62 protein-coding genes, 1 other RNA gene and 1 other annotated feature (2 of these 64 cut by a window edge) are annotated in these 57,671 nt (G+C 34.0%); of the genes, 51 read left to right on the top strand and 12 right to left on the bottom strand.

Going from position 1 to position 57,671, the window contains the following annotated elements:
* From hisS to ssrS, 3 genes are all read left to right on the top strand, one after another.
* A protein-coding gene (gene hisS / locus K332_RS0104110; RefSeq protein ID WP_026906307.1) for a histidine--tRNA ligase crosses the window boundary here: on the top strand, window positions 1-1,069 show its 3' portion. It extends 212 nt beyond the left edge of the window; the window shows 1,069 of its 1,281 coding nt (coding positions 213-1,281); its start codon lies off the left edge, out of view; the stop codon is at window positions 1,067-1,069.
* Window position 1,070: 1 nt separating this feature from the next.
* On the top strand, window positions 1,071-2,837 hold the full coding sequence (gene aspS, locus K332_RS0104105) for an aspartate--tRNA ligase (protein WP_026906306.1): 1,767 nt from the start codon (window positions 1,071-1,073) through the stop codon (window positions 2,835-2,837).
* Between the two features lie 118 nt (window positions 2,838-2,955).
* Window positions 2,956-3,136, top strand: a non-coding RNA gene (gene ssrS, locus K332_RS23535) — 6S RNA.
* A 107-nt stretch (window positions 3,137-3,243) separates the two neighbouring features.
* On the opposite strand, the gene K332_RS0104095 is transcribed toward ssrS, so the two are convergent.
* Both K332_RS0104095 and K332_RS0104090 read right to left on the bottom strand, forming a co-directional pair.
* The gene (locus K332_RS0104095; protein WP_026906304.1) at window positions 3,244-3,915 is read right to left on the bottom strand and encodes an RsfA family transcriptional regulator; all 672 of its coding nucleotides are present in this window, start codon (window positions 3,913-3,915) and stop codon (window positions 3,244-3,246) included.
* A 266-nt stretch (window positions 3,916-4,181) separates the two neighbouring features.
* A complete protein-coding gene (locus tag K332_RS0104090) occupies window positions 4,182-5,465 on the bottom strand; it encodes a replication-associated recombination protein A (RefSeq protein WP_036688064.1) in 1,284 nt (427 codons plus the stop codon).
* Window positions 5,466-5,867: 402 nt separating this feature from the next.
* Between K332_RS0104090 and cymR the strand changes: the two genes are divergently transcribed.
* The 35 genes from cymR (at window position 5,868) to K332_RS0103905 (ending at window position 39,088) form a co-directional block, all read left to right on the top strand.
* Window positions 5,868-6,287 carry a cysteine metabolism transcriptional regulator CymR gene (gene cymR / locus K332_RS0104085; RefSeq protein WP_026906302.1) on the top strand — a complete coding sequence of 140 codons (420 nt, stop codon included), beginning with the start codon at window positions 5,868-5,870 and terminating at the stop codon, window positions 6,285-6,287.
* A 28-nt stretch (window positions 6,288-6,315) separates the two neighbouring features.
* Complete coding sequence (locus K332_RS0104080) at window positions 6,316-7,458, top strand: cysteine desulfurase family protein (protein WP_026906301.1); 1,143 nt, start codon at window positions 6,316-6,318, stop codon at window positions 7,456-7,458.
* A 10-nt stretch (window positions 7,459-7,468) separates the two neighbouring features.
* Window positions 7,469-8,581: a tRNA 2-thiouridine(34) synthase MnmA gene (gene mnmA, locus K332_RS0104075; protein ID WP_026906300.1), complete on the top strand. Its 1,113-nt coding sequence runs from the start codon at window positions 7,469-7,471 to the stop codon at window positions 8,579-8,581.
* A 25-nt stretch (window positions 8,582-8,606) separates the two neighbouring features.
* Window positions 8,607-9,263: a tetratricopeptide repeat protein gene (locus K332_RS0104070; protein ID WP_026906299.1), complete on the top strand. Its 657-nt coding sequence runs from the start codon at window positions 8,607-8,609 to the stop codon at window positions 9,261-9,263.
* A gap of 26 nt (window positions 9,264-9,289) precedes the next feature.
* On the top strand, window positions 9,290-11,614 hold the full coding sequence (recD2, locus tag K332_RS0104065) for an SF1B family DNA helicase RecD2 (protein ID WP_026906298.1): 2,325 nt from the start codon (window positions 9,290-9,292) through the stop codon (window positions 11,612-11,614).
* A 74-nt stretch (window positions 11,615-11,688) separates the two neighbouring features.
* A complete protein-coding gene (locus K332_RS0104060; RefSeq protein WP_036688061.1) occupies window positions 11,689-11,883 on the top strand; it encodes a hypothetical protein in 195 nt (64 codons plus the stop codon).
* A 46-nt stretch (window positions 11,884-11,929) separates the two neighbouring features.
* Window positions 11,930-12,997, top strand: coding sequence for an AI-2E family transporter (locus K332_RS0104055; protein WP_026906296.1), 1,068 nt, complete (start codon window positions 11,930-11,932; stop codon window positions 12,995-12,997).
* A gap of 41 nt (window positions 12,998-13,038) precedes the next feature.
* Window positions 13,039-13,245 (top strand) — a binding site (T-box leader).
* Window positions 13,246-13,418: 173 nt separating this feature from the next.
* The gene (alaS, locus tag K332_RS0104045) at window positions 13,419-16,061 is read left to right on the top strand and encodes an alanine--tRNA ligase (protein WP_026906294.1); all 2,643 of its coding nucleotides are present in this window, start codon (window positions 13,419-13,421) and stop codon (window positions 16,059-16,061) included.
* A 106-nt stretch (window positions 16,062-16,167) separates the two neighbouring features.
* Window positions 16,168-16,437, top strand: a complete 270-nt coding sequence (locus tag K332_RS0104040; RefSeq protein WP_026906293.1) for an IreB family regulatory phosphoprotein — start codon at window positions 16,168-16,170, stop codon at window positions 16,435-16,437.
* Window positions 16,438-16,851: a Holliday junction resolvase RuvX gene (gene ruvX / locus K332_RS0104035; protein ID WP_026906292.1), complete on the top strand. Its 414-nt coding sequence runs from the start codon at window positions 16,438-16,440 to the stop codon at window positions 16,849-16,851.
* 16 nt (window positions 16,852-16,867) lie between these two features.
* A complete protein-coding gene (locus K332_RS0104030; RefSeq protein ID WP_026906291.1) occupies window positions 16,868-17,152 on the top strand; it encodes a DUF1292 domain-containing protein in 285 nt (94 codons plus the stop codon).
* A gap of 699 nt (window positions 17,153-17,851) precedes the next feature.
* On the top strand, window positions 17,852-18,988 hold the full coding sequence (gene mltG / locus K332_RS0104020) for an endolytic transglycosylase MltG (protein ID WP_026906290.1): 1,137 nt from the start codon (window positions 17,852-17,854) through the stop codon (window positions 18,986-18,988).
* Window positions 18,989-19,157: 169 nt separating this feature from the next.
* A complete protein-coding gene (locus K332_RS0104015) occupies window positions 19,158-19,796 on the top strand; it encodes an O-methyltransferase (protein WP_026906289.1) in 639 nt (212 codons plus the stop codon).
* Window positions 19,797-19,813: 17 nt separating this feature from the next.
* Complete coding sequence (gene udk, locus K332_RS0104010) at window positions 19,814-20,473, top strand: uridine kinase (RefSeq protein WP_026906288.1); 660 nt, start codon at window positions 19,814-19,816, stop codon at window positions 20,471-20,473.
* A gap of 114 nt (window positions 20,474-20,587) precedes the next feature.
* The gene (gene greA / locus K332_RS0104005) at window positions 20,588-21,064 is read left to right on the top strand and encodes a transcription elongation factor GreA (protein WP_026906287.1); all 477 of its coding nucleotides are present in this window, start codon (window positions 20,588-20,590) and stop codon (window positions 21,062-21,064) included.
* A gap of 247 nt (window positions 21,065-21,311) precedes the next feature.
* Window positions 21,312-22,004 (top strand): YrrS family protein, encoded by a 693-nt coding sequence (locus K332_RS0104000; RefSeq protein ID WP_026906286.1) that lies wholly within the window; start codon window positions 21,312-21,314, stop codon window positions 22,002-22,004.
* A 39-nt stretch (window positions 22,005-22,043) separates the two neighbouring features.
* A complete protein-coding gene (gene mtnN, locus K332_RS0103995; protein ID WP_026906285.1) occupies window positions 22,044-22,733 on the top strand; it encodes a 5'-methylthioadenosine/S-adenosylhomocysteine nucleosidase in 690 nt (229 codons plus the stop codon).
* An 880-nt stretch (window positions 22,734-23,613) separates the two neighbouring features.
* Window positions 23,614-24,720 carry an AAA family ATPase gene (locus K332_RS0103990; protein WP_026906284.1) on the top strand — a complete coding sequence of 369 codons (1,107 nt, stop codon included), beginning with the start codon at window positions 23,614-23,616 and terminating at the stop codon, window positions 24,718-24,720.
* 4 nt (window positions 24,721-24,724) lie between these two features.
* Window positions 24,725-25,996, top strand: a complete 1,272-nt coding sequence (locus tag K332_RS0103985) for a TadA family conjugal transfer-associated ATPase (protein ID WP_026906283.1) — start codon at window positions 24,725-24,727, stop codon at window positions 25,994-25,996.
* 31 nt (window positions 25,997-26,027) lie between these two features.
* Complete coding sequence (locus tag K332_RS0103980) at window positions 26,028-26,957, top strand: type II secretion system F family protein (protein WP_051359340.1); 930 nt, start codon at window positions 26,028-26,030, stop codon at window positions 26,955-26,957.
* Window positions 26,958-26,971: 14 nt separating this feature from the next.
* Window positions 26,972-27,838, top strand: a complete 867-nt coding sequence (locus K332_RS0103975) for a type II secretion system F family protein (protein WP_026906281.1) — start codon at window positions 26,972-26,974, stop codon at window positions 27,836-27,838.
* A 21-nt stretch (window positions 27,839-27,859) separates the two neighbouring features.
* Window positions 27,860-28,033 (top strand): Flp1 family type IVb pilin, encoded by a 174-nt coding sequence (locus K332_RS23530; protein WP_084287705.1) that lies wholly within the window; start codon window positions 27,860-27,862, stop codon window positions 28,031-28,033.
* A gap of 197 nt (window positions 28,034-28,230) precedes the next feature.
* On the top strand, window positions 28,231-28,869 hold the full coding sequence (locus K332_RS0103965; RefSeq protein ID WP_026906280.1) for a DUF4352 domain-containing protein: 639 nt from the start codon (window positions 28,231-28,233) through the stop codon (window positions 28,867-28,869).
* A 22-nt stretch (window positions 28,870-28,891) separates the two neighbouring features.
* Window positions 28,892-29,578, top strand: coding sequence for a DUF4352 domain-containing protein (locus tag K332_RS0103960; RefSeq protein ID WP_026906279.1), 687 nt, complete (start codon window positions 28,892-28,894; stop codon window positions 29,576-29,578).
* Between the two features lie 240 nt (window positions 29,579-29,818).
* The gene (locus K332_RS0103955; protein WP_026906278.1) at window positions 29,819-30,454 is read left to right on the top strand and encodes a TadE/TadG family type IV pilus assembly protein; all 636 of its coding nucleotides are present in this window, start codon (window positions 29,819-29,821) and stop codon (window positions 30,452-30,454) included.
* A gap of 79 nt (window positions 30,455-30,533) precedes the next feature.
* Window positions 30,534-32,675, top strand: coding sequence for a hypothetical protein (locus K332_RS0103950; protein WP_026906277.1), 2,142 nt, complete (start codon window positions 30,534-30,536; stop codon window positions 32,673-32,675).
* A gap of 13 nt (window positions 32,676-32,688) precedes the next feature.
* On the top strand, window positions 32,689-33,279 hold the full coding sequence (locus tag K332_RS0103945) for a DUF4352 domain-containing protein (protein ID WP_026906276.1): 591 nt from the start codon (window positions 32,689-32,691) through the stop codon (window positions 33,277-33,279).
* A gap of 90 nt (window positions 33,280-33,369) precedes the next feature.
* Window positions 33,370-33,759, top strand: a complete 390-nt coding sequence (locus tag K332_RS0103940; protein WP_026906275.1) for a hypothetical protein — start codon at window positions 33,370-33,372, stop codon at window positions 33,757-33,759.
* A gap of 80 nt (window positions 33,760-33,839) precedes the next feature.
* Window positions 33,840-34,430 (top strand): TadE/TadG family type IV pilus assembly protein, encoded by a 591-nt coding sequence (locus K332_RS0103935; protein ID WP_026906274.1) that lies wholly within the window; start codon window positions 33,840-33,842, stop codon window positions 34,428-34,430.
* Between the two features lie 20 nt (window positions 34,431-34,450).
* Window positions 34,451-34,969, top strand: a complete 519-nt coding sequence (locus tag K332_RS0103930; RefSeq protein ID WP_026906273.1) for an A24 family peptidase — start codon at window positions 34,451-34,453, stop codon at window positions 34,967-34,969.
* Between the two features lie 12 nt (window positions 34,970-34,981).
* Window positions 34,982-36,439 (top strand): DUF6382 domain-containing protein, encoded by a 1,458-nt coding sequence (locus tag K332_RS0103925; protein WP_026906272.1) that lies wholly within the window; start codon window positions 34,982-34,984, stop codon window positions 36,437-36,439.
* Between the two features lie 247 nt (window positions 36,440-36,686).
* Window positions 36,687-37,256: a DUF4352 domain-containing protein gene (locus K332_RS0103920; protein ID WP_026906271.1), complete on the top strand. Its 570-nt coding sequence runs from the start codon at window positions 36,687-36,689 to the stop codon at window positions 37,254-37,256.
* 181 nt (window positions 37,257-37,437) lie between these two features.
* The gene (locus K332_RS0103915; protein WP_026906270.1) at window positions 37,438-38,001 is read left to right on the top strand and encodes a DUF4352 domain-containing protein; all 564 of its coding nucleotides are present in this window, start codon (window positions 37,438-37,440) and stop codon (window positions 37,999-38,001) included.
* A gap of 5 nt (window positions 38,002-38,006) precedes the next feature.
* Window positions 38,007-38,450 carry a hypothetical protein gene (locus K332_RS0103910; RefSeq protein WP_026906269.1) on the top strand — a complete coding sequence of 148 codons (444 nt, stop codon included), beginning with the start codon at window positions 38,007-38,009 and terminating at the stop codon, window positions 38,448-38,450.
* 74 nt (window positions 38,451-38,524) lie between these two features.
* Window positions 38,525-39,088: a DUF4352 domain-containing protein gene (locus tag K332_RS0103905; RefSeq protein WP_026906268.1), complete on the top strand. Its 564-nt coding sequence runs from the start codon at window positions 38,525-38,527 to the stop codon at window positions 39,086-39,088.
* 71 nt (window positions 39,089-39,159) lie between these two features.
* On the opposite strand, the gene sigK is transcribed toward K332_RS0103905, so the two are convergent.
* From sigK to sda, 8 genes are all read right to left on the bottom strand, one after another.
* Window positions 39,160-39,864 carry an RNA polymerase sporulation sigma factor SigK gene (gene sigK, locus K332_RS0103900; protein WP_026906267.1) on the bottom strand — a complete coding sequence of 235 codons (705 nt, stop codon included), beginning with the start codon at window positions 39,862-39,864 and terminating at the stop codon, window positions 39,160-39,162.
* Window positions 39,865-40,066: 202 nt separating this feature from the next.
* Entirely contained in the window at window positions 40,067-40,432 is a 366-nt protein-coding gene (gene mnhG / locus K332_RS0103895; protein ID WP_051359339.1) for a monovalent cation/H(+) antiporter subunit G, read from the bottom strand.
* Complete coding sequence (locus tag K332_RS0103890) at window positions 40,413-40,724, bottom strand: Na(+)/H(+) antiporter subunit F1 (RefSeq protein ID WP_026906265.1); 312 nt, start codon at window positions 40,722-40,724, stop codon at window positions 40,413-40,415. The genes mnhG and K332_RS0103890 overlap by 20 nt, the downstream gene beginning before the upstream one ends.
* Entirely contained in the window at window positions 40,725-41,201 is a 477-nt protein-coding gene (locus K332_RS0103885) for a Na+/H+ antiporter subunit E (RefSeq protein WP_026906264.1), read from the bottom strand.
* A gap of 6 nt (window positions 41,202-41,207) precedes the next feature.
* Entirely contained in the window at window positions 41,208-42,686 is a 1,479-nt protein-coding gene (locus tag K332_RS0103880) for a Na+/H+ antiporter subunit D (protein ID WP_026906263.1), read from the bottom strand.
* The gene (locus tag K332_RS0103875; RefSeq protein ID WP_026906262.1) at window positions 42,679-43,017 is read right to left on the bottom strand and encodes a Na(+)/H(+) antiporter subunit C; all 339 of its coding nucleotides are present in this window, start codon (window positions 43,015-43,017) and stop codon (window positions 42,679-42,681) included. Before K332_RS0103875 ends, K332_RS0103880 begins: the two co-directional genes overlap by 8 nt.
* Window positions 43,017-45,356, bottom strand: a complete 2,340-nt coding sequence (locus K332_RS0103870) for a Na+/H+ antiporter subunit A (RefSeq protein WP_026906261.1) — start codon at window positions 45,354-45,356, stop codon at window positions 43,017-43,019. The genes K332_RS0103875 and K332_RS0103870 overlap by 1 nt, the downstream gene beginning before the upstream one ends.
* A 300-nt stretch (window positions 45,357-45,656) precedes the next feature.
* Entirely contained in the window at window positions 45,657-45,797 is a 141-nt protein-coding gene (gene sda / locus K332_RS0103865) for a sporulation histidine kinase inhibitor Sda (protein ID WP_026906260.1), read from the bottom strand.
* 507 nt (window positions 45,798-46,304) lie between these two features.
* Here sda and K332_RS0103860 point away from each other — a divergent pair.
* The 11 genes from K332_RS0103860 to K332_RS0103810 all read left to right on the top strand — a co-directional run bounded on the left by K332_RS0103860 (window position 46,305) and on the right by K332_RS0103810 (window position 54,903).
* Window positions 46,305-46,820 carry a YqeG family HAD IIIA-type phosphatase gene (locus K332_RS0103860; RefSeq protein WP_026906259.1) on the top strand — a complete coding sequence of 172 codons (516 nt, stop codon included), beginning with the start codon at window positions 46,305-46,307 and terminating at the stop codon, window positions 46,818-46,820.
* Window positions 46,821-46,822: 2 nt separating this feature from the next.
* Window positions 46,823-47,923 (top strand): ribosome biogenesis GTPase YqeH, encoded by a 1,101-nt coding sequence (yqeH, locus tag K332_RS0103855; RefSeq protein ID WP_026906258.1) that lies wholly within the window; start codon window positions 46,823-46,825, stop codon window positions 47,921-47,923.
* Between the two features lie 10 nt (window positions 47,924-47,933).
* Window positions 47,934-48,773: a shikimate dehydrogenase gene (gene aroE / locus K332_RS0103850; protein WP_026906257.1), complete on the top strand. Its 840-nt coding sequence runs from the start codon at window positions 47,934-47,936 to the stop codon at window positions 48,771-48,773.
* A gap of 4 nt (window positions 48,774-48,777) precedes the next feature.
* Window positions 48,778-49,068, top strand: a complete 291-nt coding sequence (gene yhbY / locus K332_RS0103845) for a ribosome assembly RNA-binding protein YhbY (RefSeq protein WP_026906256.1) — start codon at window positions 48,778-48,780, stop codon at window positions 49,066-49,068.
* Between the two features lie 17 nt (window positions 49,069-49,085).
* Window positions 49,086-49,649 carry a nicotinate-nucleotide adenylyltransferase gene (locus K332_RS0103840; protein ID WP_026906255.1) on the top strand — a complete coding sequence of 188 codons (564 nt, stop codon included), beginning with the start codon at window positions 49,086-49,088 and terminating at the stop codon, window positions 49,647-49,649.
* Window positions 49,642-50,223 (top strand): bis(5'-nucleosyl)-tetraphosphatase (symmetrical) YqeK, encoded by a 582-nt coding sequence (yqeK, locus tag K332_RS0103835; RefSeq protein ID WP_026906254.1) that lies wholly within the window; start codon window positions 49,642-49,644, stop codon window positions 50,221-50,223. The genes K332_RS0103840 and yqeK overlap by 8 nt, the downstream gene beginning before the upstream one ends.
* Window positions 50,216-50,572: a ribosome silencing factor gene (gene rsfS / locus K332_RS0103830; RefSeq protein WP_026906253.1), complete on the top strand. Its 357-nt coding sequence runs from the start codon at window positions 50,216-50,218 to the stop codon at window positions 50,570-50,572. Before yqeK ends, rsfS begins: the two co-directional genes overlap by 8 nt.
* Before the next feature lie 3 nt (window positions 50,573-50,575).
* Entirely contained in the window at window positions 50,576-51,325 is a 750-nt protein-coding gene (locus K332_RS0103825; RefSeq protein ID WP_026906252.1) for a class I SAM-dependent DNA methyltransferase, read from the top strand.
* A gap of 94 nt (window positions 51,326-51,419) precedes the next feature.
* On the top strand, window positions 51,420-51,992 hold the full coding sequence (locus tag K332_RS0103820; RefSeq protein WP_084287732.1) for a ComEA family DNA-binding protein: 573 nt from the start codon (window positions 51,420-51,422) through the stop codon (window positions 51,990-51,992).
* Window positions 51,993-52,054: 62 nt separating this feature from the next.
* Window positions 52,055-52,618 (top strand): ComE operon protein 2, encoded by a 564-nt coding sequence (locus K332_RS0103815; protein WP_026906250.1) that lies wholly within the window; start codon window positions 52,055-52,057, stop codon window positions 52,616-52,618.
* Window positions 52,619-52,626: 8 nt separating this feature from the next.
* On the top strand, window positions 52,627-54,903 hold the full coding sequence (locus K332_RS0103810) for a DNA internalization-related competence protein ComEC/Rec2 (protein WP_026906249.1): 2,277 nt from the start codon (window positions 52,627-52,629) through the stop codon (window positions 54,901-54,903).
* A gap of 122 nt (window positions 54,904-55,025) precedes the next feature.
* On the opposite strand, the gene K332_RS23525 is transcribed toward K332_RS0103810, so the two are convergent.
* Window positions 55,026-55,160 carry a YqzM family protein gene (locus tag K332_RS23525; protein WP_026906248.1) on the bottom strand — a complete coding sequence of 45 codons (135 nt, stop codon included), beginning with the start codon at window positions 55,158-55,160 and terminating at the stop codon, window positions 55,026-55,028.
* Window positions 55,161-55,470: 310 nt separating this feature from the next.
* Between K332_RS23525 and holA the strand changes: the two genes are divergently transcribed.
* On the top strand, window positions 55,471-56,484 hold the full coding sequence (holA, locus tag K332_RS0103800; protein ID WP_026906247.1) for a DNA polymerase III subunit delta: 1,014 nt from the start codon (window positions 55,471-55,473) through the stop codon (window positions 56,482-56,484).
* 37 nt (window positions 56,485-56,521) lie between these two features.
* On the opposite strand, the gene rpsT is transcribed toward holA, so the two are convergent.
* The gene (gene rpsT, locus K332_RS0103795; protein WP_026906246.1) at window positions 56,522-56,788 is read right to left on the bottom strand and encodes a 30S ribosomal protein S20; all 267 of its coding nucleotides are present in this window, start codon (window positions 56,786-56,788) and stop codon (window positions 56,522-56,524) included.
* 190 nt (window positions 56,789-56,978) lie between these two features.
* Here rpsT and gpr point away from each other — a divergent pair, with 190 nt between their 5' ends.
* Window positions 56,979-57,671 carry the 5' portion of a GPR endopeptidase gene (gene gpr / locus K332_RS0103790; protein WP_026906245.1) on the top strand. 399 nt of this gene lie beyond the right edge of the window, so only the first 693 of its 1,092 coding nucleotides appear in the window; it begins with the start codon at window positions 56,979-56,981; the stop codon falls past the right edge of the window.

Genomic DNA, 57,671 nt, shown 5'->3' with positions numbered 1-57,671 from the left:
TGGTGGAAGAAGTTTAACATTACGTCCTGAAGGTACAGCTTCTGTGGCTAGGGCATTTGTTCAAAATAAATTATATGGGGAACCAAGTCAACCGGTGAAGCTTTACTACTTTGCTCAAATGTTTCGCTATGAAAGACCACAGCAAGGGAGAATGCGTCAGTTAAATCAATTCGGTGTAGAAGTTTTGGGTAGTGCTGATCCTGCTGTCGATGCAGAGGTAATTGATTTAGCGATGACTGTTTACAAACAGTTAGGACTATCATCTTTAAAACTAGTAATAAATTCACTAGGTGACGTTGAAAGTAGAACAAATCACAGAGATGCTTTGATTAAGCACTTTACCCCTCATAAAGATGAATTATGTAAGGATTGTCAATCAAGACTAGAACAAAATCCAATGAGGGTACTTGATTGTAAAGTGGACCGTAATCACCCTTCCATGAATACAGCACCGTCTATTTTAGATTTTCTGAATGAGGAATCAAAAGAATACTTTGAACAAGTTAAAAGCTATTTAGATTTAATGGGAATCCCATATGAAGTGGATCCAAATCTAGTACGTGGACTTGATTATTATAATCATACAGCATTTGAGATTATGAGTGAGGCAAAAGGATTTGGAGCAATTACAACCCTTTGTGGTGGTGGTAGATATAACGGTCTAGTAGAAGAACTGGGTGGCCCTACAACACCTGGGATTGGGTTCGGAATGGGTATTGAACGATTGTTAATGGCACTAGAAGCGGAGAATGTTGATATTCCATTAGAAGATGGGCTTGACTGTTTCTTAGTTTCACTAGGAGAAGGATCTAAAAAAGAAGCAGTACGATTAGTACACGAGCTTCGCCAACATGGTATTCAAGTAGATCAAGATTACCAAGGTAGAAAGGTAAAAGCGCAATTTAAAGCCGCTGACCGCTATAAGGCAAAATATGTCTTAGTTCTTGGAGAAGATGAATTACAAAAGCAAGTGATTAACGTTAAGGAGATGGCAACGGGTGAACAAGTTGAAGTTCCTCTAAATCAATTAATAAACACAATGAAGGAAAAGCTACTAGGAGGAAAATAGTATGAGTGAGAGAGTACTTGCCGGAATGATTCGGGAATCAGATGTTGAAAAGGAAATTCTACTAAAAGGTTGGGTACAAAAACGACGTGATTTAGGTGGATTAATTTTTATCGACCTTCGTGATAAATCAGGTATTATTCAAGTTGTATTTAATCCTAAGCATGAAGAAGCATTAGCGGTAGCAGAAAATGTTCGTAGTGAATACGTTATTGAAGTAAAGGGAATGGTTGTGTTACGTGATGAGAATACCATTAACCCACTAATGGAAACCGGTAAAGTGGAAGTTATTGCTGATGAAATAAATGTACTAAATAAATCGAAAAACCCGCCATTTCTAATACAAGATGAAACAGATGTTTCGGAAGATTTGCGTTTGAAATATCGTTATATTGATTTGAGACGTGCTCCACTTCAAGAAACATTTAAAAAGCGTCATCAAATCACACAAGTAGTCCGGAATTATTTAAATAATGATGGTTTCTTAGAAATGGAGACACCGATATTAACGAAAAGTACACCAGAGGGAGCTCGTGACTATTTAGTTCCTAGTCGAGTTCATCCAGGTGAGTTCTATGCATTACCACAGTCTCCACAGTTATTTAAACAGTTAATTATGATGAGTGGGTTTGAAAAGTATTATCAAATAGCACGTTGCTTCCGCGATGAAGACTTACGCGCAGACCGCCAACCAGAATTTACGCAAATTGATATTGAGACATCCTTCATGACTAGTGATGAAATTATGACCATGACAGAGCACATGATGCAGCAAGTTATGAAAGAGGTAAATAATGTTGAAGTTGAGCTTCCATTACAGCGTATGCCGTATCAAGAAGCAATGGATCGTTATGGTTCAGATAAACCAGATACTCGTTTTGAGCTAGAGCTAATCCACGTAGCAGATTGTTTAGCTAACTCTGACTTTAAAGTATTCCAAAGTGCCATTGAAAGTGGCGGAAATGTTGCGCTATTAAATGTTAAGGGAGCAGCAGCTAACTTTTCACGTAAAGACATTGATAAATTAACAGAATATGTAAAAGTTTATGGAGCAAAAGGTTTAGCTTGGCTAAAAGTAGAAGGCGACGAATTAAAAGGTCCGATTGCAAAGTTCATTACTGATGACGAGAAACAAGGACTATCAGAACGTGCAAATACGGAAGATGGGGACTTATTATTATTTGTTGCAGATAAAACATCTGTGGTATATGACAGTCTCGGTGCATTAAGATTAAAACTAGGTAAAGAGCTTGGATTAATCGATGAAAGCAAATTTAATTTCTTATGGGTAACAGATTGGCCACTATTAGAGTATGATGAAGAGCTAGGGCGCTATTTTGCAGCTCACCATCCATTTACCATGCCTTTTGAAGAAGACTTTGAAAAATTATCTACTGATCCTGGAAGTGTTCGTGCCAACGCTTATGACCTTGTATTAAATGGATATGAATTAGGTGGAGGGTCCATCCGTATCTATAAACGAGAAGTGCAGAATGAAATGTTTAAAGTACTAGGATTTACTGAGGAAGAAGCAGAGGAACAATTTGGGTTCTTACTAGAAGCTTTAGAATATGGTGCCCCACCACATGGTGGAATTGCCCTTGGATTGGATCGTATTGTCATGCTATTAACGGGTAGAAGTAACTTACGCGATACCATTTTATTCCCGAAAACAGCATCAGCATCAGATCTTTTAACAGCTGCACCAAGTGAAGTAAGTGAAGCACAGCTAACAGAACTATCTATTCAGTTAAACCAAAAAAATGACTAAAATTAACTGATGTCGATTATCTGTAACAATTGTAATCAACTCTTCACAAAAAGGATATTGAGTGGACTCGGGTTTATGTGTTAAGATTATTTTACAAACAAAGATTACTTTAAATAAATCAATCCTGATATGTTAGTCTATAACATACGTTTTGACCGAACAGTTTAAAAGAGGGAGCCTGATTGTTTTCGATTGGCATGCATGCCTCATACAAGAGGACGTATAATATTCGAAACAAGGCACCCACCTGCAAGGAGCGGGGATCAAAACTTACTATAGACGGCATAATTGGGATTGATGATATACATAGAACAACTAAAGGCCAGATTCTATTCATCGTAGACTCTGGCCTATTTATGTTTAATAAAAAAGATGTCTCAGGAATTTTCCAAGACACCTTTAAAAATTAATTAGAACCTTGTGCGATTTGCTCCAAATTTCCATTTTTATCCATGCGAAATGCTGGTGCTTTAAATGATCCCTGATCTTCTAGTACGGTCATTTTTCTAGCGCGATCCATAATTTGCACAAATACCTTGTAATCTTCTTGAATAGTAACAAGCTCCTGTTCCGTATCAGAAAGTTGCTTTTCAAGTTTAGTAATCTGTTCTTTTAACATTGTATTCTCTTTTTGTGCGTGATCCAATGAAACTTTTGATTGATTAGAAGCATAATAGTCTCTTTTGAGTTGAGTTAGAAACTGAATAACGGTTTCTAATGTAATTGTTGAAGGCTGAACCTGTGTAACGTCAGTGCTTCTATCAGACCCCTCGTTATTAATGGTTTCGTAGCTAGGTTGAAATGCCACAACAGATGGTCTTGTAACTTTCCTAGCTTTTTCAATGGCACGTTTCTTTTCTTTACGTTGTCTTTTAGCAAGGTCTATAGCACTAATATATTTTTTTCGGATTTCAGCATTCCACCTAAATCCACATGCCGCAGAAGTACGATTTAATTTATCGCCAACTTCTTCAAATGCATTTAATTGTGTACTTCCTTCACGAATATGACGCAGTACTGTTTCAGCAAGTAACAGGTCATCTTCATGTGACCAAGCATCTTGTCTAACTTTTGTCATGTATGTTTCATCTCCTTTTTCAAGTAACAACCTAATCAAAACTATAGATTTTAACTAGTAAATTGTGTTGATAAAAAGTCAGTTCATTAGATAAACAGTTTTAGAAGTGACTTTTCAGGTCATTGTTCCATTTTCAATAGTTTTGACGGGAGAGAAACTTTTTATACGTTATGACAAAATTAAATTTTGTGTCTTTGATTAATGATTCGTTAGTACTCCTAATTTAAAAGGCACCCCAGTAATGGGATGCCTAGTATTAGTCCTTTTTATTTATTAATCTTTTTCTCTTTTAGAATTTTTTCATATACTTGCTTCATTGCTTGTTCAAACTTTCCGGTGTTCTTTGGTTGATAGTATTGTTTATTTTTAATCGTATCCGGTAGATATTGTTGGTAAATCCAGCCACCTGGATAATCATGTGGGTATTTATATTCTATGCCTCGTCCTAGTGCTTTCGCTCCTTGGTAATGGGAATCTTTAAGATGATTTGGAATATCTCCACTTTTACCACTACGAATATCCACTAATGCAGAGTCTAGAGCTGAATATGCTGTGTTTGATTTTGGTGATAAACACAGCTCAATGATAGCTACAGCTAATGGTATTCTTGCTTCAGGGAAACCTAATCTTTCAGCAGCTTGAACGGCGGAAATTGCACGTGGTCCTGCTTGTGGATTCGCAAGTCCAATATCTTCATACGCAATAACAATCATTCTTCTAGCAATGGAATCTAGGTCACCTGCTTCGATTAACCTACCTAAATAATGAAGCGCAGCATCGACATCACTACCTCGTATGGATTTTTGAAAAGCGGAAATAACATCATAATGGGCATCTCCGTTTTTATCATGGGAAAAGCTTTTTCGTTGCATACACTCCTCGGCAACCGCTAAATCTATAAAAATCTCATTATTATCATTTTTGGGTGTGGATGCTACAGCTAATTCAATCCCATTCAATGCTGAACGCATGTCACCACCTGAACTACCTGAAAAATGGTCTAATGCTTCCTCAGTAACATGTATGTTTTGATCACCATAGCCGTTTTTCTCGTCTGTTAGTGCCCTCATAATTGCATGTCGAACATCACTTGGATTTAACGAATGTAATTCGAAAATGTGACAACGACTTCTGATTGCGGGGTTTATTGCATGGTAAGGGTTGCTAGTCGTACAACCGATTAATGTAATCAGATTACTTTCTAAATGAGGCAAGAGAAAGTCCTGTTTTGCTTTATCCAGTCGGTGTACTTCATCTAGTATTAATACTATGTTACCAGACATCTTAGCTTCTTCCACAACGATTTCCATATCTTTTTTCTTATCAACTACAGCATTTAATAAACGAACTTGTAAATGGAGACTTTTTGCTAATGCAGTCGCCATGGATGTTTTTCCAGTACCTGGGGGACCATACAAAATCATAGATGCTAGGCTTTCTGCCTGCACCATTCGATTTAATATTTTTCCTTCACCAACTAAATGTTCCTGTCCAATGATTTCATGGATATGATTCGGTCTCATACGGTAGGCAAGTGGTTTTTGTTTCATTTTCATCAACCTTTGAATAAAATAATAGTTTGGTATTCTTAGCCTAAGCTTGATTTATAAAAAATGCAAGAAGACTAACTTCATGCTATAATACCATGTATTTTAAAGTTAGCGGTAATAATGGTATAGTTAATATAGAAAAAATACGTTAGTTTTATGTACAAATTCAAAGATGTCTAGCTCCGGGCGCCTGCGACTAGCGTGACTTCCATCACCTACGTGCGATAAGTCAACATCGACTCCCATTCGGTCGTCGTGTTTCCTTTATCTCCTACGGTAGGAATGGTCAACTAAGATCGCTACTTTGCGTAGCAACGTTGACCCACCTGGCATGGCCAGGCGCAGTCCGTACGTCGCAAAAAGGACGCCGTGCGCTTTTCTAAGGACAAGAGGAGATTTGTTATGAAAATATCTACTAAAGGCCGTTATGGGCTAACCATTATGATTGAATTAGCACGTAATTATGGGGAAGGTCCAATTCCATTAAAAACAATCGCAAGAGAAAATAGTCTATCTGAACATTATTTAGAACAACTAGCTGCACCATTAAGAAATGCAGGATTAATAAAAAGCATTCGTGGAGCTTACGGTGGCTACATATTACCTGTAGAACCAAAGGAAATTAGTGCAGGTGATATTATCCGTGTATTAGAGGGACCAATTGCACTAGTTGAGGGAATTGAAGATGAAGAACCTGCAAAGCAAGCTCTTTGGAGACGTGTTACGGCAGCAGTTAAAGAGGTTTTAGATACAACCACTTTGGAAGATTTGATTAATCATGAAAAAGACGATCAACTGGACGGGTATATGTTTTATATTTAACCTGAAGTGTAGAAAGGACGAACACAACATGGAACATATTTATTTAGACCATGCAGCAACTACTCCAATGGATAAAAGGGTTATTGAAGCAATGGTTCCTATATATGAAGAAGTATTTGGTAACCCCTCAAGTGTACATGCTTATGGTAGAAAAGCAAGACAGCTACTAGATGAAGCAAGAAGAACTTTGGCTAAAAGTATTCATGCAAACGAAAAAGAAATTATTTTCACAAGTGGCGGAACTGAAGCAGATAATCTAGCTTTAATTGGAACTGCTTTAGCGAATAAACATAAAGGAAATCATATTATTACTACGAACATCGAGCATCATGCTACACTTCATACTGCTGAGTACTTGGAAAAGGAAGGATTCAAGGTTACGTATCTTCCTGTGCAAGATAATGGCAAAATTGATATTATCGACTTAAAAAAGGCATTGAAGCATGACACTATTTTAGTCTCCGTCATGTATGTTAATAATGAAACGGGAATAATTCAGCCTATTGAAGAAATTGGTGAACTGCTAAAGGACCATCAGGCGTACTTTCATACAGATGCTGTTCAAGCATATGGATCTATAGAAATAGATGTCGATAAATTAGGTGTCGATTTGTTATCCGTTTCCGCTCATAAAATAAATGGTCCAAAAGGAATTGGATTTTTATATGCAAGGGAAAGTATTAAACTCAACGCATTACAGTTCGGTGGTGAGCAGGAACGTAAACGCCGCCCAGGTACTGAAAATGTGGTGGGAGTAATTGGATTTAAGACTGCAGTAGAATTGATGGTGAAAGAAAGAGAAAGCCGTAATGAAAAATATGAGGCTTTTAGACAGCAATTTTTACAAGTTCTAAAAGAGGAAAATATAACATTTGATATTAATGGTAAGATCGACAGTACTATTCCTTCTATTATAAATATTAGTTTTTCAGGTACAAATGTGGAAAAGCTATTAGCGAATTTTGATTTATCAGGAGTAGCGGCATCCAGTGGTAGTGCTTGCACCGCGGGTTCAGTAGAACCCTCACATGTATTATCGGCAATATACGGTGCCAACAATCCATGCACAACCAATTCCATTCGCTTTAGTTTTGGTGCTGCTAATACAACTGAAAATGTAGTGGAAGCTGCACATCGTGTCGCGAAAATTATTAAACGATTAGTAAAATAAGGTGGTTATTATGAGAGAAAATAAAGATATTCGTGTCGTTGTTGGTATGAGTGGGGGAGTAGATTCATCTGTTGCTGCCCTATTACTTAAAGAACAAGGCTATGATGTTGTTGGGATTTTTATGAAGAACTGGGATGACACAGATGAATTTGGAGTATGTACGGCAACAGAAGATTTTGATGATGTTGTTCGTGTTTGTAATCAATTAGATATACCATATTACTCCGTGAATTTTGAAAAACAATATTGGGACAAGGTATTTACTTATTTCCTTGATGAATATAAAGCAGGGCGTACTCCAAATCCAGATGTAATGTGTAATAAAGAAATTAAATTCAAAGCCTTTTTAGACTATGCTCTTGATTTAGGTGCTGATTATTTGGCGACTGGTCATTATGCACAAGTTCGTGAGGAAGACGGTAAAATTGAAATGCTTCGTGGAGTGGATTCAAATAAGGATCAAACCTATTTCTTAAATCAATTAACGAGTGATGTGTTAGAGAAAGTTATGTTCCCACTTGGCCACTTGCCAAAATCAAAGGTTCGTAAAATTGCTAGTGAGCATGGTCTTGCAACAGCAACAAAAAAAGATAGTACAGGAATTTGCTTTATTGGAGAAAGAAACTTTAAAGAATTCCTTAGTGAATACTTGCCAGCTCAGCCAGGTGAAATGCAAACACTTGCTGGAGAAGTGAAAGGTAAACATGATGGACTAATGTATTATACGATAGGTCAACGTCAAGGACTTGGTATTGGCGGTTCAGGGGATCCATGGTTTGTTGTTGGGAAAAATTTAAAAGACAATATACTCTATGTTGAACAAGGTTTTAGCAATGAAAGTCTGTATTCGGACGAACTTGTTGCTACAGATTTAAATTGGATAAATCCAGAAGTTGTTTCTAATGAATTTACTTGTACAGCAAAATTCCGCTATCGTCAAGAAGACAGTGCAGTTACAGTTGAAAAATTAGAAAACGGTAATGTGCGTGTGATTTTCGCTGAAAGCCAACGAGCTATTACCCCTGGCCAAGCGGTAGTATTTTATGATGGGGAAGTATGTTTAGGTGGCGGAACGATTGACAAAGTAATTAAAAAAGATCATGTCTTAGACTACGTAGGCTAGCTATTCCACCGAAAGGAGTTAGAAGATGAATAAAATTGCACAAGCAGTAGATTTAATGAAGGAAAATAAGTATGAAGAAGCTGCAAATTTATTTAATGAATATATCGAAGAAAATCCTAAGGACCCAGTAGGTTTTGTGAATTTTGGTAATTTGCTTTTGCATTTAGGGGATCATGATCACGCGGTCAACTTTTTTGAAAAAGCAATTTCTTTAGATGATAAAACTGCGACAGCTTATTATGGATTAGGGAATGTTTTTTTTGATAAGGAAAATTTCCCTAAAGCACAACAGAACTTTTTGGAAGCTATAAAAAATGGTCTTGAAGAAGCCGATGTTTATTTTATGCTTGGAATGGCGCATCAAAATCAACAACAATTTAAATTAGCTATACCATATTTATTACGTGCGAAAGAATTAACTCCTACTGATGAAGAAGTAGCATTTCAATATGGACTTGTGTTAGCACAGAGTGAATTACTCTCTGAAGCAAAAGAGGTATTTGAATCTGTTCTTACTTTAAATAAGGAACATAGTGATGCCTTATATAATTTAGGTGTAATTGCATTATTTGAAGACAATGCTACTAAAGCTTTGGAATTATTCAATCAAGCATTAGAATTCGACCCGAATCATGTGTTAGCAGCTAACGGCAAAAATGTGGCAGAAGAAGCAGTAAATTAAAGGTTCATTAAAGTGAGGTATCTCGTATGAATAATGGTCAAATGGAACAAGTACAAGAATATATCAAAGGTGAACTTCTCTATACTATTTTTCAAAATGATATAGAGCATTTTTCCATTGCTAAAGTAAAAGTACTAGATACCAATTTAAAATACGATGAAAAAGAAATAGTAGTAAAGGGGTATTTCACCCAGCTGCTAGAAGGGACAGTCTATCAGTTTTTCGGACAGCTTGAAAGACATCCTAAATATGGACAGCAATATAATGTGACTACTTACCAAAGTTTTATTCCAGACACAAAGGATGGGTTAGTAGCCTATTTATCTAGTGATTTGTTTCATGGAATTGGAAAGAAGACAGCAAAGAAAGTGGTCGATTATCTTGGGGAATCCATTGTTTCTAAAGTTCTGAATGACCCCGAAGTACTTCTATCGATACCAGGGTTAAAGAAGGAAGCAGCAAATACAATTTCAAGAACCATTCAAGAAAACCAGGGCTTTGAGCATGTAGTTGTCAATTTATCCAAATATAATATTGGATTAAAAATGGCCCAAAAAATTTATGAAAAATATAAAGACGAATCTATCAATATTTTAGAAGAGGATCCATACCAATTTGTTTTCGATATTGAAGGATTTGGATTTAAAACTGCTGATGAGATTGCAAGAATTAATGGAATATCCTTATCCAGTCCTAATCGAATTGGGGCTGGATGTATTTATATTTTACAAAAAAGTGTACTTGATGGACATGTTTTTCTTCCATTATCTGTCTGTATTGATGACGTACTCACTCTACTACAATATTCGGAACAAGTGTTAACAGAGTTCCAAATTAAAAATGTTCTAGAGGAATTAAATAAAGAGAAGAAATTAATACTTTACCAAGGTAACGTCTATCTTCCATCACTGTATTATGCTGAAGATGGTTTTGCTTCTAGTATTAAGCGGATTATTACCCACCAGATTGAAGATGAAACAACTTTAGCAGACCTTATGAAAATAATTGGTCAAATTGAAGAGGAAGAAGTTCTGAGCTATGGTAAAGAACAATTTGCTGCTATAGATCAAGCTTTAAAATCAAAGTTAATGATACTAACAGGTGGTCCGGGTACCGGCAAAACTACTGTTATCAAAGGAATTATTAAAGCATATGCTGTTATCCACCAAGTATCCATTGATCCTTCTTCCTATGAGCATAAGAAGGATTTCCCTTTTGTCCTTGCAGCACCTACTGGAAGAGCGGCTAAACGGTTAACGGAGTCTACTGGTATACCAGCTTTAACGATTCATCGCTTATTAGGATGGAATGGTAGTGAGGGATTTGATAAAGATGAGCATGAACAATTAAATGGAAAATATTTAATTATTGATGAGTTTTCCATGGTTGATATTTGGCTTGCCAACAATTTGTTTAAGGCCATACCTACAGACATGCAGGTTTTGCTTGTTGGAGATGAGGACCAGTTACCTTCAGTCGGACCTGGGCAGGTCCTATCCGATTTGCTAGAGAATGAATCGATACCAAAAGTTAGTTTGAATGAGGTTTATAGACAGAAGGAAGGCTCTAAAATAATTCAACTAGCCCATGGTATTAAAAACAATGCTTGTACTATGGAGTTATTAGAGAATGATAAAGATTTTAGTTTCATTACATGTCGTGAACATCAGATAGTAGAGGTTATTACACAAGTATTCGATAAAGCAATAAAAAAAGGATTAGATGTTCGAGACATACAGGTTTTAGCACCAATGTACCGATCCCAAGCTGGTATAACTATGATCAATAAAGCTTTACAAGAATTAATCAATCCCAAGGTGAAGGGAAAAAGAGAAGTAAAGGCAAATGATGTAGTTTTTCGCATTGGAGATAAAGTGATCCAACTCGTTAATCAACCAGAGGATCATGTGTTTAATGGAGATATCGGTGAGGTTGTTGCAATTTTTAGAGAAAATGAGAATACCGAGAATGTGGAACAATTAGTAGTGTCATTTGATGATCGGGAAGTAGTTTATGAGCGAAAAGATTATATTAATTTGATGCATGCTTATTGTGTATCAATTCATAAGTCACAGGGAAGTGAATTTCCTATTGTGATACTACCAGTAGTACCAAGCTATCATCGTATGTTAAGGAAGAATCTTCTTTACACAGCCATTACGAGAGGAAAGCAGTCTTTAATTATTTGTGGTGAGAAACAAGCATTCTTTCGAGGAATACAAACCCTTGATACGAACAAGCGATATACATCCTTGAAGGAACAATTGACGGAGAGACTGGGTGAAATACCAATCAATAGTACGAATTCAATAGATGAGGACGAAGATATTTCTCCTTATGATTTCATGTAGTTGGTATATTTATAGAAAACTCGGGCAAGCATAACATAATACTTATATTTTATTTTCAGGAGAGATTAGTACTTATGTTAATGCGATGTCCGAATTGCAGTAGTAAAGATATTGGTAAAATTGGTTCACAACAGTTCTATTGCTGGAATTGCTTTGTGGAAATGTCTGTTACAGGAAACGAACTAACGATTCATCAAGTAGAATCCGACGGGAGCCTAAGTTCACTGAATGATTTATTTACAGAAGAAGAAAGAAAGCTAGAATGGTAATCCTTTAGTTCATACGGTTTACTCTTGGACTAAAGGAGTGTGCCAAATGTTTTCTACTAAAAAACCGGTTAATTTTCTCTATTGGATTATCTCTGGGATTTTACTTTTTCTATTCATTTTTCTACTTGTAAAGTTATTTCCATATTATAAAGCTTTTTTTTCATTCTTATGGCATTTAGCTGTGCCTTTTTTAATTGCGGCTTTGATCGCTTATTTGCTTTATCCAATTGTACAAAAAATACATCAGTACAATATTCCAAGAAGTATTGCTATATTATTAATATACCTACTATTCTTTGGTGTAATGGGTTACTTGATTTATCGTGTTTATCCAGCAATTGTTTCACAATTAAGAGATTTAGATGATTATTTACCACAATTAGTGGCGATGTATCAAGATACTATTTATCAAGTATATGAATCAACATCTTTTTTGCCCGAAACCGTGCACGATAAGATAGACGAAACAATTAATTCGATGGAGCATTCAATTGATAATCTAATTGGAAAGTTAATAGGTGGAGTAACCAAGATAATTGATTTTATCGTTATTTTAACAGTAATACCTGTATTGGTTTTCTATTTTCTCAAGGATTACAAGAAAATAAATCACTATATAAAATGTATCATCCCTCATAAATATCGTGATACGACAAGTGGTCTCGTTCATGCAATCGATGAGGGACTTGGTGGATATATTCGAGGGCAATTACTAGTCTGTCTATTTGTGGCACTAACGAGCTACTTAATCTATCAGTTTTTAGGATTAAACTATGCTCTTTTATTAGCTATCTTTATGGGATTGATGAATTTTATACCGTATTTTGGTCCGATTATTGGGGCAATCCCTGCAGTATTAATTGCCTTAACCATTTCAGGAAAAATGGTGCTTTTTGTTTTTATTGGTGTATTTGCGATTCAGCTGATTGAAGGAAACCTCCTATCACCATATATCGTAGGCAAGAGTATAAAAATTCACCCAGTAGCTATAATATTTGTCCTGCTATTAGGTGGAAAACTTGGTGGTGTGTTAGGGATGGTTCTAGCAGTCCCAACATTTACTATTTTAAGAGTGGTTATAAAACATATGTGGATTTTGATAAGAAAGAATTGACTTTATAAGTAAAGTTAACTATAATATCGCTAGTTATATTAATTATCACGATGAAGGTTATCAGTACATGGCACTCAATTTATAGAGAGGGATTTTCTAAGGCTGAAAGAAATCCTAAGTAAGAACCATGGAAAGCTAAACCAGAGTACGGCTAATCCCCGTCGGTCGCAACCGTTAACATGCATAAAGTGATGAACAAATTATTTGTTCATAATTAGGGTGGTACCGCGTCTAATCTCGTCCCTGCTATTTAGCAGAGAGGAGGTTTTTTTGTTTTTTAAGAACTTTGTTTTTAGTTTTATGAATGAAATTGTAACAAAAATTGATGCTCTGAGCATATGTCCCACCTGTGCAAGAAGTAAATGCCTAGTGTATTTGAATCGCGGACATATACAGTGTGAAAAACAAGGAGGAAATAGGAATGAAGAATTTAACATCAGCTCAAATTAGACAAATGTACCTTGATTTCTTCAAAGAGAAAGGTCATAAAGTAGAACCAAGCGCATCGCTAGTTCCACAAGACGACCCAACATTACTTTGGATTAATAGTGGTGTTGCAACACTTAAAAAGTATTTTGATGGACGTGTGATTCCAGAAAACCCACGAATTGTAAATGCACAGAAATCAATCCGCACAAATGATATAGAAAATGTTGGATTCACAGCAAGACACCATACATTCTTTGAAATGTTAGGGAACTTTTCCATTGGTGACTATTTCAAAAAGGAAGCTATTGAATGGGCTTGGGAATTTCTTACAGGTGATAAATGGTTAGGATTAGATCCAGAGTTACTATCTGTTACAGTTCATCCAGAAGATGATGAAGCATATGACATGTGGCTTCATGATATAAAAATTCCAAAGGAAAGAATTATTCGTCTTGAGGAAAACTTCTGGGATATAGGTGAAGGTCCAAGTGGTCCTAACACGGAAATTTTCTATGATCGAGGAGAAGCATTTGGAAATGACCCTGGGGATCCAGAATTATATCCGGGTGGAGAAAATGATAGGTATTTAGAAATTTGGAACCTTGTATTTTCGCAATTTAATCATAATCCAGATGATACGTACACACCATTACCAAAGAAAAATATTGATACAGGTATGGGATTAGAACGAGTTGTGTCTGTTATTCAAAATGCACCTACAAATTTTGAAACTGACCTATTCATGCCAATCATTAAGAAAATAGAAGAATTAGCTAATGTGAAATATGGTGTAGATCAAACGGGTGATACTGCTTATAAAGTAATCGCGGATCACATAAGAACGGTTAGCTTTGCAATTAGTGATGGTGCTTTACCATCTAATGACGGAAGAGGCTATGTTTTAAGAAGATTGATTCGCCGAGCAGTTCGTTTTGCAAAAGAAATCGGTATTGAAAAGCCATTTATGTATGAGTTAGTTGATATTGTTGGAACAATCATGAAAGAATTCTATCCAACAGTATTAAAACAGCATGATTTTATCCAAAATATTATTAAAGTGGAAGAAGAGCGTTTCCATGAAACTTTAAATGATGGACTTGAAATTTTAACGGATCTTATTGAAAAAGAAAAAGCGAAGAACTCCAATATTCTACCAGGTGTTGAAGTTTTCCGCTTATATGATACGTATGGTTTTCCAAAGGAATTAACACAGGAATATGTAGAACAATTTGGTCTTGCAGTGGACGAAATTGGATATGAAGAAGAAATGCAAAAACAACGCGAACGTGCTAGAAATGCACGTCAAAAAGTTGATTCTATGCATGTTCAGGATGAGGTTTTAAGCCAATTAGATGTAGAAAGTGAATTTGTCGGTTATGAAATATTAGAGAATAATACAAAAGTTGTTGCGCTAATTAAGGATGGCGAATTAGTAGACATTGCTAAACAAGGAGAAGAAGTGTTAATCTTCCTACAAGAAACGCCATTCTATGCAGAAAGTGGTGGACAAATTGCTGATCAGGGAAAAATTACTTCTCAAAATGGTTCAGCATTTGTAAAGAATGTGCATAAATCTCCTAAAAAGCAAAATGTCCATTATTCCATTGTTGAAAATGGTGAACTACATGTTGGAGATACAGTGAAGGCGGTAATTGATACTGACTCTCGAAATTTAATCATCAAAAACCATACTGCAACGCATTTACTTCACCAAGCACTGAAAGATGTGTTAGGTAAACATGTAAATCAAGCTGGCTCATTAGTTAATCCTGAACGTTTACGGTTTGACTTTTCTCATTTTAGTGCAGTGTCAAAAGAAGAACTAGAGCAAATTGAAAAAATCGTTAATAATAAGATCTGGGATTCTATCCAACTTAAAATAAGCTTCAAGAATCTGGATGAAGCAAAAGCAATGGGAGCAATGGCTCTTTTTGGTGAAAAGTATGGTGAAATTGTCCGTGTCGTACAAATTGGTGATTATAGTCTTGAATTATGCGGAGGCTGTCACGTTCGTAATACTTCAGAAATTGGTCTATTTAAGATTGTTTCAGAAGGTGGAATTGGTGCAGGAACACGTCGTATTGAAGCAGTAACAAGTAAATTTGCTTATAAATTTCTTTCAGATAAATTGACTCTATTACAAAATACGGCACATCTGTTAAAGACAAATGAAGAGAAAGTACCTGAACGGGTTGATGCATTATTCCATGAAATGAAAGAAATACAAAAAGAAAACGAATCGTTAAGTGCTAAACTTTCAAATCTAGAAGCTTCTTCCATACTTGACCAAGTAAAAGAAGTAAATGGAGTTAATGTACTTGCGCAAAAAGTAAATGTGAAGGATATGAATCAATTACGGACAATGCTGGATGAATTAAAGCAAAAATTAGGTTCGGCTATTATTTTATTAGCAACCGAAAGTGATAATAAAGTTCAATTAGCATCTGGCGTTTCAAAGGATTTAATTGATAAGGGGTTACATGCTGGGAAGTTAATCAAACAGGCAGCACAGATTTGTGGTGGAGGCGGCGGTGGACGTCCCGATATGGCACAAGCTGGTGGTAAAGATCCAGGTAAAATCAATGATGCTTTACAATATGTACAGGAATATGTAGAGTTGAACGTACAAGGATAAAATGCCTTCAGATGGTATCGTTTAATCTATTTTGTAAATTATTATATTAAATCTTTTAAACATGATAGAATGGATATAGAAACAAAAAGTGGAATGAGGTGTCATGATGAGTTCAATCGATAAAACAATGAAATTCAACTTTTCGGAAGAACCATTTGATCGAGATATTAAAGAAGTCCTAATGACTGTCCATGAGGCACTTCAGGAGAAAGGCTATAACCCAATTAATCAAATAGTTGGCTATTTATTATCAGGTGACCCTGCGTATATTCCTAGATATAAAGATGCGAGAAACTTAATCCGCAGAATTGAACGAGATGAAGTAATTGAAGAATTAGTAAAATACTATCTAGAACAGCAATATAAAGGTAACTAGATGAAGATATTAGGTTTGGATGTTGGGTCGAAAACAATAGGTGTTGCAGTAAGTGATGAACTAGGATGGACAGCTCAAGGTTTAACTACTATTAAATGGGATGAACTTGAGATTGAGTCTGCAGATAACCAATTAAAAGAGATAATTAACGAACATCATGTAGAAAAAGTTGTAATTGGATTACCGAAAAATATGAATGGTACCATTGGAGAACGTGGAGAAGCATCAATAAACTATGCGAAACATATTGAAAAAGTACACGGTTTACCTACTGTTCTATGGGATGAGCGTTTAACTACAATGGCAGCTGAACGTGTTTTACTTGAAGCCGACGTTAGTAGAAAAAAACGTAAAAAGGTAATCGATAAAATGGCTGCAATGATGATTTTACAAGGATTTCTTGATCAAAAATGAAAAGGAGATAACATTTATGGCAATTGAAGAAAAAGAACGCATCATCATTCCTGACGAAAATGGTGAAGAACATTTATTTGAGGTACTATTTACATTTGATGTCGATGAAACTGGGTATTCCTATATCGCAGTAATACCTGCAGAACAAAAAGATGATGAGGAAGTAGAAGTTTATGCTTTCCGTTATGAAGAAAAAGAAGATGAAGACCTATCCTTATTTGCAATTGAATCCGATGAAGAATGGGAAATCGTCGAAGAAATGCTAAACACATTAGCAGAAGAAGAAGATTTAAAAGAGTAAGTATATACTTGCTGTTGTGAGAAAAGTAGGTGTCTAAAAAGACATCTACTTTTTTATAGGCATTTTTCTATTAACGTTGTTGTTAATACTCAATTTGTATAGACTGTGCGGTAAGTAGGTACCTTGGGTTGAGCCTCTAACCCGCGGTAGGAATATACTTCGCTTTCCGTGGGCGGCTGGAGAGCCTCCTCACTCCTTCGTCGTTGCGGGGTCTCACCTAGGCCTGTCCTCCCACAGGAGTCTACGTATATTCCCACCGCTAATTTAGATTGGAATTAGATTGACAGCAAGTATCACTAAAAACAAGATCTAAAACAATCTTCAATTTGAAAACTACTACTAGCGCAGGCAGAATACGTAGACTCCTGCGGGAATAGCACGTGTCCGAAGACCCCGCAGCGGTGGTCTTTCCGCGAGGAGGCTGAGGCCGTGCCCGCGGAAAGCGGAGTATTCTGCCGGAGCGGTATCATAACACTTCACCCACTACATTCATTAAAGGTGAGGAAGTTTTTCAGTAGTTACCGCGCAGTTTCCATCAAAAGAGAAAATAAAAATATCAACAAGAAGAAAACAGTATTTTAGACATTTTATTAATATGACTTATTAATAGAAACATTATCAACTGAAGGCATTTTCCATAAATCCTAGCATATATTGTCTTTTTTTAGTATAATATACCGGATGAGAGGGGGATAATGGATGTCCGAGGGTAAAAATGATAAAGATAAAAATAAAAGTAAAAGTAAATTTAGAGATAATTTAGTTGCTAGGGGAGAAGACGCAAGAGCCGTCCGGAAAATCGTAGCAATCGTTATTTTGTCTCTCATTATAGTCCTTGTTGTTGGAGGAATATCTGGTTATACATATGTTAAGTCAGCATTAGAACCAGTAGATCCAGGAAATGAGCAGGGTGTAAAAGTTGAAATCCCTTTAGGTTCATCAACATCCGGAATTGCTGAAATACTTGAAGAAAGCGATATAATAAATAACTCCATGATTTTTCGTTTCTATATTAAATTTAAGAATGAGTCCGGATTTCAGGCAGGTAACTATACATTTACAAAGGCAATGACTTTAGATCAAATCATTGAATCACTTAAGAGTGGTCGTATCATTAAAGAACCTGTCCATCGTGTAACCGTTCGAGAAGGTTTAACTATTGATGAAATTGCAGAAATTTATGCGGATAAATTACCTATTACTGAAGAAGAGTTTTTAGAGAAGGTTAAAGAACCTGATTATATCAATCAACTTATGCAAAAATATCCTTTCTTAACGGAAGATATTTTAAATCCTGAGCTAAGATATTCACTTGAAGGATACTTATTTGCTGCGACGTATGATTTTTACGAGGAAAGCCCACCAGTAGAAGTAATTATTGAGAATATGCTAGATAAAACACAGTCTGTTTTAGGTCAACATATGGATGCTATTAATGAAAAAGGTCTATCTATTCATGAAGCTGTTACAATGGCTTCATTAGTAGAAAAAGAAGCAATAACGGAAGACCAACGGAAGAAAATTTCTGGAATTTTTTATAATAGACTTGAGTCAGGAATGAGATTGGAAACGGACCCGACCGTTCAATATGCAAAAGGTACACATACGGAAAAGGTATTGTTAAAAGACCTAGAAATTGAATCACCGTTTAATACGTATCGAAATGATGGGTTACCAATTGGTCCAATATCGAATTTTTCAGAAAATGCACTGGAAGCAGGAATTAACCCGGAAGAAACAGAATTTTATTTCTTCCTTCATGATGAGCAAGGTAATATACATTATGCTGAAACTTTCGAAGAACATTTGGTTAATAAAAATCAATATATTCAATAAAGTGAGGAAGTGTGAAGCTATTTCACATTTCCCGTTTTTTTGGCGAGACGGAAATCTTTCACATTCCACCCATATGTGGAGCTAAATAGCCAATGGATATCAGGTTTCTTAAACATAATTATGCATTAACTTGGTATCCTAATAGGATAAGTATAAATGAGGGTAAAATATGGATGAAATGTTAAATAATTATTTAGTGAAGCATTTACCCAAAAAAGAAGATTGGGTAAATGAGATAGAAAGTCAAGCAAAGGTAGATCATGTCCCAATTATGGATCCAGTTGGGATAAATTTTTTGATGCAATTAATTCGATTAAATAAACCTGATAATATATTAGAAATTGGTACAGCTATAGGTTATTCCGCATTAAGAATGAATGAAGCAAATCCAGATGCAAGAATTACTACCATTGAGCGTGATGAAATAAGATATGGACAAGCAGTTGAAAATGTAAAAAATCAACAAAAAGAAAACATGATTGAAATTATTCATGGTGATGCACTTGAAGAATTAACGAAGCTTGTTGATGAAAAAAGAAAATATAATTGTATATTTATTGATGCTGCAAAGGGACAGTACAAAAAGTTCTTTGAATTATCATTACCTCTTCTGAAAGAAAACGGAATAGTCATTTCTGATAATGTTTTATTTAGAGGGTATGTACTTGAACCAAACTTTGAACATAAGCGATATAAGAAAATGGTAGAAAAAATAAAAGAATATAATGAATGGCTTGTAAACCATCCTGGATTTATTACAACAATATTACCTATTGGTGATGGAATTGCTATTAGTTATAAAAAATAATGAAAAGGGGTAGTATGATGCAAGACAAACCAGTAGTCATTGGTGTTGCAGGAGGTAGTGGGAGTGGAAAGACTTCTGTTACAAAGTCAATTTGCCAGCGATTTTCAGATAAAACTATCCTTGTACTTGAACAGGATTATTATTATAAAGATCAAAGTAATTTACCTTTTGAAGAACGTTTAAAAACAAATTATGATCATCCTCTTGCTTTCGATAATGACTTATTAATTAAACATATACATGCTTTGCTAAGTCGCCAACCTATAGATAAACCAGTTTATGATTATAAAGTTCATAACCGATCAAAAGACGTTATTCGAGTGGAGCCAAAAGATGTAATCATCCTTGAAGGTATATTGATCCTCGAGGATCCTCGCCTTGTTGATTTAATGGATATCAAGGTATTTGTTGATACAGATGCAGATTTAAGAATCATTAGAAGGTTACTTCGTGACATAAAGGACCGCGGAAGATCATTAGATTCTGTGATTGACCAATATTTAAATTCTGTTCGTCCAATGCATTTACAATTTGTTGAGCCAACCAAAAGATATGCAGATATTATCATCCCTGAAGGTGGAGAAAATCATGTTGCAATCGATATAATGGCGACAAAAATTGAGCAGATATTGTCAAAAAATAATGGAAATAGTTTGAACAAAAGTATTGAAAATTAAAATAAAATCTGCCATAGTTATGAATAGTATACTTTGAGTTATAAGATGAATGAAATACATCACAACCAAGTATGATTGTTGGTAGCAGTAGATAGATAAAAGGAGTGTTTTTTTATGGCTATAGAGAAAAGTTATTATATGACACACGAGGGAAAAGAGAAATTAGAAAAAGAGCTTCTTTTCTTAAAGACAGAAAGAAGACAAGAAGTTGTTGAACGTATTAAAGTAGCACGTGATTTTGGAGACCTTTCCGAGAACTCTGAGTATGATGCTGCAAAGGATGAGCAAGCATTTGTAGAATCACGCATTGCTCAAGTTGAAAAAATGATTCGTAATGCGGTAATTATCGAAAATGATAACCAAAATCCGGATATGGTTTCCCTTGGGAAATCAGTTACATTTATGGAGTTGCCAGATGGTGAAGAAGAAACCTATACAATCGTTGGAAGCGCTGAAGCAGATCCATTCGAAGGTAAAATCTCTAATGATTCCCCAATGGCAAAAAGCCTTCTTGGCCATGAAATTGGCGAAGAAGTAGCTGTAACAACTCCAGGCGGTGACATCCAAGTTAAAATATTAAAAGTTGAATAGTCATAACAAAAGCGGAGTAACCATCTCCGCTTTTTAAATTTGAAAAACTATCTTTTGTTATTATTATTATTTTTGACCAAAATCAATGGGGATTTCTTGAATAAAATCTATTTTAGTTGAATATTATTCTATGCGTTCCTTGACTGGTATTCACCAAAATGAAATATAAAATTAAAGACAAGGATATTATTCCTAGCATATAAATTATGTTACTATAATAACGTATACATAGGGAGGGGAAACTAGTATGAGTGATTTTGATAGATATACTCGTGTTAACAAGTTTGAAAAACGACGTAAAAATACGAAGCTAATGTCCTTATTAATTGTTGCTGGAAGCTTCCTTATTATTCTTTTAATCGGCCTTTGGATATTTGGTCCTGATGATGAACCAGAACAACCCAATAACCTTGCCGGTTCTAATGATGAGTCTACGGAAAATGAAGATTTAAATGAAGAGGATGAAAAAGAAGCGAAGGAAACTGACGAAGAAACTGCTGAAACAGAGGAGGACTCTTCACAAATAGATGAAAATCAAGATTATGACACGGATTCTAGTAATGAATCAAACGATGAGATAGATAGTGAACTAGGTGAAAAAGAGCAAGTCGACCCTACTGGAGACGACGATAATGTTATAGAAGCATTTAAACAAAACTGGCAACCTATTGGTACAGAGCAAGAAGGACCACATACAACTCAGTTTGTTGTTGAATCTCAAGACTGGGAAGAAATGGAGAAGGCAATTCGAGCAGCTACAGGACTAACAGAAGCTGATATGACAACTTGGTTTATAGGAAATGGTGGAGATCAAAAGGCTATCGGTACTGTTACAAATAAGGCTGGTACAGAGATATACAGAGTGTATTTAAGTTGGGTTGAAAATCAAGGTTGGCAACCTACTTTAGTAGAGGTACTTAGAGAAAATGATAAAAAATAGAGATTTGAATAAGGTTTACTATAGGAGGCAATTGACATCATGTACATTGGTATTATCGGAGCAATGGATGAAGAAATAGAAATTATTAAAGGGAAAATGACAGATAAAGAAGAAACAATTATTGCAGGTAGTTTGTTCATAAAGGGTAGTCTAATTGGAAAAGATGTTGTACTTTTAAAATCCGGTATTGGTAAAGTAAATGCTGCCATGGCAACTACTATCTTAATGGAGAGATTTTCTCCAAAGTTTATCATTAATACGGGTTCAGCAGGTGGATTCTCCGAAAAACTAGAGGTTGGAGATATAGTTGTTTCTTCAGAAGTGGTGCATCATGATGTTGATGTAACAGCATTTAATTATCAATACGGACAAGTTCCTGGAATGCCAGCAACTTTTTCATCCGACTTATCATTAGTTGATAAAGCGATGAATGCCATTGACCAACTTAATGTAAATGGTGAGATTGGGTTAATCGCAACAGGGGATTCCTTTATGGAAGATCCACAACGTGTGAAAACAATTAGAGAAAGTTTTCCGGATATGATAGCAGCTGAAATGGAGGCTGCAGCAATTGCACAGGTATGTTATCAGTATAGCTGTCCATTCGTTGTTATTCGTGCACTATCTGATATTGCGGGTAAGGAGTCTTCCGTTTCATTTGATAAATTTCTTGAAAAAGCTTCGCAAAATTCTTCAAAAATCATCATGAATCTTATAGAAAAATTATAGTTTAAATATAAATAAGAAGAGCTAGGAAAACAGTATTGTTTTATTCTAGCTCTTCTTATTTATTATTCAATAATGTAAATTACCATTTCATCAGAAGTACAAATTAAAATTCTATTAGTACCATAACTTCGGAAAAATTTTTCTTCATTAATAGAAAATCAATTTTCCAGTGGATTTACTCATCTCAATATAACCTGGGAAAGCTCAATCATATAATCATCAAATAATAACACCTTTTCCATTCGTATAACAAAAAAATATATATTAGTTCCTACAATATGATTGCAAATAAATTGAAACATAATAGTGTATAAGTTATATCGCACTTTATTACTATTTAAAATGACATGTCACATAAGAATATCAATTTGGTGGCAATTGAACGTAGACAACTTTCGATATTTCTCATACAGAAATCACTAATTTTATTACAGTATTATTACGTAAGTGTTAATATTTCTTTACAAGGTCATTCCTTTTCATATTATTAGGTATTTTGTATTGGTCACTTTTTCCTATTTTGGAATTATTAAAATATTTATATGATATTGTAAAGAATAGTAAAAATATAAATATTAGTGAATTAACCTATAAAAGTGATTAAATTTCATTATAAACCGAACATTTAATGCATAATTGTTTAAAGAAGTTTGGTTTTTAATGAATTTTATAGTGTTTCCCATTCATATATCTCGAAACTGAGTTATTTTTATTATGATCCATAGGTAATAAATACTGTTTTCGCTCTAAAGTCTTATCTTTATGTGTCAATTCTAGTAATATTTATTAAAGATAAATGTCACATACTTGTAAATAAATAACTAATATAAGATTTTAAGACCTTAAATTAAGAAGAATACGATTGATGTAGGTGAATAGTATGAATAAATTAAAGTTGGTTTTATTAACTAGTGATGATTCGTATGCAGATTACTTTTCTAACTTCATGTTAAATCCGGATAACAACAACCGCTTTTCCACCAAAATCTTTACAAATAAAGATTCCTTTAATCAAATGATGCGTAACCAAAAACAACATATATTATTAACGGATTATAACTTAGAAGATATAGATGTAAGTGTATTTGAAAAGACGATTATACTTCGGGATAAAGACGAGTACATTCCAGAAGACGTACCCAACATTCTAAAATACCAGCCGATTAAAAACTTATTAGATAAAGTCTTAGCAATTTTTTATGAAGAAAATGGTAACTTACAATTGTTATCTAATGAAGGTGACACTGGAAGCTACGTCATCAGTTTTTATGGCGGAAGTAGTGGTGTTGGGAAGACGTTATCTTCTCTATGCTTGGCAAGACACTTAAGCATAAAAGATAAACGGGTATTTTACTTGAATTTAGAGACTGTACATACGACCCTGCTTTACTTTAAGGAAGAAAAAGAGTCCTCTGCGGAGGTATTTTATTACGTAAAGAATAATAAAGATAAGTTGTTATCGAAGATTGAATTCTTAAAATCTCGAGATGATTTGACTGGAATTGATTATTTCGCTTTACCTGTAAATCCGGAAGAAATGGATATATTTACAGGTGAGGATTTAGAGGTATTAATTCAAGCATTAAAGGCAACGAAAGATTATGACTTTATTATTATTGATCTAGATAGTACATTGCATGAGAGAAATACGAGGGCATTAGAAATTAGTGATGAGGTATTTTGGTTATTGAGTTCCGATGAGGCTAGTTTCTCTCGAAGTAAGTATATATTGGAAAGTAATACAGCTTGTGAAAACCTAGATAGGGCAAAAATTCATTTTGTTATTAATAAAATGGGAACCGATGTATTTAATGGTTTTGATCGTTTTAATTTTAGCATTGAAGATCGACTACCATTTAATGAACATTTCTTACTACAAAGTGAGGAAACAAAACTCCATGAAGATACTGTAATTGGTGAGCGATTATTCAGATTAATGAAGAGTCTTGTAAAGGAAGACACGGAGGTGTCCTCTGTTGGCAACTAAAAAAATGCAACAAGTTCCAAATGAACAGTTACCTAAAACAGAAGATGAGATTACAAAACATTTAATTGAGAAGCTACGAGAAACATTGGACTTTATGCATTCCATTACGGATGAGGAATTAAAAAACTTTGTAGAAGATACTGTATTTGAGTACGCACGTGAGCGTAAGCTATCTTCTACAGAAATTAAGCGTATTGTAGATCGAATGTATCATGCTTTTCGAGGTTTAGGTGTACTTCAACCAATACTTGATGATCCATCTATAACAGAAATTATGATTAACAGTTATGATGAAATATTTGTTGAAAAAGATGGGCAAGTATTTAATGCAGGGGTTAGGTTTGAAAACCAACAGAAATTAGAAGATACAATACAAGCAATTGTATCAAGGGTTAATCGGGTAGTAAATGAAGCTAGTCCCATTGTTGATGCTAGATTACAAGATGGTTCACGTGTGAATGTTGTGCTACCTCCTGTGGCATTAAAAGGACCAGCAATGACGATCCGTAAATTTCCAGATAAACCGATGACAGTTGAAAATCTAATTCAATTTGGTGCGATAACATCAGAAGTAGCAGACTTTTTAAAAGTACTTGTGGAAGCTAAATTTAATATTTTTATAGGCGGGGGAACTGGATCTGGGAAAACTACTTTCCTGAATGTATTATCCAATTTCATACCTAAAAGTGAACGACTGATTACAATAGAGGATTCAGCCGAATTAAAAATCTTACATACTCCTAACCTAGTTAGTCTAGAAACGAGAAATGCTAATACAGAAGGAAAAGGTGAAATTACGATTAGAGATTTAATTAGAACTTCTTTGCGTATGAGACCTAACCGAATTATCGTAGGGGAAGTTCGTGGTGCGGAAGCGTTGGATATGTTACAAGCAATGAACACAGGTCATGATGGTTCCATATCCACAGGTCATGCTAACTCCGTATACGATATGTTAAGTCGTCTAGAAACGATGGTGCTAAGTGGGGCAGAGCTACCGATTGAAGTAATACGGAAACAAATCAGTTCAGCAATAGACATTATGGTGCATTTAACTCGCTTTCGTGATCATACAAGAAGAGTATTTGAAATCAGCGAAGTTCTAGATGTAGAAAATGGTGAAATACAGTTAAACCCACTTTTTGTATTTGAAGAAGAGGGGGTAGATTCCACAGGTAGAATAATAGGAAATCTGAAAAGAACAACTAACAAACTACAAGCTGTAGATAAATTGAAGCTATCTGGTAAGTATGATTTATTAGAAAAGATTCTGTAATGTAGAGTTTTTTTGAAAGTAGGTGGTCAAAGTGGGAATTGATAAAATAATCGGACTTATTCTGATAGTTATCCTCATTGGTTTTATGGTTCTGCGTAGGATCTTAAAGGCAAAAAGAGTAAATGAAGAGAAAAAGTTAAATAACTTAAAAGAAAAACAGATTCGCGAAAGAACCATTCAAGCTATTCGAAGTAGAACAATTGGTGGTGATAAATTAATCGATTATGCCACGTATAAAGTTTCCTTTCAAGAGTGGATTAAATATTCGCTTATAGCTGGAGTTATTATTTATATAGTAGCGTACTTATTCTATGATAATTTGGTTCTCTCCATTGTAGCATCATTATTTGGTTTTATTTATCCAAAGTTTAAACGGAAACAATTAATTAATGTTCGAAAGGATGAATTATCCTTACAGTTTAAAGAAGCAATATCATCCTTAACATCATCATTAGCTGCAGGTCAGTCTATTGAAAATGCATTCCGTGATGCATTAAAAGATTTAAAATTGCTATATCCTGATGATCAAACATATATAGTTAGGGAATTTAATTTAATTAATCGGCGAGTTGAAAATGGCGAAATAATAGAAAGAGCACTTGATGATTTTGCTAATCGATCTGACATAGATGATATTCGAAATTTTGCTGATGTATTTATTACCTGTAAACGTACGGGGGGTGATTTGGTCGAAGTAATAAAACGAACTTCTGACATTATCACTGACAAAATTGAGATTCAACAGGACATTAAAGTGTTAATTTCCCAAAAAAAATTAGAGTCTAAAATTATGGCTGTTGCACCTTTAGGGATTACATATTTTCTAAAAGTATCCTCTCCAGATTTCGTTGCACCTCTATACGAATTTGGAACATTTGGTCCTGTCGTTATGACAATAGCATTAACATGTGTCATTTGTGGACTGTTAATAAGTCAAAAGATAATGGATATCAAGGTTTAGAAAGGAAAAGGACCATGATTTTAGAGATAATTCTACTTGTGATGGTTTTAATTGTTTTAATACTAGTATTTAAGAACAAGAAGATTTATGAACAATTTATTAAAGAATATCAGGAAGAGATTACATTACCGATGCTGGCACCTTATGCATTTTTTATTGTTGATAAGGTGAATTTTTACAAGAGGCTTCCGAGATTAATGAATTATATTCATCAAAAGATGATCATTTTAAGGGGAAGTAAATTTTCTCGAGATTATACCAAGATATATGCTGCAAAAATTATAATAGTAATTTCATTGTTAGTGTTTTTAGGACTTGTATTGGTTTTAGCTGATGATAGGGATTATAGTAATCTATTTTATGCTTTGTTTATTATTGTAATTGTTAGCTTTTACTTGGTAAGGGATTTAGATAAGAAGGTAAGAGAGCGAAAAGATTCTATCATTATGGAATTACCGGAGTTTGTTAATAAGATAATTCTATTAGTGAATGCTGGTGAAACCGTTCAGGGAGCAATCAAGAAATGTGTAGAACAGAATAAAGGAAACATCTACGATTCTCCACTATATTTTGAATTAAATGAAGCAGTTAACAAATTATCTTCGAACACACCGTTTCAAGATGTAATGAAGGATTTGAATTACCGTTGTGGAATTCAAGAGGTATCCGTCTTTACTACGACAGTTCTAATGAATTATCGAAAAGGTGGAGCATTACTAGTAAATTCATTGAAAGAGTTGTCTGTATCACTTTGGGACAAAAGAAAAACTGTAACAAGAATAAAAGGGGAAGAGGCATCATCTAAATTAATTTTCCCGATTATCTTTATTTTTGCGGCAGTAATTCTTATTGTTATATATCCTGCAATAGCAGTATTTTAAAATTAAAGGGAGAGATTATTTATGAAGGATTATTTAGTAAGATTTTGGAAAGACGAAGAAGGTTTGGAGACTATTGAGATTCTACTTATTTTATCTGTATTAATTATTATTGCCGTTATGTTTAAAGATAAGATTACGACTTGGGCTGAAGGTCTATTAGAAAAGGTTGATAAGGAACTAAAATTAGGAGAATAGTCTATTAGGAGTTTACGAGGGTGAAACATGATGAAATACTTTTTAATAGAGTACATTGGTAGTTTCATACATAGAAGCTACCCTTTGTCTTCCTACATTAATAATTCCCAGGTTGCCCCATACTTGGAATAACTCGCATAAGTATTTAACTATTTATCGGTAAGTTTTTTGAAGGAGGTTTAGCAACTTCTTTATTTTTGGTAGCTTGTTCAGATGATGAATCAATAGGTCATACTGATAATCAGTCAAGGACGGATGAGAGTTCAGTAGAAAATAAAAATACTAGTACAGATAACTCAGAATCCAGTAGTGATAAAGAAGTTAAGATTAAAACAGATAGAGATGAGGATATCCAAAAGAATAGTGTTGAACACATTGAACATCAGTACCGTCTTAAAATAGGTGAAACTGGTACAGTTGTGAGTTACTTTTCAAATGATTTGGACGATAGGATAAGTTATGAAGTTACATTAAATGAAATTCGATATGATGAAGAGCTTGAAACACATATCCAATTATTTGATGAAGTCTTTGCTGTAGTAGATGTGACAATTGAAAATATTGACGATCAGCCAATTGATTTGATTGATTTAGTTGTTCCAAGCTTTGGTGAATTAGGAACAAATGAATATCATAGTGCTGTTGGTTCAGAGTTTTTACAGAATATCCCTGAATTAACCATAATGGAAGGTGAATTACAACCAGGTGAATCAAAGACTGGAAATTTTGTTTTTGATGTTGATAAATCTAGTAAGTATCACTTTGCTGTGGGTACTAGATGGGATCAAATCGTTACATTAGCTGAATGGGAAATTAGTGCGGAAGAGGTTAAATAAAATTATACAAGGTTGAATTCTAATGATAAGAAATAAACTATTATTTACTTTTGTTATACTTTTAGCAATGTCTTTGTTTTTGGTAGGTTGTTCAGACGTTGAATCAACAAATCCATCCGATAAACAGTTAAAGACTGATGAGAATTTTGTGAAAAATAATAATGCAAGTTTAGATAACTCGGACTTCAGTAGTAATAATGCAAACAAGCAAGATTCAGATGGAAATAAAGAAGAAAAGAAAAAGGATGAACACATTGAACATCAGTATGGTCTTAAAATAGGTGAAACTGGTACAGTTGTGAGTTACTTTTCAAATAATTTGGATGATAGGATAAGGTATGAGGTTACATTAAATGAAGTACGATATGATGAGAATTTAGATTTGAGATTATTTGAAGATGCTTTTGTAGTGGTAGATATAACGATTAAAAATATAGATGACCAGTCATTTAAGTTAACCGATATTTTTACTCCGAATTTTGGTGATTTAGAATCGACTGTATATTTTGTACCTGTTAAATCTGAATTCGTACAGGACTTTTCAGGAATAACAATTCTAGAGGGGGAACTACAACCTGGCGAAACTAAAACAGGAAATTATGTATTTGATGTGCCTAATGCTGATAATTATAAATTTGCTTTCGGCAAAACCTCTGATCAAATCGTTACACTAGCTGAGTGGGAGCTTAGCGCAGAAGAGATAAAATAAATCCATCCATAGAATGTACAGATGAAAAAGTTTTTTAAGGCGAAGCGGGACTCGATTTCAATTTTTACTATTCTTATGATTCTCCTTATCTTTATCACAAATGCTTTATTCATTAATACATTTAGAGTCATATCTGCTGAAAGATTGTTTACAAGTGCGTTGGATAGTAGAATAGTCTATTAAACTATTAAAGAAAGTTTATAATGAACTAGAAATTTTTAATTTCAAGGAGGAACTAGTATGAAGTCCTTCTTTAAGGATGAACGGGGTAGTTTTACAATGGAAGCGACCCTTGTCTTTCCTTCTGTTTTAATTTTCACCATAATAGGGGTATTCTTTTGTATTATAGTTTTTCAAATGGGTACAGCCAATTATGTAGCACAGAAGGCAGCGAGTGAGCTTGCTTTTATTTGGAATAATTCACAAAAGGATATTACTAGTGGAGAATTCAATGAGGATCATTATTCGGGTCTTGGAAAAGGTGGAGACAATTTATATTGGCGTTTATCTGATAATAACATCTTGAGTATATTTGGATTAAACTCTTTTCCTAGTGAGGGACCTGTAGCTGATAAAATACAAAAAGTTAAAAATAAATACAATGGATCTATTCGTGTAAAAGATGTTCAATATAATAATAACCTCATTCATAGTGAGGTCGTGGTGGTAGCTGAATCTTCATTACATGTTCCATCCTTTATCACAACTTTGTTGGGATCTGATGTTGTAACTGCAGAATCGAGCAGAGTGGTAACCGATACTCCTGAACTTATTCGTACACACAACTTTGCCAAATACTTATGGAGTCAATTTGGACCAACTGGTGGATTGTCTGGAGCAATTTCGTCGATTAAAGGTTTTTTTGGAGCTCCATAAGAATCTCTGTAGAAAGAATAATATGTTTTTATAATCTTATGTTAGGACGATTCAGCAATTTTTTGTGGAGGTCCAGGTTATGATGAAAAAATTTAAAGGTTTTTGGATAAAAGATAGTGGAGCTGTTTCAGTATATGCGATCATTATTATCTTACCTATTTTTATTCTTAACGCCCTATTAATAGATAGTTTAAGAATTATTTCAGCTGAGAGAAAGATTGAAAATGCTATGGATGCTGCACTACGATCAACTTTGGCTCAATTTCACTCCGACTTGGCGGCTGTCGGATTATTTGCCTATGGTGGAGATGGTGCAAGTAGTGATTTTCAGAACTATGTAACCAAGCAAATACCTAATCCTGCTGATTTAAGCGGATTTCAAAATTTATCTAATCCATTAGTTGTATCTACTAATGCTTCATTTAATACTTCTCGTAACCTTGTAGACAATGATGTTTTTCGTCACCAGGTTCTTGAAAGCATGAAATATCAAGCTCCGGTACAATTAGGAGCTGACTTAGTCGGGTTATTTACGGGCGGTAAGGGTGTCACGATAGAGGAGATTGAGAAAACTGAAGAATTAGTAGAGAAATATGAAGAAATTATCAATCTGATGAGGAAACGAAATGCTCAAATAGATGAAGCAATACTTCAATTAGAAGAATATATTGAGGTCATTGAAACTGAAATTAAGAGGGATATTCTTGGTTCAAAAGTTACTTCCGGTGACGCGATTCCAAGTAATATCAAAACTTTTTATGAAATGCTCTTTTATAATACTCGTTATAAAGAATTAACAGAAAAAGAAAAACCAAGCAATGACGAAAAAAAGGAAATTAACAACTATGAAAAGGCATTGAATATAGATTTATATTCTGCTGTACTTGATGTGGAAATTTATTATCAAGATATACCAGAACATTTAATAGGATTTGGGAGAACACTTCAAAATCCTAAAGAAGGTTCTGCAAAACATTATAATGACCAAATATTGGAATTGATGGGAGATAATGAGCTTCTAAAAGAGCTTCAACCTTCTTTGTTACAAGATAAGTTTTTTCAAGATATTAAAACAGCAACTGATGAGATATACGAAGAGGTTAAGCTTGATAGGAATCCTGGTTCTACAATAATCGATTTAAGTAATCCAGGAAAGTATTCCATCCCCCAATTATCGGCTGGCTTTTATTATTTCATGAGTGGGAAAAATGTTACTGCTGGGGAAATTATTATTCAGACCATAGAGACTAAAGTTAATGATTTAACTAAAAAACAAGTAAAAACAATTAAGGGCCAAATGGATAATTATAGAATTGTAAAGGCACAGTTAGAGAACGTAGATACAGAAGCTGAGGAAGAGAAAGCCGACGAAAGCTTTGGAAGTCTATGGGCAAGATTAAATGAGTTTCAAGATATAAAGGATAATATTTCAGGTGATCTAGATATTTATTCTGAATTAGATACAATTGTTCAACAATATAATGGGGCTACAGGTATTGGCGGTGATGATACTGAACCAGCTAGGTTACAGTTTATAAAGGATGCATTTGATCGCTTTAAGGAGTTTATAGAGTTTATTCATGGATTTCCAGAATCTGTTCGAAACGAACTTTATATTAATGAATATATATTAGCCAACTACGGTATATCAGCACCATATGAACTTGATAATCATGAATCATACACTTATGCTAGTAAACAAGCAAATTATATTGTTTATGGATCTGCTACACCAGGAATGAATTATTTTTTATTTATAAAAGATGTAACACTCATACTATTCGTTGCTAACTTGATTTCTCAAGGTCTTCAGGGTGGATTTGCTGGACCATTAGGATTTTTTAAAGCATTGTCAGCTGCATTAGGTGAAACCTTAAACAATCTAAATGCACTCACTACAGGTAATTATTTTGCGCAATGGTCTCCATTTAAAGTATTTGGAATGAAAACTCCTATTACAATGACCTTGCCGATGTTCTTAAAGGTGATTATGGCAATGAAGTCTACAGGTAAATCGTATAATAATAATAAGTTAAGAAGATTGCAAGCAGTAGTAACAAAAGAGACAGGTGTTAATCTAATTGATGCACCATCTTATATTGAGGGGAATGTGACAGCAAAAGTAAAGCTTTGGTTTATACCTCAGTTAGCAGAAGTTTTACCAGGCAATGTAGAAGGAAGTTATTATATTATTAATATGAAAAAAGTATATTCTTATTAGGAGGTATTAAATTATGAAAAAACTTTTACTAGTTTTTATCTTAGGTGCGCTAATAATATTTATAGCTGGATGTAGTGAGGACAAAGAAAATTCGGAGGATAAGGGAAATAAAACTAATCCTAGCCAGGTAGTAGACAACGGTAATGTTGAGAGTTCTGAAGAAGAGGATAAAAAGAAAATTTATCAGATTGGAGAGACAGCAGTTATTACAAGTGACATGTATGAATTTGATTACGAGGTTACTGTTAATAATTTTGAATTAACTAGAGAATTTGATGGTGTTAAACTTGAGGAGTTTTTATTAAATGCACAAGATGTACAAAGGTTTGCTATTGTAGAGGTTACAATTAAAAACATAAGTGACCGAACTTATATTCCTAATGATATGTTCTCTGCTAACTTCTCAGGCATAGATGAAGAATCAGGACAAACATCATATGATGAATTTTTTACTGTTGGGGATGAAGAATTAGCACCAGGAGATGAGATATCAGGTCACTTAGTTTATATTACCTCTGTTGATTATGCTGATACTTTCCTTGTTAAATATGAAGTAATGTCTGAAGAAGAAACTCAATTTGAATTGCCTAATCCAGAGATGTAATTTATACGAAAAATAAATTTAAATTATCAGTTGAATGAGAGGTTTTTAAATTTACAACTTCTCATTCAGCTTATTTAGGAGTTGATTTTTTTGAAAAAGAATATGTTGATGTTTTTATTCATTGCAACTTTAGGTATTCTTAGTGGTTGTAGTAGTGATACAGCTGGTGGAGAAAACTATTTTGGTATAGAAAAGTTAAATAAAAGTAAAGCAAAAGACATATTAATTCAGGATATTTTAGATTCAAACGTAATTAAAAATAATGGTGTTGACTACGGTAAATCTGATATTGAAATAGTTAAGTTATGTGAAGCTTATAATATTCTCGAAACTAAAGACGAATTTACTGGAAGGTTCCAAGTCTTTTGGAAAACTACAGATGGGGACATTGAAGAGTATATTCAATTGACTCAAAATTATACTACTGAGAAAGTTGCAAATCATGAAGCGATAGCGGATAGATGCATAACGGATTTATAGAATACTTATACGAAGACAGTTTTTATCTGTTTAGTGTCTTAAGATAAAAAGAAAATATATAGGGTTGAGAGGGGATATATTTGTTTCTTAAAAAAGAAGACGGTAGTATAACGATTGAAGCAACGTTAATTATCCCGATATTTTTATTTTTTATTTTATTTTTGACGTCACTTTCAAAAATAACTATTGCCGAAATGGCATTAGAGGAATCTATGAGCGAGACTGCACAGGGTGTTGCTCATTATTCCTATTTAGCTATGGTTGGTCAAAAACAGATTCAGACTGCGTCTGAAGGTTTCGTTGATTCATTAACAGAAACTGCTAGTGGAAAGCTTGGGAATCATGCAGTAGCAAATTACTTGCTAGATAAGCTAGCCACAATTGGAAAAGATATGATTCCATCATCTGGTCAAGCCTTAAATTATTTTTCGGATTCCATATATGAAGGAATGATAATCGATAGTTACAAGGAGAAGGTAAACAGCTCTGATTTTTTTAATCCAAACGGGATTACTGTGACTAACTCTACTTTTCCTCAATCAACTAGTGGTGAGGGTGCAGATGTTTTGATTGAAGCAGAAAATGAACTGAAATTGGTCCTTCCGTTTTTTGAAAAAACAATTAAAATTAAAAAAGTCGTGGTAGAACGTGCTTGGGTTGGAACCGAGTAGATTAGAAGAGGGGGCTTCAATTGGGCGGCCAATTTATTATATTATTTTTATTTTTAATAGTTGCATCATTCTATGATATTAAATATAACCGAATTCCAAATTGGTTAAATGTTTCAGGAGTTATTATTGGGATAGTGTACCATCTAATCTTTAATCAGTTGGATGGGTTTATTCATTCTATTACAGGAATGTTTGTAGGTGGAGGAGTTTTATTCATTTTATACTTATTCAAAGCAATTGGAGCAGGTGATGTTAAATTATTCGCTGCGATAGGTGCTTTAGCTGGTGTCTTATTTACTTTATATTCTATAATGTATTCTATTATTTTTGCTGGTATTATTGGATTAATAATCTTATTATTTACCAAAACATTCTTTATTAATATGACATTAGCTTTTTTACATATAAAAGAATCCATACAAAAAAGAGATTTAACCCCATTAGATGAATTTAAAAATAATATTTCAAATCGATTTCCATTCATATATGCTGTTGTCCCAGGTGTAATAGTATCATATTACTATATGTTTTTAGTGTAAGGGGGAAATAATATGTCGACTTTGACGAATACATTTCATATAGGCTACGTGCAATCTAATGGACTATACATGAAAATTCAAAAAAGCGAAGATAACGGTTTTCAGTTAGAAGAATTTCAGGAACTTCAAATGAAAATGATTCAAGCTAATCGCATTCCGCGACTTGTTCCAATTAGTTTTGAAGAAAAGAACGGTGAAATAAATGTTTTTTATCGTATTGAGGGTTTAAGAAAACTACGTAATATTCTTTCAGATGGGCAATTAACAATGCAAGATTTCTACACCTTATTTATTAATATTATCCAATGTTTGCAGGATGCAAATAATAACATGCTGAGTGAAGAACATTACATGCTTCATGAGGACTTTATTTATGTAGGTAATGGCTATCATCAAGTTAATATGACCTATCTTCCTTTAAAGGATATTGGTAATGTAACGCCTTTTTATGACAGACTTAAACAATTATTACTCAATATTGCGAGTGAAATCCATGGTATAAACGGAAATCAATTTAAGATGATTCTAAATTATATTAAGGATCCAGGGTTTAGTTTACAAGGATTAAAAAATCTGTTGCAGGATTTGCAGGGGAACGTAGCTACCCCATCTAATAACCAGAATCAACATATAGAATCGAATGCGTATCTACAAGAGGAAACAATAATCAAGCAGGTGAAAAAATTACCTCCATTAAGGAGTAAAGAAAAGGTTTATTCCATTTTAATTTCCCTTCTATTAATTGCAGCTAGTTGGAAATTATCAGAGGATGCTTCTTCTTCAATTATGTTATTAGTTTCCGTTTGTTTAACTATCATAATAGTTGCGGGATTATTAATTTACTGGTTTGGATGGCGTCCAGGGGTTGAACCTATTATAACTGAGAAAGAAGTCAAAGTTACTAAACCTAGCCAGTCTAAGAAAAAGCAAATGCCTAACACATCTACAGTTCCGCATCAATCAAATGCTGTCGAAGGGCAGAGTAATGCGGATAATAGTGATGTAATAAGCAAAGAAGAGTGGCAAGCATTAAATAAGGAATTCGCGTCGGCATTACAAGAGAACTCTTATAATAACTTAAATAAAAATAAGCCTGAATCTGATGATTATGTAAGTTCGGATGAAACTACATTACTTAATGAAGAGATGATTTTAGGAAAGCCTAGAGTATTAAATTATTTAACAAAGGAAGATGGGGAAAAGATAGAAAAAATTGAATTAAAAAAGGAAAGTATTGTAGTAGGTAGAGCTGGAAAAGGTACGGATGTTGTCGAGAAAGGTACTGGTGTTTCTCGTTTACATTTTGAACTTGTTAAACTTTCGGATACATATGGAATAAAGGATTTAGGTTCTACCAATGGAACCTATGTAAATGACAAGAAAATTATGCCATACGAAATACATGAGCTTAAACATGACGATGAAATTCGAGTAGGCAAAACGATGTATCTATATAAGGTTGAATTTTAATAAAGGAATATAAGTAAAAGGGCAGTACTTGTACTGCCCTTTTACTTGGTAGTTAGGAAAGTATAAAAAACTTTCCGCCGACATAAGAAAAACTAACACATTCGCAAAAGGACGAGCGTAAGCAAGTTTTTCTAAGAATGAAGAAGTTACCAGGTACTTTGTAAGGATGTAATACACCGTTCTACTTACTTTTTAATGAAAATGGATTATTCATAATAATAATAATAATAATAAGGGGTGTAGATCTTTGAAAAAACTACTTCTAATACTTTTGGCCGCAATCTTACTAACTGGCTGTAGTGATAACGAGAAAGATACTGCTTCAGATTCATCAAAAGAAATCGAGAATTCTGATGCACTATCAAAGAATGAAGATAAAGATGAAGAAAGAGTTTATCAAATTGGAGAAACTGCAGTAATTACTAGTGATATTTATGAGTTTGATTATGAAGTGACTGTGTCCGATTTTAACTTAACTACAGAAGTAGATGGTGATACAATTGAGGAGTTTGTTATCGGGGCTGACGAAACAAATAGATTTGCAGTTGTAGATGTTACGATTAAAAATATTAGTGAAGAGGAAATTATACCAAACAGACAATTTTCTGCTAATCTTGGTGGAAAAGAGGATCTTGGCGGTATTACTTCATATAATGAATATTTCCCTGAAGGTGACGAGATACTTGAACCTGGTGAAGAGGTAAAAGGGCATTTAGTATATTCTACGACATCAGATTACTCAGATACATTTATATTGAAGTATGAAATATCGACTGATGAAGAAACTCATTTTATTTTACCTAATCCTGAGCTATAATTTTAGATCATTATCAAATTCGGAACTTGTAGGATGAGAAGAATTATTATCTTCTTATCCAAATTCAATTTAACAGTGAAATAAATGAAAAGTATTAATTGAAATTTATACTAAATGAATTTGGTAACTCTTTATCTGAATGTAAAGGCTATATGATAAATCAAATGGGGTGAAAAATAAAATGAAGAAAATTTTAACTTTTGTGATATTAATGATTCTATTAGTCGCATGTAGTGATGATAATTCAAGTAATAAAGATATAACGAAAAATGTAGACCAAAACGAATCTGATACTAGTAGTAATGAAGATATAAAAGAGTATACAATCGGTGAAACAGCCATAATCACTAGTGATTTTTATGGTTTCGATTATGAAATTACGGTTTCAGACTTTCAGCTTACTAGAGAAGTAGATGGTGTCAAAATTGAGGATTATTTATCTGGTGCGGTAGAGTCTAATAGATTCGCAGTTATTGATGTCACAATTAAAAATATCAGTGATAACGCTTATGTTCCTAATGAAATGTTTTCCGCTAACTTTGCAAAGGAAACTGAACGTGCTGGAGATACTGATGAAGATCAGTTTTTTACAATTGCTGATGAAGAATTGCAACCAGGTGAGGAAATGTCCGGACACATAGTTTATCTTCTTGACTTAGATGATTCACAGGAATTCAGATTAAAATATGAGTTTTTTACAGAAGAAGAAACACATTTTGTACTTCCTAGACCAGCAGGAGAATAAGTTTAATGGCAATAAAACCAAAAGAGAAGTGTGTAGTGATTATGGGGGTTACGATGAATAGGAGAAAATATAAGTTCTTAATAATTACTGTATTAATTCTATTAGCTGCCTGTAGTAATGGTAAATCAGGAAATAATGATCTTGTTTATCTTGAAGATTTAGATCGTGCTAAGGCAAAAGAGGCTATTATAAATGGTGCTTTAGAATCAAATGTTTTAAGTAATGCCGAGATGAATTATAGTGGTTCAGATATAAAGATTATAAGTTTGTGCGAAGCGTTAGAAATTAATTATAAAAGTGAAGGCTTCAAAAAGTATGGATATTTTCAAGTAATCTGGGAAACAAATGATGGTCTATATGATGGCTATTTCCTATTAAATGGTGAGTATGGGGTTGAAAATTATGCTAATTTCCAAAGCATAGAAGACCGGTGTATAACGGATTTATGATTTTAAATATTCAATGCGTAAAAATAAGCTAGATAAGATATGTGTATAAATCAAATCGGAGGTTAAATGGTAGTATGAAGAGATATTTAATTTTGATGGTATTGAGTATCGTTTTAGTCGCATGCAGTGATGATAATTCCAGTGATGGCGGAACAACGGATAACGCGGGCCAAACCGAATCTGATACTAGTAGTAATGGTGGAATAAAAGAGTACTCTATTGGGGATACAGCTGTAATCACAAGTGATTTTTATGATTTTAATTATGAAGTAACGGTTTCAGACTTTCAGCTTACTAGAGAAGTAGATGGTGTCAAAATTGAGGATTATTTATCTGGTGCGAGAGAAACTCATAGGTTTGCAGTTATTGATGTCACAATTAAAAACATTACTGATAGTTCATATATTCCTAATGAAATGTTTTCCGCTAACTTTGCAAAGGAAACTGAACGTGCTGGAGATACTGATGAAGATCAGTTTTTTACAATTGCAGATCAAGAATTAGACGCAGGTGAGGAACTCTCAGGTCATATTGTATATATTATTAATTTAGATGATTCACAAGAGTTTAAGTTAAAATACGAGATTAATACAGATGAGGAAACTCATTTTGTACTTCCAATGCCAGAGAGTGAGTAATTTTATTACGAAGAGGGCAGTTTACATACTGCCCTTTACTTAGTTCATAACAGTAAAGAATGTAACAATAGTTATCCTTTTCGCTCATTCCGATAATACTCATGAAAAACTTTCATTAAAGCCCTTTTTTCGATTCGAGATACATAACTTCTTGAAATATTAAGTTTTTTAGCTATCTCACGTTGAGTCATTTCCTTTTTATCATTCAATCCGTAGCGATAAATGATTACTTCCCTTTCGCGTTTATCTAGAATTGAAAAATAATCCTGCATTTTTTCAATTTCCATATTTAATTGGATGTATTCAATCACATTTTCATTCTCAGCTTCTAAAATGTCAATAAGACTAATTTCGTTACCTTCTTTATCCTGGCCGATCGGATCGTGTAACGAAACGTCTTTTTTAACCTTTTTTAAAGCTCGTAAATGCATCAGTATTTCATTTTCTATGCATCTTGCAGCATAAGTTGCAAGCTTTGTCCCCTTGCCCACAGAGAAGCTCTCAATCCCCTTAATTAATCCAATCGTTCCAATGGAGATTAAGTCCTCCATATCTTCGCCTGTATTTTCAAATTTCTTTACGATATGGGCAACAAGTCTCAAATTATGTTCAATCAATTTATTTCTTGCTTCTTCACTTCCATTTTGCATTTCCGCAATGTATTTAGCTTCTTCTTCTGAAGATAGGGGTTGTGGAAACGCATGGTTTTTTACGTAGGAAACAAAGAATAGAGCTTCCTTTATTAGCAATGCAAGGACACTCAATATTCCGGACAAACACATACACCTCCTGACTAGGCTGGGCTATAGCCTATATAAACACACTATGATGATAAAGCGTGTCTTGTGTCTGTCCTTCCAAAATAAAGTGAAACTTCATTTATTGGGGCTTGCGGTTAGTAAATTTTTGGGAAATTTTATTCTAAAAAAAGAACGTCTCAGAGGGAGATGATGTCTCCATTAAGACGTTCCATTTAATTTATTGTTGTTTTCGCATTGCCTCTTCATATGCATCTGTTCGATTTTTTGTTAGAGGCTTGATTCCACTATTATGTGCTGCTCGTCCAATCATATGAGCGGAAACAGGAGCAGTTATCATAATAAATAAAATACCGAGTAAAAGTTTTCCACTTACAATATCTTCTTTCACATATAAGTAGAGAAACGCTGCAATTAAGATACTAGAAACACCGAGAGTAGAAGCTTTTGTAGCAGCGTGAAGTCTCGTATATATGTCTGGAAACCGTATAATTCCAATTGTTGCGGAAAGGGTAATAAACGCTCCAATTAAGACTAAAAGAATGACAATAATATTAATAACTAATTCAATCCATGTCCCTGTCAATAATAACACCCTTTTCTACATATTTTGCCGTAGCAAGTGTACCTAAGAATCCTAGAATCCCTACAAGCAAGGCAACATCGTTTAAATACGGTGTTGAAAGATAAATGGCGATTATACCTGTTAATGCCATTAGGTTAATCCCAATTGTATCTAAACCAACCGCACGATCTGGGTTTGTTGGCCCTTTGAAAATACGATATAGAAGTAATAGTAGTGAAACTCCAATGAAGATGGAAGAAATAATAATTGTGTATTTCAGTAATGTATCTGTAAATGCAATAGCATCTGCCATCTATCTCGTCACCTCCAAAATCGCCTTCTCGAAGCTATCCTTGATTTCCTGAATGGATTGGTCTACCTCATCAATATCCATTGCATGAATAAATAACGTATCATTGTTTTCTGAAATAGCCACAGACAAGGTTCCTGGTGTTAATGAAATTAGGTGTGCTAATAATGTAATTTCCCAGTTACTTTTTACTTCAAGTGGTAAAGCAAAAATACCAGGTTCAATATCAGGCTTTGGTGTATAAACAAGTTTAAGGATGCTTAAATTTGAAAAAACTAATTCCCTTATAAAAATAAGAATAAGTTTAATGATCTTCACAATACGTATACCGTAAAATCTACCAGGAATAAATCTATTTAATAGAAGAACTAATAGTAGACCCCATATATACCCAGCGATAAAACTAGCAATCGTATAAGACTCACTTAAGAACATCCACATGAGCGCTATAATGATATTAATTAAAATCTGAAAGGCCATAATCGTCTACTCCTTTAACACAGAATCTATATAAATTTGGGGGTCTAGTAAGTATTCTGCAATTCCATCAATGGCAGGATAAACAAATTGTGCTCCTATTCCTAGAAAAACAGAAATTGCTAATAAGCAAATTATAGGTATGAGCAATCCTGCTGATACTTTTTTAGACATATGACTTTCATCTTTTTCTCCCCAGAAACCTCGAATGAATATTTTCATAACAGAGTAGAGGATTAGTAAGCTGGATAAAAGGGCTATAATTGTGATTATTATTTCATCCGCTGATAATGCACCTCTTAGCAGTAACAGTTTCCCGATAAAACCGCTAAATGGAGGGATGCCTGCTAGTATAAATGCACTAATGAAGAGTAACCATCCTAAAATAGGGTAGTGATGGATTAGTCCTTTCATTCTTCTTAAGTCTGATGTGCCTGCAACATATGCAATGACACCTACTAATAAAAATAGTGCTGATTTAATAATCATATCATGGATCAAATAGTAGATAGAGCCAGTAAGTGAATCCTGGTTAAAGATGCCAATCCCCATGATAATAAAGCCAATAGCTGGGATGATGTTATAGGCAATGATTAGCTTAATATTGTTTGTTGAAAGTGCACCTATAACACCAAAAAGCATGGATAAGCCTGCAATCCAAATAAATGCTTCATGTGTAATTTCCATCTTGTAAACGAAAATAAGTGAAAATACCCGAAGTATGGAGTAGATACCTACTTTAGTTAGCAAGGCCCCAAATAATGCCGAGACAACCGGGTTTGGAACGATATAAGGTCTTGGTAGCCAGTAATATAATGGAAATAGGGCTGCCTTAGTTCCAAAAACAAAGAATAATAAAATACCAATAGTTGTTAGTATACCTTTTTGTTCTACTTCTGCAACACGTTCAGCAATATGGGCCATATTTACAGTTCCAACAACACCATATAATAATGCTACCGCAGTAACAAAGAGCATAGAGGAGAATAAATTTATCAAGACGTATTTAACAGATTCTCTAAGTTGGATTTTATCGCCACCTAAAACAATTAGCGCGTAGGAAGCCATCAATAGAACCTCAAAGAATACGAATAAGTTAAATAAATCCCCTGTTAAAAATGCACCAGAAACACCGGATATTAATAAGAAAAAGAAGGTGTAATAGTAATGTGTTTCTTGTTTTAAACTTAACGAATGTGGTGCATAAAATGCAGCAGTTGCTGCGATGATATTTGTAGTTAAGACGAGTAATATGGATAGTTGGTCTGCGACAATAATAATTCCATAGGGTGCAGCCCAATCTCCCGTTTCTAGAATGATAGAGTCATTCGTAAATACCGTATAAGCAACGTACGCCACTATAAGTAGACTAATAATAGAAAATAGTTTTGATAAGAAACGTGTTATTTTAACATTCTTATTCGTAAAAGCAACTATTATACCGGCTAACATAGGGATGATAATCGGTAAAATCGCTAAATTACTCATTCGATTCACCCCTCATTTCTTCCATATTATCTGTATTATTTTCTTTTGCTGTCCTATAACTTAATACAAGTAAAAGACTCGTAATACCAAAGCTAATAACTATGGACGTCAAAATTAGTGCCTGTGGTAAGGGATCGGTGTAATTAGTAACAGATTCGTCCAAAATAGGGGGATTACCACGTTTTAATTTCCCCATTGTTAAAATAACTAAGTGTGCACCGTGAGAAAGTAATACGGTTCCGATAATAATACGTAATAACTGCTTTTGTAATATGTTATAGATAGCTGTAGCAAACAAGATTCCAGCTAATATTAGGATAATATATTCCATTAGTCTGCCTCCTTGTCTTTTCTTACTTTAATGAGGCTGTATATTGCTAAAGCAGCAATTCCAAGTACTGTAATCTCGAATAATGTATCTAGTCCACGCATATCCACTAAGATCACGTTAACGATATTATTTCCGCCACCTAATGAATATGATGTTTCTACAAAGTAGTCTGATATGGTCTTGAACCAGTCTGAACTATGCGCAGCAATACCAACCATCGTAATTAAGACTCCAGTACCAACAGCTAGGAAGAGATTCGTAATGGATGTACTTACTGATTCATTTCTTTTTTGTAGCTCTGGTAAATGGTAATAGGCAAGTAGAAATAGAGCCATGGATACCGTTTCAACAACAAGCTGAGTTAAAGCTAAGTCAGGTGCCCGGAACACAACAAAGAGAATAGATATTCCAAATCCAACAATACCAGTAATGATGATTAATGCTAACTTATTATTTACAAAAATGGTACAAATAGCTGCAAGAACCATAATCAGAACAATTGCAATATCAACTATTTCAACTTCCGCTAAATCGCCAAAGGAAATATTTTTAAATCCACCTGATGCAAACATGACAGTAAATGTGAAAATGATAATTGTTGCTAAAATAATCGACATATATAGTTTTAGCGAACCAGTCATGTAAGAGTTTGTAATTTTAGCAGAATATTCATCGGTTTTTCCAATTATCATGTCATAGGTCTTATTTAGACTAAGTTTACCTGGGATAGCCTTATATATATTACTCCATTTTTTACGGGTTAAAAATAGAATAATCCCAACGCCAACAACTACTAGTGTCATCTTAAAGGCGGGTATTAGACCATGCCAAAATACTACCGGCTCTATTTCGAAATTACTGTTAGTAATGGCGTGTGCTGCATGAGTTAGCAATGAGCCATTTACAAGGTTAGGGAATAACCCAATTATGATTACCCCGAAAACAAGCACAATCGGTGATATTAGCATCCCAATCGGTGCTTCATGTGGTTTTTTAGGAAGTAATTTGAGTTTTTTCGGTCCGGTGAACACACCAAAGAAAAAGTACATGGAATATACAAAGGTAAAAATACTACCAAATACAGCTAAATAGGGAATAGCTTCGGATAAAAAGCTAGCTATTGAATTACTATTTTCATTTAATAGCGTGGTTGCTTTAAAGAATAATTCTTTACTGTAAAATCCGTTTAGGAATGGTAGTGGAATTCCAGCCATGGAAAAAGTACCGAAGAGCGCTAATGTAGCTGATATTGGCATAAATGTAAGTAATCCGCCAAGTTTACGAATATCTCTTGTCCCAGTTTCATGATCAATTATTCCTGCAATCATAAAGAGACTTCCTTTAAAGGTAGCATGGTTTAAAATATGGAAAACAGCAGCAAAAACAGCAACTTCTGTTCCGAAACCAAGCATGGCCATAATCATACCTAATTGACTAATAGTAGAAAAGGCAAGGATACCTTTTAAATCAGTTTGTCTTACTGCCATATAAGAAGCCCATACCAATGTAACGATACCGACTAAGCTAACACTGATAAAAAACCATTCATACACAACGAAAATAGGTAAAAACCGTGCTACTAGATAGATTCCAGCTTTAACCATAGTAGCGGAGTGTAAATAAGCGCTAACTGGTGTTGGAGCTTCCATTGCATCGGGAAGCCAAATGTGAAATGGAAACTGTGCAGACTTCGTAAATGCACCTAATAAAATAAACACAAGAATAAGTGGCATATATCCACTGTTTACAATAACATCAACTTGATCAATCATCGAACGAATGCTGGTCGTTCCAGTAATTACAGAAAGTAAAACAAGACCACCAAGCATACTTAAACCACCAAATATGGTGATTAGCATTGATTTCTGTGCACCGTAGCGTGACCGTTCACGATGATGCCAAAATCCAATTAACAAGAAAGAAGATATAGACGTTAATTCCCAAAAAGTATAGAGAACAAACACGTTATCAGACAATACCACTCCTAGCATCGCTGTCATAAACATTAAAAGGTATACATAGAAATGACCAAGTTTCTCTGAAATGTGTAGGTAGTAGATGGAATAAAATACAACAAGAGTACCAATTCCACTAATTAGTAGGACAAATAGAAGACTTAGCCCATCTAAATAAAAATCTAAATTGATGTTAAGTGAAGGAATCCAGTTATATGTATGACGTACAGCAGAGAAGTCTTTACCTATAAAACTTAAAAAGTAAAGGAAGATTCCTAAGGGGATAAAAACAACGAAAATACCTGTATGTACTTTATATTTAATTTTGCTTATGGTTGGAACTAATAAAGCAAATACAAGTGGTAATAAAACTGCGAAAATCATGTATGAATAGACCTCCTATTAAATTATCGATTATTTCAGAAATGAATTATAGAATGAATTATAGCTAACCAGCACTTCACTTTTATTTCTTAAATTGCCTGCCTCCATCTTTACAGTATGATATATTCATTCTAATACATACATGGTTAAGTCACAAAGTGAAATACCGTAAGTATATAAAAAATAGCTTATCATAATTTAAAGGAAGACAGAATAAAAAACTCTCACCATTCACAAGAATGACAAGAGTAATTTTTTTTTCTTCCTATTTATATGTTTTAAATTCCGTGACATTTTTCCCTAGCTAGAGTATTTAATCTTATGAGTTAAACCTCTTCGATATATTTCATCTTTTATAAGTGAAACAAAATCAGGGCTTAATTTTAATTCATTTGCTTTATGATATGATTCGATTAATAATTCATCTGACAAATGTTCCATAAATACAGCCCTCCTATATATATTCTTTCATTTTTACTAGATTTAGGATAGTTATAACGTATCACGAAATAAAAGTCAGAACAAGATGCGACTTATCTACAGTAGACTGTAGATAAGTTGTGTATAAAGTGGTAATTTTTGTTATAAATCCAGTTATATTACTGTTGATAATGTGAATAGACTTATCCACAATGCAATTATTGTAGGGAATTGTCGAACGATTATTTGCTTTTTTTCCTATGTTTTACATATTTCTACCTTCTACAACATATATATGGTATTTTAATAAGCGTAGGTTTTTTCATTTTGTTTATTGGGAGTCGAATCCGCAATCAGAATACAATGATTATATTTAGTATAATTTCTTTTTTTGTGAAAAGGACCATCTTAATATACTAAATATATGAAGTAATACTATAATATTAACCGAAAATACTATAATATAAACATGTGCTGATTGTGTATTGGATGACTAAACAGATTTATAAATGTTATGAGGTGTGATTATTGTTAAAGAGATTTTTACCTAATGAGCATGTTAAAAATATATTTGAGATTAAACCGAGTGTGTTAAAGGAGCAGGGGATCCAAGGAATTATTACAGATTTAGATAATACTTTGGTTCCATGGAATGTGAAACAAGCAACTCCTGAGATCATAGATTGGTTTAAACTAATGAAGGATAATGGCATTAAAGTAACTATCATTTCTAATAATAAGGAAGAAAGAGTAAAAATGTTTTCTGAACCTCTCGGAACACCGTTTGTTTTTAGTGCTAGAAAGCCTCTAAGACGTGCATTTAAAACGGCAGCAAAACAAATGGAACTGAAAAAAGAGGAGATTGTGGTAATCGGAGATCAATTATTGACAGATGTGCTTGGGGGTAATTCTGCAGGCTTTTACACTATCCTTGTAGTTCCCATTGTACAGACCGATGAAAAGATAACACAAGTTAACCGAAAAATTGAACGTAGAATTATGAATTATTTCCGTAAAAAGGGATTGATTAGCTGGGAGGAATAGAATTGGAAGATATTTATTGTATAGGCTGTGGTGTTCAAATACAAACTGAGGATCCAAAGGGACTCGGGTATACACCGAAGTCTTCATTAGAAAAAGAAGATATTTTATGCAAGCGATGTTTCCGTCTGAAGCATTACAATGAAATTCAAGATGTTTCCATTCATGATGATGATTTTTTGAAAATGGTTAGTACTATCAGGGAGCGGAACGGACTTGTAGTGCATATTATTGATATTTTTGATGTGAACGGAACAATGATAAAAAGTTTACCGAGAATCGTTGGGAATAACCCAATTATATTAGTAGGAAATAAAATGGATTTATTGCCAAAATCTACAAACCGAAGTAAACTAATACAATGGTTACGCGCTTCAGCTAAAGAAGCTGGTTTAAAGGTAAAGGATGTTTTTCTGATTTCATCCGTTAAGGGACATGGTATAGAAGAGTTAACAGAGGGAATTGAAAACTATCGAGAGAATCAAGATGTTTATGTCGTTGGTACTACAAATGTTGGAAAATCAACGTTTATTAATCGATTAATTAAGCAGTCTGTTGGTGAAAGTAATGTTATTACTACTTCTTATTTCCCAGGAACAACATTAGGATTTATTGAAATTCCACTAGATGAACATTCTGCACTAATCGATACACCTGGAATTGTTAATCATGAACAAATTGCACATTATATATCTGATAAAGATTTAAAGATTGTTACGCCAAGAAAAGAAGTGAAATCAAGAGTGTATCAATTAAATGCAGGTCAAACTTTATTCTTCGGTGGCTTAGCACGTTTAGATTTTATTAAGGGTGATAGACAGTCGTTTGTTTGTTACTTTTCAAATGAGCTTTCAATCCATCGAACAAAATTAGATAAAGCTGACGAACTCTATAAAAATCATGTAGGTGAATTATTATCACCACCTGATGAAGAGTCCTTAAAATTGTTACCAGAGTTTACAAGTAATGCATTTCGTTTAACCGATGAAAAAACGGATATCGTATTTCCTGGTTTAGGTTGGATAACAGTGAGTGGAAGTAATACGACAGTTGTGGCACATAGTCCAAAAGAAGTTGCAGTATCAATAAGGAAATCATTAATTTAGGATGAGCATAATGGAACATAATCTAGGCTTAATTGGTTTTCCAATTAAGCATTCCTTATCCCCATGGATACATAGACAGTTTCTTGAAAAAGCAAAGATAAAAGGGACTTACTCTATTTTTGAAATTAATGATAAGTTGTTAAAGAATCAAATCGAAATGATGAAGCAAAACAGATTTAAAGGTTTTAATGTAACCTTGCCTTATAAAACTAAAATTATACCCTATCTGGATGATTTAGATCACAACGCAAGGAATATTGGTGCAGTTAATACAGTATTAAATCTTGATGGTAGATTAATCGGATATAATACTGATGGAATAGGCTATTTGCGATCACTTCAACAATATTATCCAGAGTTGGTGACAGATAAACAAAAGAATATACTACTAATAGGAGCCGGAGGAGCTGCTAGAGGTATATACTATGCTTTAAATCAATCGGGGTTTAATACAATTGATATCGCTAATCGTACGATTGAAAATGCGAATTCAATAGCAGAATTGAAAACAAATGATACGGTAACAAATATTCTTACCCTTAATCAAGCGGAGGATAATTTGGTCCACTATGATGTAATTATCCAAACTACAAATGTAGGAATGAAATCTAACCAACATGACTCACCGATAAAGTTAAAACATGTTCGTGAGTCAGCGATTGTTAGTGATATTATCTATCAGCCGATTTGGACGAGTTTTTTAAAAAATGCTTCCTTGGTCGGTGGTAGAGTCCATCATGGTCATACTATGTTATTGAATCAGGCACAATATGCTTTCGAAATATGGTTTGGACAAAGACCGGAATTAGGGAGTATGGACATACAATTAAAACTATTGTTAGAAGGGTGATACAATGCTTACAGGTAAACAGAAGCGTTTCTTACGTTCAAAAGCACATCATTTAAAACCAATATTTCAAGTTGGTAAAATTGGTGTAAATGAAAATATGATTATACAGGTAAATGAGGCTTTAGAAAAAAGGGAATTGATAAAAGTTAGTATCCTGCAAAATTGCATGGATGATAAAGAAACGGTTGCAGAAGAATTACAAGCGGGTACTAATTCTGAGATTGTTCAAATTATCGGAAACAACATTGTTTTATACAAAGAATCAGAAGAAAACAAACAGATTGAGCTACCGTAAAATAAGGAGTTCAAAACATGAAGCGAATTGGAATTTTAGGTGGGACATTTGATCCACCGCATATTGGACATCTAATAATCGCCCAAGAAGTTTTGGATTCATTAGAGTTGGACCAAGTATGGTTTATTCCGACTTACGAACCTCCTCATAAACATGAAGCAAGGCTTCAAGTGGAAAATAGAATAGAAATGCTACGACTTGCTCTGGCTGATAATAGCACCTTTCAATTGAATACAATTGAAGTAAAAAGAGCAGGGAAATCTTACACGTATGATACAATGATTACACTGAAAGAGCAGTATCCTAATACAGATTTTTATTTTATTATTGGTGCAGATATGGTGGAATACTTACCAAAGTGGCATAAAATTGATAATTTAATCAATTTAGTGACTTTTGTTGGAGTAAAGCGAACAGGTTATACACTTAAGACAACCTATCCTATAAAGGAGGTCGATATTCCGATGGTTGATATATCTTCAACAACTATTCGGGATCGACTTCAAAAAAAGAAAAGCATTCAATACCTTGTTCCCGATTCTGTACATACTTATATTAAGGAGCATGGTTTCTATGAATAAACATGATGCACTATCAATTGTAGAAACACATTTAACAAAGCCGCGATTTGAACATACGGTAAGGGTGGCTGAAACGGCGGTAAGACTTGCGCAGATTTACAATGTATCCAGTGAAAAGGCTGAACTTGCATCTATTTTTCATGATTATTGTAAATACCGTTCGTTGGATGAGATGAAAAGAATTATTCAAACTACTTATTTACCGAAAGACTTGCTGTTATATCATCACGAACTATGGCACGGGCCAGTAGCATCTATTATGATTGAACAAGAATACGGGATTAAAGATGACGCTATTCAATCAGCTGTTTATTGCCATACAACCGGAAGAGCAAATATGAGTGATTTAGAACTTATCATTTTTGTAGCGGATTATATTGAGCCTGGACGAAGTTTTCCAGGATTAGATGAAGTTCGAGATATGGCAACACAGGACTTGGTTAAGGCGGCATGGATGGTTTCCCGAAATACAATTAATTATTTGACTGAAAAGAAAAATCGTATATATCCAGATACATTTCATGCATATAATGATTTGACTAGACTTTTAAATGGAGGTAATAAATTTGAATAATAATCCTTTGGAAATTTTAAAGCTTGCAGCAGAAGCATGTGATGATAAACGAGCAGAAGAAATACTGGCGCTAGATTTAGCTGAAGTGTCATTAGTCGCTGATTATTTTCTTATTTGTCATGGTTCAAATGAACGTCAAGTTCAATCCATCGCAAGGGCTGTAAAAGAAAAAATGGAAGAAAATAATATTTCAGTTAAGCGTCTAGAAGGATTTGAGCAAGCAAGATGGGTACTAGTAGACTTAGGTGACGTTGTATGCCATGTTTTCCATAAGGATGAAAGAAGCTATTATAATTTGGAACGTTTATGGGGAGATGCTGCCCCAGTACCATTAGAGGTAGGCTGGTAAAGCATGTCCTATCATTTAATGGCAAGATTATATGATCAATTTATGGAAGATGCTCCATATGATAAATGGGTTGAATTTACGGAGTTTCTAATTAAGAAATATAACGTAACGAAGCCTAAAATGGTTGATTTAGGTTGTGGAACAGGTGAAATCACTGTTCAGTTAGCTAAAAAATATGAAGTTATCGGAGTAGATTATTCTTCCGATATGCTAACCATCGCGGAGCAAAAGGCAACTGAAAATAATGTAATGATAAACTGGATTAATCAGGATTTACGTGAATTAGAAGGCCTTACTCAAATTAATTTAGCTGTGAGTTACTGTGATGTAATGAATTATATTACGTCTGAAACGGAAGTTCAAAAGGTCTTTTCCAATGTAGCGAATCTGTTAGAAGAAGATGGAATTTTTGTTTTTGATGTTCATTCGATGAAGCATATTGAAGAAGACTTGATAGAAAATACATTTGCTGATGTAACTGATGATAATGCATATATTTGGTTTTGTTATCCAGGTGATAATAAAGGTGAAATGTTTCATGAATTAACTTTTTTTGCGTCAAGTGGGGACAACTATTCCCGATTTGATGAAACACATCATCAACGAACATTTCCTTTATCCGTTTACCAAGAATTATTAAAAGAATGTAATTTGCAAATATTAGATATTTATGCTGATTTTTCTATAGAAAATGATTTTTCTGAAGAAAATGCAGACAGAATTTTTATTATTGCTCAAAAAAGGACGAGATAATTTGATTATCTCGTCCTTTTTTCATTTTGCCAGAAAAATAATCATTATGTATGATGGTGGAAGAACGTATGGGATGTGAATAATTTTGTTAGAAATGATTCGTAGAAATATATTTGTCATTTTAATTGGAATCGGAGTATTGATTGCTTTCTTTTTCGTAATGAAAAAGGAAGAGGAACCAGCACAGGCAGTATTTCAAGGTTCACCTGAAACATTTGCTGAGGGAGAGAGTGAAAAAGAAGATGTTCAGGGGCGATTATTAGTTGATATAAAAGGAGAGGTGAGATTGCCAGGAGTCTATGAAATGGATGCAGGTGCTCGTGTTAAAGATGTTGTCAAGGAAGCTGGAGGATTCACTGAGGAAGCTGATCATCATTTAATAAATCTTGCACAGAAAGTGTTTGATGAAATGATTCTCATTGTCCCTAAAATCGGGGATGAAAGTAGTGCTAATGAAGTAGTTGCAGAAAGTTCAAAGATTAGGATCAATTATGCAACAGCGGAAGAAATACAACAACTACCTGGAATCGGACCATCTAAGGCAAATGCTATTTTAGAATATAGAGAGGAGCATGGGTTTTTTCAAAAACCAGAAGATTTATTAAATGTTTCTGGGATTGGCAAGAAAACATTAGAGACATTATTAGAAGAGATACAAATTCCGTAAGCGATTGACGATATGAAGAATAGCAAGGTAAACTAGAGTTAATAGAGAGGGGAGTTACATAAATGGAAAGAATCTCATGGAACCAATATTTTATGGCGCAAAGCCAGTTGCTAGCTTTACGTAGTACGTGTACTAGACTCATGGTTGGAGCGACAATTGTTCGCGATAAACGGATTATTGCTGGTGGGTATAACGGTAGTGTTTCTGGAAGTGTTCACTGTATCGATGATGATTGTTATGTAATTGATGGACACTGTGTAAGAACGGTACATGCTGAAGCAAATGCTCTCTTGCAATGTGCAAAGTTTGGGGTACCGACGGAGAATGCAGAAGTTTACGTTACACATTTCCCTTGTTTACAATGTACGAAACAGCTAATACAAAGTGGCATCAAATCTGTTTATTATGCAGAGGATTATAAAAATCATCCATACGCCATTCAACTTTTCAAAGAAGCGGGTGTGAAAACTGAAAAAGTTGAGTTAGATTACTTAGCACTGGATCTTTCTTTTAAAGAAAAAACATTACTTGTACAAGAACTTCTTGAAAAAGTAGATTCAATGGAATCAGACGAGATTATGGCGTTAAAAGAAAAAGCGCAAGAGCTCTTTCCATTAACGAGGTAAGGTACTTTATGAAAGGTTATTGGCATTTCCCCGCATTTGCAGGGCTATGTGGTGCTATTACAGTCATTTTTGATTCATTTATATTTTTTATTGTACTTCTATTCTGGTTAGTTATTTTATATAAAACAAAGCGGTTAGGGAAAATACCAATTATATTTTCCTTAGCCACCTTTCTTTTATTCTTCTTATATATTCCTCAAATTAAGCCACATACTTCCGTTAATTCTCAAGAGAAAATGATTTTAACAGGAGAAATTGTAAGTCATGTGCAACCATCTGAAACATTTCTTCAGTTTGATTTTCAAGAAAGTAAGACTAAAAGTATTTTAAAAGTGCTCTATTATAGTCCAGACTCTAATCATCAGAATTACTCATCCATTCAACTAGGTGCTAGCTGTCAAATAGAAGGAGAAGTTGGTGATCCAGAAGAAAGCACAAATCCGGGACAATTTAATTATAGGAAGTATTTGGCAGCGAGTGGAATTGATTACGAAATGGAAATCGATTCAATAGATGACATTGCATGTCATGGGAAAACAACCCAAGGATTACTATATACGCTAAGAGAAAATATCATTCATTACATTTCTACTACCTATTCTGAAGAAACTAGTGCATGGATTAATGCGTTAATACTAGGGGATGACAGCCAGATAAATGAGAATACAATTGAACTGTTTCAAAGGTGGGGATTATCGCATTTATTGGCTATTTCTGGCTCAAATATAGGATTAGTAGTTATTCTATTTTATTTTATAACGGTCAAGCTTAATTTGTTTACGAAGGAAAAAGCACAATACCTATTGATGGTGTTTTTGCCTATTTATGCAATTCTTGCCGGTGGGGAACCGTCTGTTCTGAGGGCGAGTTTAATGGTGTTACTACTATTGTTAATGCAAAAAATTAAGCTAAATCTCTCAGTAACCGATGTAATTAGTGTTGCCTTTTTAATCCTAATTGTCTTAGATAAATATATTATTTATCAAGTTGGTTTCCAATTATCATTTATCGTAACATTTGGTATTATTATATCTGGAAAATGGTTACTGGAAGAAAGCTCACTATTTTTTCAAATGCTTAAAATAAGTTTTATTTCTCAGCTCATTATCATTCCTCTGCAAATTATTTACTTCTTTAATTTTAATCCGTTATCGATTATCATAAATGTCTTTGTTGTGCCATATTTTTCTTTTTTTGTGATGCCATTCATGTTTATATTGCTTGTATTATCTCCAATTGCCATTGTTCGTGATTTATTGGATACGTTATATGCAACCCTACATGACATTCTTTTATTAACTCCATTAGAATATATTGATCAATTTGCCTATTTCCCTTGGGTAACTGGTGTATTTCCACCACTTTTAATCGTTATCTACTACGTGTTATTAATTGCAATGATGATGCGTATTCAAAAGAATAAACATTGGAAGGCATTTATCCATGGTTTGATGTTAGTGGTTGTATTGTTTTTGCTTGTTATTCGTCCTTTTTTATCTCCGTTTGGGACCGTAACTATGCTTGATATTGGACAAGGGGATGCTATTGTAATTGAGTTTCCTTATCGAATGGGTGTTGTTATCGTAGATGCGGGAGCTAACTTTACCTTCGAGAATCTGGAACCAACTGATTCGAATTATAAGCGAATACTGAGACCATTTCTGCAATATCAAGGAATCAATAAAATAGACGCAGTTTTCGTAAGTCATGAGGATGTCGATCATGCTGGGAGTGTTAACTATATCTTGAAAGACTATGAGGTTAAGCAGATTATCGTAAGTAAGTATTATAATTTTGAAGGTAAATTGTTGGGGGATTTGGAGAATAAAGGTACTGGAATCCTACAAGTGGAGGCGGGACAAAGCATAGAAATTAATGGAACTATGTTTAACATTCTCTCTCCGTGGGTAGATAAAAAGAGTAGTAATGAGAATTCGCTGGTGTTATTAACAGAGCTTGGAAATATGTCTTGGTTATTCACTGGAGATATTCATCAAGACAATGAAAAAGAAATTCTTCAACGCTACCCCAATTTAACTGTCGATGTCTTAAAAGTCGCTCATCATGGTAGTAATACTTCAACAGATCCTGTATTTATTAACCAAACGAATCCCTCTTTTGCACTAATCTCAGTAGGACGTGAAAATCGATATGGACACCCATCACTAGAGGTTATCGAATTACTAAAAGAAGAAAAAACAACGATAATGAGGACCGATCAGAATGGTGCAATTATTTATCGATATACTGAAAAGGGCGGAACCTTTTATCCTTATAAACCATAGGCTAAAATAGAAATATGAATCAAAAACAAAAGAGACAGGAGTATGCCCAGTCTCTTTTGTTTGCAGATAGGAAAGTATACTATATATTCCTGCCAGCATAAGAAAAACTAAATTATGTACCTTTAAGAGCCAACTACACTAATGGTTACGCCAATAGCGAAAATTACTAAAAAGAAAATCAGTGAAAATGCGAACCCCTTAATGGAATCAACAACATCACTATTTTTGGATTGTGGATCCTTTTCAAATTCATTCATAGCTAACCCTCCTATATCACCCTTTAGTATAAATTAATTACATAAAAAAATCCACCAATGATACAAAAAGTTCATATTTAAATGTATTAACCAAAATTAGAAAGACTTTACAACTATACTTTTTAGCAGAAGGGTCATGCTATAAATGAAAGAAAACATCGTTTAACATATAGTTTCTAGGGCCTTATGTTAGACGTTCATATAGATAGGGGAGGGGAATTTGATATTCCGAAATTTCCCTCTCAGGTTTTTCTTGCTATTCACAAATAGACCGATTACCATAAATATATAACAAGTTGGAGTGAATAGCATGACATATACGGAAGCAGTAAAGCAAATTAAAAAACAAAATATACCAGAGGTCATTTTATTATATGGAACAGAAAATTATTTTATCCAAAAAATAAAGGACTTATTGGTTAAACACGTGTTATCAGAGGAAGAAAACCTTTCTACATATGATTTAACAGAAACATCTATTCAAGAAGTAGTTTCAGACGTGGAAACATATCCTTTTTTTGGTGAGCGCAAACTAATAATTGGAACAAATGCCACCTTTCTAAAAGCCAAGCCTGACAAACTCACATTTGAACATAAATTAGAAGTTTTAGAACAATATCTGGAAATGCCAGTGGACTATTCAGTTCTAGTACTAATCGCACCATTTGAGAAAATAGATGAACGAAAAAAAATCAGTAAAACACTGAAGAAAAAAGGGCTCGTTGCGGAATGTAATCCAGTTAAGGAATATGAACTTAAAAATTGGATTATGAATTTAGCCAAACAGTTAAATATCGAGATAGCCGAGGATGCGTATGAAGTTTTTGAAAATGAACTTTCTACTGATTTGAATATTATGGAGAGAGAACTTGAAAAAATTGCTTTATATGTTGGTGATGGGGGTACTGTTACTAAACAAATCGCAGATGAAATGGTATCTCATACAATAAGTAGTTCAGGAATCAGACTAGTGGATGCTGTAATCGAGAGGAATTTGGCCAAGGCTATTGCTATTTACAAAGATTTAGAAAAAATGAAAGAGGAACCGATAGCCTTAATCGGTTTATTGGCATTTCAATTCAGAACTATACTTCGGGTAAAATTATTAAAGCAAAAGGGGTATAGTTCCGGTCAAATGCAAAAACAACTAGGTGCCCATCCATACGTCATAAAAATAGCCTTAAATCGTGAAGCGAAATTTTCGGTGCAGCAGCTTAAAACGTTTATAGACCACTTAGCAGAAACAGACGCTATTATGAAACAAGGAAGAATGGATAAGGAACTAGCGTTTGAAATGTTATTATATAATCTCATAAACAAATAAAAAAACGATCCAAATAGGATCGTTTTTTTTTCATGTATTAAGCACCAAGTCCGTTAACTTTTTTAGTTAGACGAGCTTTTTGACGGTCTCCTGCATTTTTATGGATAAGACCTTTTTGTACTGCTTTGTCAATCTTTTTAATTGTAGCAGTTAAAGCAGTTTTTGCATTATCAACATCATTTGCTTCAATAAGTTTTTCAACTAATTTAATTTGAGTACGCATTTCTGATTTGTCAGATTGATTTTGAACACGCTTTTTATTGTTTACATCAACACGTTTAATCGCGGATTTAATGTTAGCCATGATTTCACCTCCTAAAAAAACAAGAACGTTCATTACATTGAACAAGAGTCATTTTACCAAAGTTGGAGCTTGTTTTCAATAACTATTATTTATTGTTCCATAATTTGTATGATTTTAATAAAAATGTGAAGGCTAATGCTATAGCTTTTTGCTTTCTATTTTACTTGAAAGGATGCGATTGAATTTGGATATGGATATAAATAAATTGCAAGTACGTACGGACCTGGCAATTGAAGCAAAGGATATGTATGTAGAAAAGGAAACATCTGACGAAGAACAGATAAAAGGCGTTACATTAAAAGAACGGGAAGAAAACGGTATAAAAGTATCATATGTTGATATTGATGAAGAAGGTGCAAAATTACTAGGAAAGAAACCCGGCTCTTATGTAACTATTTATGCAGATGGAGTAAAAAGGCAAGATACAAAGCGTCAGGAAAATGCAGCGAAAATACTTGCTAGGGAATTAGAGAGCTTATTAGAAAAAAATAATATCCGTAAAGATGGAACAGGCTTAATTGTTGGACTTGGTAATTGGAACGTTACACCTGATGCATTAGGACCGATGACTGTGGAGAAAGTATTAGTAACGAGCCATTTGTTTAATCTTGAACATGAATCTGTGTCTGAAGGATACCGTCCAGTTGGTGCTGTAACCCCTGGTGTAATGGGTGTTACTGGTATTGAGACAAGTAATATTATCTTTGGTATAGTTGAGAAATTTAAACCGGACTTTGTTATTGCAATTGATGCATTAGCTTCACGATCAATAGAAAGGGTTAATGAAACCATTCAACTTTCTGATTCGGGAATCCATCCCGGCTCTGGTGTTGGTAATAAGAGAAAAGAAATAAGTAAAGAAACACTTGGAGTACCGGTTATT

Source organism: Paucisalibacillus globulus DSM 18846 (genome assembly GCF_000482485.1).
Taxonomy (GTDB): domain Bacteria; phylum Bacillota; class Bacilli; order Bacillales; family Amphibacillaceae; genus Ornithinibacillus; species Ornithinibacillus globulus.
Note: the sequence above shows the minus strand (reverse complement) of the source record. Positions and strands in the feature narration are given on the sequence as shown.

Bases quoted from the DNA above. Each gene is read 5' to 3' on its own strand.
- aspS (WP_026906306.1), top strand. From the start codon at position 1,071: ATGAGTGAGAGAGTACTTGCCGGAATGATTCGGGAATCAGATGTTGAA.
- K332_RS0104095 (WP_026906304.1), bottom strand. From the start codon at position 3,915: ATGACAAAAGTTAGACAAGATGCTTGGTCACATGAAGATGACCTGTTA.
- K332_RS0104090 (WP_036688064.1), bottom strand. From the start codon at position 5,465: ATGAAACAAAAACCACTTGCCTACCGTATGAGACCGAATCATATCCAT.
- cymR (WP_026906302.1), top strand. From the start codon at position 5,868: ATGAAAATATCTACTAAAGGCCGTTATGGGCTAACCATTATGATTGAA.
- K332_RS0104080 (WP_026906301.1), top strand. From the start codon at position 6,316: ATGGAACATATTTATTTAGACCATGCAGCAACTACTCCAATGGATAAA.
- mnmA (WP_026906300.1), top strand. From the start codon at position 7,469: ATGAGAGAAAATAAAGATATTCGTGTCGTTGTTGGTATGAGTGGGGGA.
- K332_RS0104070 (WP_026906299.1), top strand. From the start codon at position 8,607: ATGAATAAAATTGCACAAGCAGTAGATTTAATGAAGGAAAATAAGTAT.
- recD2 (WP_026906298.1), top strand. From the start codon at position 9,290: ATGAATAATGGTCAAATGGAACAAGTACAAGAATATATCAAAGGTGAA.
- K332_RS0104060 (WP_036688061.1), top strand. From the start codon at position 11,689: ATGTTAATGCGATGTCCGAATTGCAGTAGTAAAGATATTGGTAAAATT.
- K332_RS0104055 (WP_026906296.1), top strand. From the start codon at position 11,930: ATGTTTTCTACTAAAAAACCGGTTAATTTTCTCTATTGGATTATCTCT.
- alaS (WP_026906294.1), top strand. From the start codon at position 13,419: ATGAAGAATTTAACATCAGCTCAAATTAGACAAATGTACCTTGATTTC.
- K332_RS0104040 (WP_026906293.1), top strand. From the start codon at position 16,168: ATGAGTTCAATCGATAAAACAATGAAATTCAACTTTTCGGAAGAACCA.
- ruvX (WP_026906292.1), top strand. From the start codon at position 16,438: ATGAAGATATTAGGTTTGGATGTTGGGTCGAAAACAATAGGTGTTGCA.
- K332_RS0104030 (WP_026906291.1), top strand. From the start codon at position 16,868: ATGGCAATTGAAGAAAAAGAACGCATCATCATTCCTGACGAAAATGGT.
- mltG (WP_026906290.1), top strand. From the start codon at position 17,852: ATGTCCGAGGGTAAAAATGATAAAGATAAAAATAAAAGTAAAAGTAAA.
- K332_RS0104015 (WP_026906289.1), top strand. From the start codon at position 19,158: ATGGATGAAATGTTAAATAATTATTTAGTGAAGCATTTACCCAAAAAA.
- udk (WP_026906288.1), top strand. From the start codon at position 19,814: ATGCAAGACAAACCAGTAGTCATTGGTGTTGCAGGAGGTAGTGGGAGT.
- greA (WP_026906287.1), top strand. From the start codon at position 20,588: ATGGCTATAGAGAAAAGTTATTATATGACACACGAGGGAAAAGAGAAA.
- K332_RS0104000 (WP_026906286.1), top strand. From the start codon at position 21,312: ATGAGTGATTTTGATAGATATACTCGTGTTAACAAGTTTGAAAAACGA.
- mtnN (WP_026906285.1), top strand. From the start codon at position 22,044: ATGTACATTGGTATTATCGGAGCAATGGATGAAGAAATAGAAATTATT.
- K332_RS0103990 (WP_026906284.1), top strand. From the start codon at position 23,614: ATGAATAAATTAAAGTTGGTTTTATTAACTAGTGATGATTCGTATGCA.
- K332_RS0103985 (WP_026906283.1), top strand. From the start codon at position 24,725: ATGCAACAAGTTCCAAATGAACAGTTACCTAAAACAGAAGATGAGATT.
- K332_RS0103975 (WP_026906281.1), top strand. From the start codon at position 26,972: ATGATTTTAGAGATAATTCTACTTGTGATGGTTTTAATTGTTTTAATA.
- K332_RS23530 (WP_084287705.1), top strand. From the start codon at position 27,860: ATGAAGGATTATTTAGTAAGATTTTGGAAAGACGAAGAAGGTTTGGAG.
- K332_RS0103960 (WP_026906279.1), top strand. From the start codon at position 28,892: ATGATAAGAAATAAACTATTATTTACTTTTGTTATACTTTTAGCAATG.
- K332_RS0103955 (WP_026906278.1), top strand. From the start codon at position 29,819: ATGAAGTCCTTCTTTAAGGATGAACGGGGTAGTTTTACAATGGAAGCG.
- K332_RS0103950 (WP_026906277.1), top strand. From the start codon at position 30,534: ATGATGAAAAAATTTAAAGGTTTTTGGATAAAAGATAGTGGAGCTGTT.
- K332_RS0103945 (WP_026906276.1), top strand. From the start codon at position 32,689: ATGAAAAAACTTTTACTAGTTTTTATCTTAGGTGCGCTAATAATATTT.
- K332_RS0103925 (WP_026906272.1), top strand. From the start codon at position 34,982: ATGTCGACTTTGACGAATACATTTCATATAGGCTACGTGCAATCTAAT.
- K332_RS0103915 (WP_026906270.1), top strand. From the start codon at position 37,438: ATGAAGAAAATTTTAACTTTTGTGATATTAATGATTCTATTAGTCGCA.
- K332_RS0103910 (WP_026906269.1), top strand. From the start codon at position 38,007: ATGGCAATAAAACCAAAAGAGAAGTGTGTAGTGATTATGGGGGTTACG.
- K332_RS0103905 (WP_026906268.1), top strand. From the start codon at position 38,525: ATGAAGAGATATTTAATTTTGATGGTATTGAGTATCGTTTTAGTCGCA.
- K332_RS0103890 (WP_026906265.1), bottom strand. From the start codon at position 40,724: ATGGCAGATGCTATTGCATTTACAGATACATTACTGAAATACACAATT.
- K332_RS0103885 (WP_026906264.1), bottom strand. From the start codon at position 41,201: ATGGCCTTTCAGATTTTAATTAATATCATTATAGCGCTCATGTGGATG.
- K332_RS0103880 (WP_026906263.1), bottom strand. From the start codon at position 42,686: ATGAGTAATTTAGCGATTTTACCGATTATCATCCCTATGTTAGCCGGT.
- K332_RS0103875 (WP_026906262.1), bottom strand. From the start codon at position 43,017: ATGGAATATATTATCCTAATATTAGCTGGAATCTTGTTTGCTACAGCT.
- K332_RS0103870 (WP_026906261.1), bottom strand. From the start codon at position 45,356: ATGATTTTCGCAGTTTTATTACCACTTGTATTTGCTTTATTAGTTCCA.
- sda (WP_026906260.1), bottom strand. From the start codon at position 45,797: ATGGAACATTTGTCAGATGAATTATTAATCGAATCATATCATAAAGCA.
- aroE (WP_026906257.1), top strand. From the start codon at position 47,934: ATGGAACATAATCTAGGCTTAATTGGTTTTCCAATTAAGCATTCCTTA.
- yhbY (WP_026906256.1), top strand. From the start codon at position 48,778: ATGCTTACAGGTAAACAGAAGCGTTTCTTACGTTCAAAAGCACATCAT.
- K332_RS0103840 (WP_026906255.1), top strand. From the start codon at position 49,086: ATGAAGCGAATTGGAATTTTAGGTGGGACATTTGATCCACCGCATATT.
- yqeK (WP_026906254.1), top strand. From the start codon at position 49,642: ATGAATAAACATGATGCACTATCAATTGTAGAAACACATTTAACAAAG.
- K332_RS0103825 (WP_026906252.1), top strand. From the start codon at position 50,576: ATGTCCTATCATTTAATGGCAAGATTATATGATCAATTTATGGAAGAT.
- K332_RS0103820 (WP_084287732.1), top strand. From the start codon at position 51,420: ATGATTCGTAGAAATATATTTGTCATTTTAATTGGAATCGGAGTATTG.
- K332_RS0103815 (WP_026906250.1), top strand. From the start codon at position 52,055: ATGGAAAGAATCTCATGGAACCAATATTTTATGGCGCAAAGCCAGTTG.
- K332_RS0103810 (WP_026906249.1), top strand. From the start codon at position 52,627: ATGAAAGGTTATTGGCATTTCCCCGCATTTGCAGGGCTATGTGGTGCT.
- K332_RS23525 (WP_026906248.1), bottom strand. From the start codon at position 55,160: ATGAATGAATTTGAAAAGGATCCACAATCCAAAAATAGTGATGTTGTT.
- holA (WP_026906247.1), top strand. From the start codon at position 55,471: ATGACATATACGGAAGCAGTAAAGCAAATTAAAAAACAAAATATACCA.
- rpsT (WP_026906246.1), bottom strand. From the start codon at position 56,788: ATGGCTAACATTAAATCCGCGATTAAACGTGTTGATGTAAACAATAAA.